Origin of the sequence: Erwinia sp. BNK-24-b, from assembly GCF_047456155.1 — a bacterium.
Taxonomy (GTDB): Bacteria; Pseudomonadota; Gammaproteobacteria; order Enterobacterales; family Enterobacteriaceae; genus Erwinia; species Erwinia phyllosphaerae.
The window spans coordinates 3,037,548-3,095,218 of record NZ_CP179901.1; the positions used below are offsets into that span (position 1 = coordinate 3,037,548).

The 57,671-nt window shown below is 52.9% G+C and carries 52 protein-coding genes (2 of these 52 cut by a window edge); 27 read left to right on the top strand and 25 right to left on the bottom strand.

Translation table 11 applies throughout. The annotated features are described in order from the left end of the window. Both aroA and serC read right to left on the bottom strand, forming a co-directional pair. Window positions 1-1,163: the 5' portion of a 3-phosphoshikimate 1-carboxyvinyltransferase gene (gene aroA, locus ACMGGR_RS13815; RefSeq protein WP_414147124.1), read on the bottom strand. Its footprint begins 124 nt before the window's first position; only the first 1,163 of its 1,287 coding nucleotides appear in the window; its start codon is at window positions 1,161-1,163; its stop codon lies off the left edge, out of view. A 79-nt stretch (window positions 1,164-1,242) separates the two neighbouring features. Next, the gene (gene serC / locus ACMGGR_RS13820) at window positions 1,243-2,328 is read right to left on the bottom strand and encodes a 3-phosphoserine/phosphohydroxythreonine transaminase (protein WP_246760537.1); all 1,086 of its coding nucleotides are present in this window, start codon (window positions 2,326-2,328) and stop codon (window positions 1,243-1,245) included. 307 nt (window positions 2,329-2,635) lie between these two features. Here serC and ycaO point away from each other — a divergent pair, with 307 nt between their 5' ends. After that, a complete protein-coding gene (ycaO, locus tag ACMGGR_RS13825) occupies window positions 2,636-4,393 on the top strand; it encodes a 30S ribosomal protein S12 methylthiotransferase accessory factor YcaO (protein ID WP_246760536.1) in 1,758 nt (585 codons plus the stop codon). A gap of 65 nt (window positions 4,394-4,458) precedes the next feature. Here ycaO and ACMGGR_RS13830 read toward each other — a convergent pair whose 3' ends face one another. Next, window positions 4,459-4,671, bottom strand: a complete 213-nt coding sequence (locus ACMGGR_RS13830; protein ID WP_414147125.1) for a hypothetical protein — start codon at window positions 4,669-4,671, stop codon at window positions 4,459-4,461. A 65-nt stretch (window positions 4,672-4,736) separates the two neighbouring features. Between ACMGGR_RS13830 and focA the strand changes: the two genes are divergently transcribed. The 3 genes from focA to pflA all read left to right on the top strand — a co-directional run bounded on the left by focA (window position 4,737) and on the right by pflA (window position 8,828). Then, window positions 4,737-5,594 carry a formate transporter FocA gene (gene focA / locus ACMGGR_RS13835; RefSeq protein ID WP_246760535.1) on the top strand — a complete coding sequence of 286 codons (858 nt, stop codon included), beginning with the start codon at window positions 4,737-4,739 and terminating at the stop codon, window positions 5,592-5,594. A gap of 71 nt (window positions 5,595-5,665) precedes the next feature. Next, entirely contained in the window at window positions 5,666-7,948 is a 2,283-nt protein-coding gene (gene pflB / locus ACMGGR_RS13840; RefSeq protein WP_246760534.1) for a formate C-acetyltransferase, read from the top strand. Between the two features lie 139 nt (window positions 7,949-8,087). Beyond that, the gene (gene pflA / locus ACMGGR_RS13845) at window positions 8,088-8,828 is read left to right on the top strand and encodes a pyruvate formate lyase 1-activating protein (protein ID WP_414147126.1); all 741 of its coding nucleotides are present in this window, start codon (window positions 8,088-8,090) and stop codon (window positions 8,826-8,828) included. 36 nt (window positions 8,829-8,864) lie between these two features. Here the strand turns inward: pflA and ACMGGR_RS13850 are convergent, their stop codons facing one another. From ACMGGR_RS13850 to lrp, 6 genes are all read right to left on the bottom strand, one after another. Then, window positions 8,865-10,013, bottom strand: a complete 1,149-nt coding sequence (locus ACMGGR_RS13850; protein WP_414148965.1) for an MFS transporter — start codon at window positions 10,011-10,013, stop codon at window positions 8,865-8,867. A 319-nt stretch (window positions 10,014-10,332) separates the two neighbouring features. Next, window positions 10,333-11,625, bottom strand: coding sequence for a serine--tRNA ligase (gene serS / locus ACMGGR_RS13855; RefSeq protein WP_246760532.1), 1,293 nt, complete (start codon window positions 11,623-11,625; stop codon window positions 10,333-10,335). A gap of 84 nt (window positions 11,626-11,709) precedes the next feature. Beyond that, window positions 11,710-13,053, bottom strand: coding sequence for a replication-associated recombination protein A (locus ACMGGR_RS13860; protein WP_414147127.1), 1,344 nt, complete (start codon window positions 13,051-13,053; stop codon window positions 11,710-11,712). 7 nt (window positions 13,054-13,060) lie between these two features. Then, window positions 13,061-13,672, bottom strand: coding sequence for an outer membrane lipoprotein chaperone LolA (gene lolA / locus ACMGGR_RS13865; RefSeq protein WP_246760530.1), 612 nt, complete (start codon window positions 13,670-13,672; stop codon window positions 13,061-13,063). Between the two features lie 165 nt (window positions 13,673-13,837). Next, the gene (locus ACMGGR_RS13870) at window positions 13,838-17,623 is read right to left on the bottom strand and encodes a DNA translocase FtsK 4TM domain-containing protein (RefSeq protein ID WP_414147128.1); all 3,786 of its coding nucleotides are present in this window, start codon (window positions 17,621-17,623) and stop codon (window positions 13,838-13,840) included. Window positions 17,624-17,742: 119 nt separating this feature from the next. Continuing rightward, window positions 17,743-18,237: a leucine-responsive transcriptional regulator Lrp gene (gene lrp / locus ACMGGR_RS13875; RefSeq protein ID WP_006118610.1), complete on the bottom strand. Its 495-nt coding sequence runs from the start codon at window positions 18,235-18,237 to the stop codon at window positions 17,743-17,745. Window positions 18,238-18,739: 502 nt separating this feature from the next. Between lrp and trxB the strand changes: the two genes are divergently transcribed. The 5 genes from trxB (at window position 18,740) to infA (ending at window position 24,622) form a co-directional block, all read left to right on the top strand. After that, window positions 18,740-19,705 carry a thioredoxin-disulfide reductase gene (gene trxB, locus ACMGGR_RS13880; protein WP_414147129.1) on the top strand — a complete coding sequence of 322 codons (966 nt, stop codon included), beginning with the start codon at window positions 18,740-18,742 and terminating at the stop codon, window positions 19,703-19,705. Between the two features lie 150 nt (window positions 19,706-19,855). Beyond that, entirely contained in the window at window positions 19,856-21,616 is a 1,761-nt protein-coding gene (cydD, locus tag ACMGGR_RS13885) for a heme ABC transporter permease/ATP-binding protein CydD (RefSeq protein WP_414147130.1), read from the top strand. Beyond that, window positions 21,613-23,322, top strand: a complete 1,710-nt coding sequence (gene cydC / locus ACMGGR_RS13890; protein WP_414147131.1) for a heme ABC transporter ATP-binding protein/permease CydC — start codon at window positions 21,613-21,615, stop codon at window positions 23,320-23,322. Before cydD ends, cydC begins: the two co-directional genes overlap by 4 nt. A 32-nt stretch (window positions 23,323-23,354) precedes the next feature. Continuing rightward, window positions 23,355-24,047 carry a leucyl/phenylalanyl-tRNA--protein transferase gene (gene aat, locus ACMGGR_RS13895; RefSeq protein WP_246760525.1) on the top strand — a complete coding sequence of 231 codons (693 nt, stop codon included), beginning with the start codon at window positions 23,355-23,357 and terminating at the stop codon, window positions 24,045-24,047. Window positions 24,048-24,403: 356 nt separating this feature from the next. Then, window positions 24,404-24,622 (top strand): translation initiation factor IF-1, encoded by a 219-nt coding sequence (gene infA / locus ACMGGR_RS13900; RefSeq protein ID WP_246760599.1) that lies wholly within the window; start codon window positions 24,404-24,406, stop codon window positions 24,620-24,622. Between the two features lie 87 nt (window positions 24,623-24,709). Here the strand turns inward: infA and clpA are convergent, their stop codons facing one another. Both clpA and clpS read right to left on the bottom strand, forming a co-directional pair. Next, complete coding sequence (gene clpA, locus ACMGGR_RS13905; protein ID WP_246760524.1) at window positions 24,710-26,986, bottom strand: ATP-dependent Clp protease ATP-binding subunit ClpA; 2,277 nt, start codon at window positions 26,984-26,986, stop codon at window positions 24,710-24,712. A gap of 28 nt (window positions 26,987-27,014) precedes the next feature. Continuing rightward, window positions 27,015-27,335, bottom strand: coding sequence for an ATP-dependent Clp protease adapter ClpS (gene clpS, locus ACMGGR_RS13910; RefSeq protein WP_246760523.1), 321 nt, complete (start codon window positions 27,333-27,335; stop codon window positions 27,015-27,017). Between the two features lie 315 nt (window positions 27,336-27,650). Between clpS and cspD the strand changes: the two genes are divergently transcribed. The 4 genes from cspD to ltaE all read left to right on the top strand — a co-directional run bounded on the left by cspD (window position 27,651) and on the right by ltaE (window position 32,759). After that, a complete protein-coding gene (gene cspD, locus ACMGGR_RS13915) occupies window positions 27,651-27,878 on the top strand; it encodes a cold shock-like protein CspD (RefSeq protein ID WP_246760522.1) in 228 nt (75 codons plus the stop codon). Window positions 27,879-28,183: 305 nt separating this feature from the next. Beyond that, complete coding sequence (gene hcp, locus ACMGGR_RS13920; RefSeq protein WP_414147132.1) at window positions 28,184-29,842, top strand: hydroxylamine reductase; 1,659 nt, start codon at window positions 28,184-28,186, stop codon at window positions 29,840-29,842. 127 nt (window positions 29,843-29,969) lie between these two features. After that, window positions 29,970-31,691 carry a ubiquinone-dependent pyruvate dehydrogenase gene (poxB, locus tag ACMGGR_RS13925; RefSeq protein WP_414147133.1) on the top strand — a complete coding sequence of 574 codons (1,722 nt, stop codon included), beginning with the start codon at window positions 29,970-29,972 and terminating at the stop codon, window positions 31,689-31,691. 63 nt (window positions 31,692-31,754) lie between these two features. Then, window positions 31,755-32,759: a low-specificity L-threonine aldolase gene (gene ltaE, locus ACMGGR_RS13930; protein ID WP_414147134.1), complete on the top strand. Its 1,005-nt coding sequence runs from the start codon at window positions 31,755-31,757 to the stop codon at window positions 32,757-32,759. Here ltaE and ACMGGR_RS13935 read toward each other — a convergent pair. Together ACMGGR_RS13935 and ACMGGR_RS13940 are read right to left on the bottom strand one after the other, a co-directional pair. Continuing rightward, the gene (locus ACMGGR_RS13935) at window positions 32,756-33,577 is read right to left on the bottom strand and encodes an N-acetylmuramoyl-L-alanine amidase (RefSeq protein ID WP_414147135.1); all 822 of its coding nucleotides are present in this window, start codon (window positions 33,575-33,577) and stop codon (window positions 32,756-32,758) included. The genes ltaE and ACMGGR_RS13935 overlap by 4 nt on opposite strands. Next, window positions 33,577-33,900 carry a heavy metal-binding domain-containing protein gene (locus tag ACMGGR_RS13940; RefSeq protein WP_414147136.1) on the bottom strand — a complete coding sequence of 108 codons (324 nt, stop codon included), beginning with the start codon at window positions 33,898-33,900 and terminating at the stop codon, window positions 33,577-33,579. Before ACMGGR_RS13940 ends, ACMGGR_RS13935 begins: the two co-directional genes overlap by 1 nt. A gap of 99 nt (window positions 33,901-33,999) precedes the next feature. On the opposite strand from ACMGGR_RS13940, the gene ACMGGR_RS13945 reads away from it, so the two are divergent. The 6 genes from ACMGGR_RS13945 to ACMGGR_RS13970 all read left to right on the top strand — a co-directional run bounded on the left by ACMGGR_RS13945 (window position 34,000) and on the right by ACMGGR_RS13970 (window position 38,564). Then, window positions 34,000-34,539 (top strand): lipoprotein, encoded by a 540-nt coding sequence (locus tag ACMGGR_RS13945; RefSeq protein ID WP_414148966.1) that lies wholly within the window; start codon window positions 34,000-34,002, stop codon window positions 34,537-34,539. 275 nt (window positions 34,540-34,814) lie between these two features. After that, a complete protein-coding gene (gene artP, locus ACMGGR_RS13950) occupies window positions 34,815-35,543 on the top strand; it encodes an arginine ABC transporter ATP-binding protein ArtP (protein WP_246760598.1) in 729 nt (242 codons plus the stop codon). A gap of 14 nt (window positions 35,544-35,557) precedes the next feature. Beyond that, window positions 35,558-36,289: an arginine ABC transporter substrate-binding protein gene (gene artJ, locus ACMGGR_RS13955; protein WP_246760515.1), complete on the top strand. Its 732-nt coding sequence runs from the start codon at window positions 35,558-35,560 to the stop codon at window positions 36,287-36,289. Between the two features lie 4 nt (window positions 36,290-36,293). Continuing rightward, window positions 36,294-37,010 (top strand): arginine ABC transporter permease ArtQ, encoded by a 717-nt coding sequence (gene artQ, locus ACMGGR_RS13960; RefSeq protein ID WP_414147137.1) that lies wholly within the window; start codon window positions 36,294-36,296, stop codon window positions 37,008-37,010. Then, window positions 37,010-37,678 (top strand): arginine ABC transporter permease ArtM, encoded by a 669-nt coding sequence (gene artM, locus ACMGGR_RS13965; protein WP_246760513.1) that lies wholly within the window; start codon window positions 37,010-37,012, stop codon window positions 37,676-37,678. Before artQ ends, artM begins: the two co-directional genes overlap by 1 nt. Before the next feature lie 124 nt (window positions 37,679-37,802). Next, window positions 37,803-38,564 (top strand): transporter substrate-binding domain-containing protein, encoded by a 762-nt coding sequence (locus tag ACMGGR_RS13970; RefSeq protein WP_414147138.1) that lies wholly within the window; start codon window positions 37,803-37,805, stop codon window positions 38,562-38,564. Here the strand turns inward: ACMGGR_RS13970 and rlmC are convergent. Together rlmC and ACMGGR_RS13980 are read right to left on the bottom strand one after the other, a co-directional pair. Continuing rightward, the gene (gene rlmC / locus ACMGGR_RS13975) at window positions 38,550-39,677 is read right to left on the bottom strand and encodes a 23S rRNA (uracil(747)-C(5))-methyltransferase RlmC (protein ID WP_414147139.1); all 1,128 of its coding nucleotides are present in this window, start codon (window positions 39,675-39,677) and stop codon (window positions 38,550-38,552) included. The genes ACMGGR_RS13970 and rlmC overlap by 15 nt on opposite strands. 47 nt (window positions 39,678-39,724) lie before the next feature. Continuing rightward, window positions 39,725-40,186, bottom strand: a complete 462-nt coding sequence (locus tag ACMGGR_RS13980; protein WP_246760510.1) for a YbjO family protein — start codon at window positions 40,184-40,186, stop codon at window positions 39,725-39,727. A gap of 272 nt (window positions 40,187-40,458) precedes the next feature. Between ACMGGR_RS13980 and ACMGGR_RS13985 the strand changes: the two genes are divergently transcribed. From ACMGGR_RS13985 to ACMGGR_RS13995, 3 genes are read left to right on the top strand one after another with little or no spacing between them, the layout of a single operon-like run. Further along, window positions 40,459-41,124, top strand: coding sequence for a nucleoside recognition domain-containing protein (locus ACMGGR_RS13985; RefSeq protein ID WP_414147140.1), 666 nt, complete (start codon window positions 40,459-40,461; stop codon window positions 41,122-41,124). Continuing rightward, window positions 41,114-41,587, top strand: a complete 474-nt coding sequence (locus ACMGGR_RS13990) for a YjiG family protein (protein WP_414147141.1) — start codon at window positions 41,114-41,116, stop codon at window positions 41,585-41,587. Before ACMGGR_RS13985 ends, ACMGGR_RS13990 begins: the two co-directional genes overlap by 11 nt. 21 nt (window positions 41,588-41,608) lie before the next feature. Further along, window positions 41,609-42,712 (top strand): M20 peptidase aminoacylase family protein, encoded by a 1,104-nt coding sequence (locus ACMGGR_RS13995; RefSeq protein WP_246760507.1) that lies wholly within the window; start codon window positions 41,609-41,611, stop codon window positions 42,710-42,712. A gap of 243 nt (window positions 42,713-42,955) precedes the next feature. On the opposite strand, the gene potI is transcribed toward ACMGGR_RS13995, so the two are convergent. The 8 genes from potI to ACMGGR_RS14035 all read right to left on the bottom strand — a co-directional run bounded on the left by potI (window position 42,956) and on the right by ACMGGR_RS14035 (window position 49,941). Continuing rightward, the gene (potI, locus tag ACMGGR_RS14000; protein WP_414147142.1) at window positions 42,956-43,801 is read right to left on the bottom strand and encodes a putrescine ABC transporter permease PotI; all 846 of its coding nucleotides are present in this window, start codon (window positions 43,799-43,801) and stop codon (window positions 42,956-42,958) included. After that, a complete protein-coding gene (potH, locus tag ACMGGR_RS14005) occupies window positions 43,798-44,736 on the bottom strand; it encodes a putrescine ABC transporter permease PotH (protein WP_246760505.1) in 939 nt (312 codons plus the stop codon). Before potH ends, potI begins: the two co-directional genes overlap by 4 nt. 11 nt (window positions 44,737-44,747) lie before the next feature. Next, entirely contained in the window at window positions 44,748-45,881 is a 1,134-nt protein-coding gene (gene potG / locus ACMGGR_RS14010) for a putrescine ABC transporter ATP-binding subunit PotG (protein ID WP_414148967.1), read from the bottom strand. Between the two features lie 89 nt (window positions 45,882-45,970). Further along, complete coding sequence (gene potF, locus ACMGGR_RS14015) at window positions 45,971-47,080, bottom strand: spermidine/putrescine ABC transporter substrate-binding protein PotF (protein WP_414147143.1); 1,110 nt, start codon at window positions 47,078-47,080, stop codon at window positions 45,971-45,973. A 380-nt stretch (window positions 47,081-47,460) separates the two neighbouring features. Further along, window positions 47,461-47,940, bottom strand: coding sequence for a YbjN domain-containing protein (locus ACMGGR_RS14020; protein ID WP_246760503.1), 480 nt, complete (start codon window positions 47,938-47,940; stop codon window positions 47,461-47,463). A gap of 86 nt (window positions 47,941-48,026) precedes the next feature. Beyond that, window positions 48,027-48,929: a 30S ribosomal protein S6--L-glutamate ligase gene (gene rimK, locus ACMGGR_RS14025; protein WP_414147144.1), complete on the bottom strand. Its 903-nt coding sequence runs from the start codon at window positions 48,927-48,929 to the stop codon at window positions 48,027-48,029. A gap of 21 nt (window positions 48,930-48,950) precedes the next feature. Beyond that, window positions 48,951-49,673: an oxygen-insensitive NADPH nitroreductase gene (gene nfsA, locus ACMGGR_RS14030; protein ID WP_414147145.1), complete on the bottom strand. Its 723-nt coding sequence runs from the start codon at window positions 49,671-49,673 to the stop codon at window positions 48,951-48,953. Then, window positions 49,657-49,941, bottom strand: a complete 285-nt coding sequence (locus ACMGGR_RS14035; protein WP_414147146.1) for a DUF1418 family protein — start codon at window positions 49,939-49,941, stop codon at window positions 49,657-49,659. Before ACMGGR_RS14035 ends, nfsA begins: the two co-directional genes overlap by 17 nt. Before the next feature lie 184 nt (window positions 49,942-50,125). Here ACMGGR_RS14035 and ACMGGR_RS14040 point away from each other — a divergent pair, with 184 nt between their 5' ends. After that, window positions 50,126-50,389 carry a GrxA family glutaredoxin gene (locus ACMGGR_RS14040; RefSeq protein WP_125288765.1) on the top strand — a complete coding sequence of 88 codons (264 nt, stop codon included), beginning with the start codon at window positions 50,126-50,128 and terminating at the stop codon, window positions 50,387-50,389. A 386-nt stretch (window positions 50,390-50,775) separates the two neighbouring features. Here the strand turns inward: ACMGGR_RS14040 and ybjM are convergent, their stop codons facing one another. Then, window positions 50,776-51,144 carry an inner membrane protein YbjM gene (gene ybjM / locus ACMGGR_RS14045; protein WP_246760499.1) on the bottom strand — a complete coding sequence of 123 codons (369 nt, stop codon included), beginning with the start codon at window positions 51,142-51,144 and terminating at the stop codon, window positions 50,776-50,778. Between the two features lie 271 nt (window positions 51,145-51,415). On the opposite strand from ybjM, the gene ACMGGR_RS14050 reads away from it, so the two are divergent. From ACMGGR_RS14050 to ACMGGR_RS14060, 3 genes are all read left to right on the top strand, one after another. Continuing rightward, window positions 51,416-53,101, top strand: a complete 1,686-nt coding sequence (locus tag ACMGGR_RS14050) for an aspartate:alanine antiporter (protein WP_246760498.1) — start codon at window positions 51,416-51,418, stop codon at window positions 53,099-53,101. Between the two features lie 382 nt (window positions 53,102-53,483). Next, complete coding sequence (gene ybjG / locus ACMGGR_RS14055; protein ID WP_414148968.1) at window positions 53,484-54,089, top strand: undecaprenyl-diphosphate phosphatase; 606 nt, start codon at window positions 53,484-53,486, stop codon at window positions 54,087-54,089. 482 nt (window positions 54,090-54,571) lie between these two features. Continuing rightward, complete coding sequence (locus ACMGGR_RS14060; protein ID WP_246760497.1) at window positions 54,572-55,837, top strand: HAAAP family serine/threonine permease; 1,266 nt, start codon at window positions 54,572-54,574, stop codon at window positions 55,835-55,837. 72 nt (window positions 55,838-55,909) lie between these two features. Here the strand turns inward: ACMGGR_RS14060 and ACMGGR_RS14065 are convergent, their stop codons facing one another. Next, window positions 55,910-57,073: a serine hydrolase gene (locus ACMGGR_RS14065; RefSeq protein WP_414148969.1), complete on the bottom strand. Its 1,164-nt coding sequence runs from the start codon at window positions 57,071-57,073 to the stop codon at window positions 55,910-55,912. A gap of 276 nt (window positions 57,074-57,349) precedes the next feature. On the opposite strand from ACMGGR_RS14065, the gene ACMGGR_RS14070 reads away from it, so the two are divergent. Then, window positions 57,350-57,671, top strand: the beginning of a protein-coding gene (locus ACMGGR_RS14070; RefSeq protein ID WP_414148970.1) for an HAD family hydrolase. It continues 326 nt past the right edge of the window; the window shows 322 of its 648 coding nt (coding positions 1-322); the start codon lies at window positions 57,350-57,352; its stop codon lies off the right edge, out of view.

Here is a 57,671-nt window from a genome sequence, read left to right on the forward strand (position 1 = left end):
ATACGATGATCGTTATAGGTGCCGATTTCGGCATACGTCAGCGTTTCAGGTGGCGTTACGCGAATGTAATCGTGCCCTTCTTCTACTTCCGCACCAACCTTACGAAGTTCGGTCGCCATGGCGGCCAGACGGTCCGTCTCTTTTACGCGCCAGTTATAAATATTGCGCATTACCGTGGTGCCTTTGGCAAACAGCGCAGCGGTAGCAATAGTCATTGCGGCATCAGGAATATGATTCATATCCAGATCGATAGCGTTCAGGTCGCCGCGCGTACAGGCGATATAGTCGTCGCCCCATTCAATAACCGCGCCCATTTTTTCCAGCACGTCAGCAAAGCGGATATCGCCCTGCATGCTGCCGCGGCCAATCCCCGTGACTTTAACCGTACCGCCTTTAATGGCGGCTGCGGCAAGGAAATAGGAGGCAGAAGAAGCATCGCCTTCCACCAGGTAATCGCCTGGCGAAACGTAATTCTGGCAGCCCTTGATATGAAATACGCCGTAATTATCGTTTTCCACCGTCACGCCAAAGGCCCGCATCAGATTAAGCGTGATATCTATATAGGGTTTAGAAACCAGTTCCCCTTTGATAGTGATGGTCGTGTTCTGGGGAGCCAGAGGAGCCGTCATTAACAGCGCGGTTAAAAACTGGCTTGAAACCGTACCGTCAACAGCAATATTGCCGCCGCTGAAACCGCCCTTAATATGCAGCGGCGGGTAATCCTGCTGCTCAAGGTAATCCACCTGCGCGCCGCCCTGACGCAGTGCATCAACCAGATGACCAATCGGGCGCTCTTTCATCCGCGGCTCACCTGTCAGTACGACATCGTTAGCGCCCAGACAAAGCGCAGCGGCCAGCGGGCGCATCGCGGTGCCCGCATTGCCTAAAAACAGCTCCAGCGGGTGTTCTGACCGTAACGGGCCACCCTGACCAACCACTTCACACTCTGTCCGGCTCTCAGAAAGCGTAAAGCTTACGCCCAGTGCCTGCAAAGCGTTAAGCATATGACGCACGTCATCGCTGTCCAGGAGGTTAGTCAGGCGAGTAGTACCTTTTGCCAGTGCTGCCAGCAACAAAGCGCGGTTGGAAACGCTTTTTGAACCAGGCAGGTTAACGGTGCCGTTTACCAGCGCGACAGGTTGTAAAGTCAGGGATTCCTGCATGTGAAACTTATTCTCCAGATAAAATGCGATAAAACCCCGCGCTATGGCGAGGTTTCAGTATCAAAACCGGGTAAAAGGCTTAACCGTGACGACGTTCAAAATCCGTCATAAAATCGGTCAGCGCTTTTACGCCTGCCAGCGGCATTGCGTTGTAAATTGAAGCGCGCATGCCGCCCACCGCACGGTGGCCTTTTAGGGCGTGTAAACCGGCGGCAAAGGATTCCTCAAGAAAAACTTTATCCAGCGCCGTGTCCGCCAGCTGGAAAGGCACATTCATGCGTGAGCGGTTCGCGATGGCGACATCATTACGATAAAAATCGCTGTTATCAATAACGCCATAAAGCAGATCGGCCTTAGCCTGATTACGCTTGTCCATCTCTGCCACGCCGCCCTGCTCTTTCAGCCACTTAAACACCAGGCCAGAAAGATACCATGCAAAGGTTGGCGGCGTATTAAACATAGAGTCGTTTTCGCTTAACACCTTGTAGTCAAGAATGGACGGCAGCGCTTTCTGAGCATGGCCCAGCAAATCTTCACGTACCACCACCAGCGTTAAGCCAGCGGGACCAATATTCTTCTGCGCGCCTGCGTAAAGTACGCCGTAGCGATTAATATCAAGAGGCCGTGAAAGAATGGTTGATGACAGGTCAGCTACCGCAACTTTATCACCAAAATCTGGCTCTTCGTTGATGGCTACGCCATCGATCGTTTCGTTAGGGCAATAGTGCACATAGGCTGCTTCATCTGAAAGCGCCCAGCTGCTCATCGGAGTAATCGCGCGTAGCCCGTCAAGGGTAGTCTTAACGTCAATAACATTAGGCTTACAGTATTTCTCCGCTTCTTTTACCGCGCTATGCGCCCAGTAACCGCCATCGGCATAATCCGCCGTAGTATGGTCACCCAGCAGATTCATAGGGATAGCCGCGAACTGCGCGCGCGCGCCACCGTGGCAAAACAATACTTTGTAATTTGAGGGGATTTTCAGCAGATCGCGAAAATCACTTTCTGCTTCTACCGCAACCTGAGTGAACTCTTTACTGCGATGGCTAATCTCCATAACGGAGGTACCTAGCCCCCGCCAGTTGCAGAGTTCCTGTTCGGCACGACGTAGCACTTCTACCGGCAGCATTGCTGGACCGGAGCTAAAATTGAAAACCTGGCTCATTTCCCCTCACCACTTTCAGTTCAATCGGTATCGATTCTGCTATCGGTTTTATCATTGCCATCCGGACGCTGCAATGTTTAATCAGGTCAACCGACCAGTTATGCGCCGTGTGCCGCAACAGTATGTAGCGTGAATTGCAACAGAAGCGATATTTTGTGAGGCCCTTCCAGCGGAGTTATTTTCATACCGGATCTCAGAGAGCGGAAATGCCACAATAGCCGGGATAAAACATTTCGTCGCATAGCGAACCTACGGGAAACCCCGTATCATTGCGCGCTTTCGACACAACCCAAAATGAGTGGGCACTATGACGCAAACCTATATTCCAGGCAAAGATGCCGCACTGGAAGACTCTATCTCACGCTTCCAGCAAAAATTACAGGATCTGGGCTTCAATATCGAAGAAGCTTCCTGGTTGAACCCGGTTCCTCACGTCTGGTCCGTGCATATTCGTGACCGTGACTGTCCGCTTTGCTTCACTAACGGCAAGGGTGCCAGCAAAAAAGCGGCGCTGGCTTCTGCGCTGGGTGAATATTTTGAGCGCCTGTCAACAAACTACTTTTTTGCAGATTTCTGGTTAGGCAACACTATCGCTAACGGCGACTTTGTCCATTATCCGAATGAAAAGTGGTTCCCGTTACCGGATGACGACAGCCTGCCGGAAGGCATTCTGGATCCGCGCCTGAAAGATTTTTACGATCCGGAAGCCTCTCTGAACGCCAGCGATTTAATCGATCTGCAGTCTGGTAACGCCGCGCGCGGTATTTGCGGCCTGCCCTTCACGCGTCAGTCTGACCAGGAGACGGTTTATATTCCGATGAACATCATCGGTAATCTCTATGTTTCTAACGGCATGTCAGCGGGCAATACCGCTAACGAAGCGCGCGTACAGGGGCTGTCCGAAGTTTTCGAGCGCTATATCAAAAACCGCATTATCGCCGAGTCAATCAGCCTGCCCGTGATTCCACAGGACGTGCTTAACCGTTATCCGGGCGTAGTAGAATCGATTGAAAAGCTGGAAGCAGAAGGATTCCCGATCTTCTCTTATGATGCCTCGCTCGGCGGCAATTATCCGGTGATCTGCGTAGTCTTGTTCAACCCGCAAAACGGCACCTGCTTCGCTTCCTTTGGCGCGCACCCTGACTTCGGCGTAGCGCTGGAGCGTACCGTAACCGAACTGCTTCAGGGACGTGGGCTGAAAGATCTGGATGTCTTTACCCCACCGACCTTTGACGATGAAGAAGTGGCTGAGCACGCTAACCTGGAAACCCACTTTATCGATTCCAGCGGCCTGATCTCCTGGGATATGTTCAAAGACGACGCGGACTATCCGTTTGTTGACTGGAGCTTTGCCGGATCGACCGAAGAAGAATTTGCCACGCTGATGGCAATATTCAACGCGGAAGATAAAGAAGTTTATATCGCAGATTATCAACACCTTGACGTTTATGCCTGCCGTATTATCGTTCCCGGCATGTCTGATATTTATCCTGCGGAAGATCTGTTGCTGGCCAATAACAGCATGGGTGCCTATTTACGAGAAACGCTGCTTTCTCTGCCTGACAGCCAGTGGGAAAAAGAAGATTATCTTGCACTGATCGAGCGTCTGGACGAAGACGGTCACGATGACTTTACTCGCGTACGCGAATTGCTGGGCCTGGCAACGGGTAAAGATAACGGCTGGTATACGCTGCGTATTGGCGAACTGAAAGCCATGCTGGCACTGGCAGGCGGTGATATCGATCAGGCGCTAATCTGGACAGAGTGGACGATGGAATTCAACGCTTCTATCTTTACGCCAGAGCGGGCTAACTACTATCGCTGCCTGCAAACGCTGCTGCTGCTAAGCCAGGAAGATGAACGCGATCCTGTGCAATATCACCATGCATTTGTCCGTATGTATGGTCAGGAAGCCGTAGATGCCGCTTCCGCTGCCATTAGCGGCGAAGCGCCTTTTTATGGTTTGCAGAGCGTGGATGAAGATTTGCTGGCGTTCCCGGCGCATCAGGCGCTACTCGCAGCCTACGAGAAGCTGCAGCAGGCTAAGCGTCGCTACTGGAAATAATTTTTTAGCCCGCCAGAACAGGCGGGCTTTTTAAGACCAGCTTTAACCAGACTTAAATATTAATTTTATTTAAGATTAGAAAAGGTTGCCGGATTATTTCTGCAAAAATAAAAAACGCCGATATAGTAGAGTAAGGTTGCCGGGCGCGCTCCATTGAGCCTTAAAAAATATATAGCTACTTTAAAATTTATTTTAAGCTTTATTATCAATAATTTAAGAAAAAAATAAGCTTTTCTTCCCTGTTCGGAACGGCAATGTACCGTTTCAATATGATCCATATCAATTTTCCTGCCGTACTCCTTTGTTATTATTTCATCGTTCAATAATTTCAGGAGAAGTTAGTGTGAAAGCTGGCAATCCGTTCGATTTACTCCTGCCGTCTGAAATGGCTAAAGTCGCTGAAGAAGCGGGCGTCTATAAAGCAGCAAAACACCCTTTTACCACTTTTTTTCTGGCTATCACCGCGGGCGTATTTATTTCCATCGCTTTTGTTTTTTATATCACTGCCACCACCGGCACGGAAACCATGCCGTATGGCGTGGCAAAACTGATCGGCGGCCTGTGCTTCTCTCTGGGGCTGATGCTGGTGGTGGTGTGCGGGGCAGACTTGTTTACCTCGACCGTTCTGACCATGGTGGCGAAAGCCAGCGGACGCATTACGTGGGGGCAGCTGGCCCGTAACTGGATTAACGTTTATATCGGGAATTTCTTTGGCGCGATGTTTTTTGTCGGGCTGATCTGGTTTGCTGGCCAGTATATGGTGGCAAATGGTGCATGGGGGTTAAATGTTCTGCAAACGGCTGACCATAAAATGCACCATACTTTTCTTGAAGCCGTCTGTCTCGGCACGCTCGCAAACCTGATGGTATGCATGGCGGTCTGGATGAGCTATTCCGGGCGCAGCCTGACGGACAAAATGTTGGCTATGGTGTTGCCGGTTGCCATGTTCGTTGCCAGCGGGTTTGAGCACAGCATTGCCAATATGTTCATGATCCCCATGGCTATCGTTATCAAAGACTTCGCTTCGCCAGCTTTCTGGCAAGCCACCGGGACAACAGCGGCACACTTTTCAGATCTGACGGTCATTAATTTTATTATCGATAATCTTATCCCCGTCACCCTCGGCAATATTATCGGCGGTGGGCTGCTGGTCGGCCTGACGTACTGGGTTATCTATTTGCGGGACGGCGATCATCACTGATTGCCAGCAACAGGATTTGACCTTGCTGCCAGGCAGCAGGAATAAAAGAACTTCATTTAAAAGGTGATCACATGAGCGAGCAAAATGTAAACCAGGCAGCTGCCTGGGCAGGCTTTGCACAAGGCGAATGGCAGAACAGCATCAACGTCCGTGACTTCATTCAAAAAAACTATACTCCCTATGAAGGTGACGAAGCATTTTTGAGTGGCGCGACACCGGCAACCACGGCCCTGTGGGATAAGGTGATGGAAGGCATTAAGCTGGAAAACCGTACCCATGCGCCGGTGGATTTTGATACCGATCTGGCTTCCACCATTACCTCTCATGACGCCGGTTATATCGATCGCAAGCTGGAAACCATTGTTGGCTTACAAACTGAAGCGCCTCTTAAGCGCGCCCTGATCCCTTTTGGCGGCATCAAAATGGTGGAAGGCTCCTGTAAAGTTTACGGACGCGAACTGGATGCCGGCCTGAAAAAGGTTTTTACCGAATACCGTAAAACACATAACCAGGGCGTTTTCGATGTTTATACGCCCGACATTCTGCGCTGCCGTAAATCGGGTGTATTAACCGGGCTGCCGGATGCTTATGGTCGCGGCCGCATTATCGGTGACTATCGTCGCGTTGCCCTTTACGGCATCGACAGGCTGATGAAAGACAAGTTTGCTCAGTTCACTTCACTGCAAAGCGATCTTGAAAATGGCGTTAACCTTGAAGCGACTATCCGCCTGCGCGAAGAAATTGCCGATCAGCATCGTGCGCTGCAGCAGATTAAAGAGATGGCTGCAAAATATGGTTGCGATATTTCTGAACCAGCGAAAAGCGCTCAGGAAGCCGTACAGTGGACCTACTTTGGTTACCTGGCCGCGGTCAAATCGCAAAACGGCGCGGCAATGTCGTTTGGCCGCGTTTCTACGTTCCTTGATATCTATATTGAACGCGATCTGCAGGCTGGCAAAATCACCGAGCAGGACGCTCAGGAGCTGATTGACCATCTGGTAATGAAACTGCGTATGGTTCGCTTCCTGCGCACGCCAGAGTATGACGAACTCTTCTCCGGCGACCCTATCTGGGCGACAGAGTCACTGGCAGGCATGGGCGTTGACGGGCGTACGCTGGTCACTAAAAACAGCTTCCGCTTCCTGAATACGCTTTACACGATGGGCCCCTCACCTGAGCCTAATATGACCATTCTCTGGTCTGAAAAGCTGCCGCTGAACTTTAAGAAATTTGCGGCCAAGGTTTCTATCGATACGTCATCAGTACAGTATGAAAATGACGATTTGATGCGCCCGGATTTCAATAACGACGATTACGCTATCGCCTGCTGCGTTAGCCCAATGATCGTGGGCAAACAGATGCAGTTCTTCGGTGCACGCGCCAACCTCGCTAAAACCATGCTTTACGCCATTAACGGTGGCATGGATGAAAAGCTTAAAATGCAGGTGGGCCCGAAAGAAGCGCCAATGATGGACGACGTGCTGGACTATGACAAAGTGCTGGGCCGTATGGATCACTTTATGGACTGGCTGGCAAAACAGTATGTAACCGCCCTGAACGTCATTCACTATATGCATGACAAATACAGTTACGAAGCTTCACTGATGGCGCTGCACGATCGTGACGTTTACCGCACCATGGCCTGCGGTATCGCCGGTCTGTCTGTGGCTGCCGATTCACTGTCCGCTATCAAATACGCTAAAGTGTCACCTTTACGTGATGAAGATGGCCTGGCGGTGGATTTCAAAATTGAGGGTGAATATCCGCAGTTTGGTAATAATGATGCGCGCGTGGACGATATCGCCTGCGACCTTGTCGAACGCTTTATGAAGAAAATTCAGCAGCTGCAGACCTATCGCAACGCGGTACCAACGCAGTCTGTGCTGACAATTACCTCCAACGTGGTTTACGGTAAAAAAACAGGTAATACACCAGACGGTCGCCGCGCAGGCGCACCATTTGGCCCGGGCGCAAACCCAATGCATGGACGTGACCAGAAAGGTGCTGTCGCCTCTTTGACATCCGTAGCGAAACTGCCTTTTGCCTATGCGAAAGATGGTATCTCCTACACCTTCTCCATTGTGCCTAACGCCCTGGGTAAAGATGATGATGTCCGTAAGGCTAACCTTGCCGGTCTGATGGATGGCTATTTCCATCACGAATCCAGCATCGAAGGCGGGCAGCATCTGAATGTCAACGTCATGAACCGCGAGATGCTGCTGGAGGCGATGAACGATCCAGAGAAATATCCTCAGCTGACCATTCGTGTTTCAGGTTACGCGGTGCGTTTTAACTCCCTGACGAAAGAACAACAGCAGGATGTGATTACTCGTACCTTCACTAAAACCATGTAAAGAGTAAAAGCTCCGGTTCGCCGGAGCTTTTTTAGTCTGTTTTGCCAGCCATCTTGTGGGTCGCTGGCAAAAAAGACTTAACGCAGCTGCAGACTGCGTCCCTGCCTGAAGGCGGGATTACCGTGGAGAAAACATCGCAATGTCAGTAAAAGGCCGTATCCACTCGTTTGAATCATGCGGGACCGTTGACGGCCCCGGCATCCGCTTTATCACCTTCTTTCAGGGCTGCCTGATGCGCTGCCTCTATTGCCACAACCGTGACACCTGGGATACCCACGGCGGTCAGGAGATTACGGTTGAAGAGCTAATGAAGGAAGTGGTGACCTATCGCCACTTTATGAACGCATCGGGCGGCGGCGTTACCGCTTCCGGCGGCGAAGCCATTCTGCAGGCGGAGTTCGTGCGCGACTGGTTTCGCGCTTGCTGTGCTGAAGGAATCAATACCTGCCTGGATACCAACGGCTTTGTGCGTCGTTACGATCCGGTGATTGATGAGCTGCTGGAAGTAACCGACCTGGTAATGCTGGATTTAAAGCAGATAAACGATGACATCCATCAGATTCTGGTTGGCGTCTCTAACCATCGCACTATGGATTTTGCTCGCTATCTTGCCAAAAAGAATATTCGTACCTGGATACGCTTTGTCGTGGTGCCCGGTTATTCCGATGACGATGATTCGGCGCATCGGCTGGGTGCATTTACGCGTGATATGGGCAATGTAGAAAAAATAGAGCTGCTGCCCTATCACGAATTGGGTAAACATAAATGGCTGGCGATGGGCGAAGAGTACAAGCTTGACGGCGTGCATCCTCCCAGGACGGAAACGATGGAGCGGGTCAAGCATATCCTGGAAGAGTACGGCCACAAGGTAATGTATTAGCGAGCGGAAGAAACCCGCTCACTCTACCAAAGCCGATCAGGCATGGGCGATCGGCGTAGCGTGACGGTCGGCCTTACGTAGCAGCATAGCCAGATAAACCAGCGCTACCGTAGCAATAGTGACAAACAGCACGCGGTCGGAATAGCTTTGCATCAGCATAGAAGTAAGTGCTGGTCCGGCCAGGCTGCCGGTGGTGTAACTCAGCAGCAGCGCCTGGTTCATTGCGACCAGCTCATGGTGGGCCACTTTCTCGCATGCCCACGACATAGCGACCGGATAAAGCGTAAACCCGGCACAGCCCAGCACGAACAAGGCTGGTGCCATTGCGGCATTGCTGAGCATTGCCAGCGCGCCCAAAATCACGCCAAAGACCTGCACGCGCAGCACCAGCAGACGGCCATAGCGATCCGCAAGACGGCCAACCGGCCACTGGCCGATAATGCCTGCGCTGACCATCAAAGCCATCCAGTAGCCTACTGTTGCATCGCTCATACCCTGATGAGAAAGATAGAGCGGCATTAATCCATACAGCGAGCCAAGCAGTATCCCGGAAATAATACAGCCATTGATCCCCAGCCTGGCGCTGCGGCGGCGCAGCATGGACCACATCCGTCCGGGAGCCTCTTCGCTCTCGCCTTTTGCCGTAATTCGGGTGAAAACCAGCGGCAAAATAGCGGCAACGATAAGAGCGGTTACCCACGGCAGCGTATGCAGCAGTTCGGTAGAAATCTTGCTGACTAACAGCTGGCCGATAACCGTCGCAAGGTAGTAAACAATCATGTAGGCAGCGAGTAGTCGTCCCCGGTTGCGTAACGTGCCGCTACATAACAGAGCACTTTCCACGACGACCCAGATCAGCGCACAGCCAATGCCGGCAACGAAGCGCCAGATCGACCACATCCAGAACCCCTGTTCGAAACCCATAGCGGCCGTCGCCAGGGCGAATAAGGCTGTCGCAATATAATAGGCCCGATTAAAGCCCAGCCTCTTAATTAGCCATCCCGCCATTAATGTTCCGACCAGGTTGCCGGTAAAATAAGCGGAGCTGACGGCACCAATCTGCCAGGTAGGCAGTAAATCGTGCGTAAGCCAGAGCGGCACCAGCGTATTCAGCACGGCGACAGAAATCGTCAGCAGCAGTAAACCGCAGAGCAGCATAATAACGGGACGGGACCAGGTTGACATAGTCAGGAGACGACCAAAAGAGAGATGATTTTGCGCGAATAATGCCACCAGCCGGATTAAAGTCAACGACCTGAATTTGGCCACAGCACAATTTGCCGTGGGCCGATTTATTTTTTTTATCCGTAAAAAGCCAAATAATGTTCAAAATGCTGAAATTAAATTTATATCATTGAAATAAAAGGAAATAAAACAAAGAGGAATTTTTAATCGATTATATTTATTGCTGGATATGACAGGCGTTAAAGCGGCAGCGTTACACCGCGACAAATAAAAAAAACCTGCGGCCGTTAAGCCACAGGTTTTTTATCAGAAAGGGAAACTAGCCGATAAACTCAAGCCCTTTCATATAAGGTCGCAGAACCTCCGGCACGGCAATACGGCCGTCCGCCTGCTGATAGTTTTCCAGCACCGCGACCAGCGTACGGCCTACAGCAAGGCCAGAACCGTTGAGCGTATGGACCAGACGCGGTTTCTTCTCGGTTTTGCTGCGGCAGCGAGCCTGCATGCGGCGCGCCTGGAAATCACCCATATTCGAACAGGATGAGATCTCACGATAGGTATCCTGCGCCGGTAACCAGACTTCCAGGTCATAAGTTTTACATGCGCCAAAGCCCATATCGCCCGTGCAGAGCAGCACTTTACGATAAGGCAGCTCAAGCAGCTGGAGAACTTTTTCGGCATGGCCGACCAGCTCTTCAAGCGCCTGCATGGAATCTTCCGGACGGGTAATCTGCACCATTTCAACTTTGTCGAACTGATGCATACGAATCAGACCGCGGGTATCACGACCATAGGCGCCGGCTTCAGAACGGAAGCATGGCGTATGGGCGGTAAACTTCAGCGGCAGCGATTCTTCTTCCAGAATTTCGTCACGGACCAGGTTGGTCAGAGGAACTTCGGCCGTTGGGATCAGCGCATAGTCGCTGGCGGAAGCTTCTTCTTCCAGTGGACGCGTATGGAAAAGATCTTCACCAAATTTTGGTAATTGTCCCGTTCCGTAAAGCGTTGCGTGGTTAACCAGATAGGGAACGTAGGTTTCCAGATAGCCGTGCTGTTCCGTGTGCAGATCCAGCATAAACTGGCTAAGCGCGCGGTGCATCAGGGCAATCTGCCCTTTCATTACCACAAAACGTGAACCAGTCAGCTTAGCGGCGACGGCAAAATCCAGACCGGCAGCCATCTCGCCCAGCTCCACGTGGTCGCGTACCGCAAAATCATACTTGCGCGGCTCGCCCCAGCGGCTGATTTCCTGATTTTCACTGTCGTCCTTGCCTGGCGGCACTTCGTCAACAGGGATATTAGGAATGGCCAGGGCCACATCACGAATGGCATTCTGTAACGCATCAAGTTCCGCTTTGGCCGCGTCCAGGCGTTCGCCCAGCGCGTTCACTTCCTGACGTAACGGCTCGATATCTTCCCCACGCGCCTTGGCCTGCCCGATAGATTTGGATCGGGAATTGCGTTCAGCCTGCAGCGTTTCGGTTTCGACCTGCAAAACCTTGCGGCGTTCTTCATGCGAGCGCAGCAGATCAACGTCCAGCTTATAGCCCCGGCGTGCCAGTTTTTCAGCGACTGCGTCTGGCTCATTACGCAGCAGATTGGGATCGAGCATGCTTGTCCTGTGATTAGTAAAAAGAGATGGGCGCATCCCGGAGAATGCGTTGAATTCCTTGCTAACCTTACCGCAAGGCGGGGGTCAGCGATAGCGTTTTGTCGGGCTATTTTGATCCTGTCCGGCAAGCCAGGCGAGCTTTTCACCAATCTTCCCTTCCAGCCCGCGAGAGGTTGGCTGGTAATAACGCGTCTGTGCCATTTCAGCCGGAAAATAGTTCTCTCCTGCGGCATAACCGCCGGGCTCATCGTGCGCATAACGATATTCTGCGCCCAGCCCCATCTCTTTCATTAGCTTCGTTGGCGCGTTGCGTAGATGCTCGGGAACATCAAAATCGGGCTTGTCGCGTGCATCACGCATCGCCGCTTTAAAAGCGGTATAGACGGCGTTGCTTTTCGGCGCGCAGGCCAGATAGACGATAGCCTGGGCGATAGCTCGTTCACCTTCCGCTGGCCCAACCCGGGTAAAGCAATCCCAGGCGGAAATCGCTACCTGCATACCCCGGGGATCGGCATTGCCAACATCTTCTGAAGCGATAGCTAACAGGCGGCGCGCGACATATAGCGGGTCGCCGCCTGCCGTAATGATTCGTGCATACCAGTAAAGTGCCGCGTCAGGCGCGGAACCGCGCACCGATTTATGTAGCGCTGAAATCAGGTCGTAAAAGCGATCGCCTTTATTATCGAAGCGGGCGCTCCGCTCGCCGGATACTTCAGTAAGCAGTTGTGGCGTCAGGATACGCTGGCCTTTGCTATCCGCTTCTGCCATATCGGCCATCATTTCCAGCGTGTTCAGTGAACGACGAGCATCGCCATTTACCAGCTCGGCTATCATCCTGCGGGTATCAGCCGGCAGGATGATATTCTGCTTACCGTAGCCCCGCTCACCATCTTTCATCGCCTGATCCAGGACCTGCTCAATATCTTCAGTGGTCAGAGACTTCAGCAGATAAACGCGCGCGCGGGAAAGCAATGCAGAATTTAGCTCAAATGAGGGATTCTCAGTAGTGGCACCGATAAAAGTGATAGTGCCATCTTCAATGTGCGGCAGAAACGCATCCTGCTGGCTTTTATTAAAGCGATGAACCTCATCAACAAACAGAATGGTACGCCGTCCGGCATGACGACTTTGCCGCGCTCGCTCAATCGCCTCCCGAATTTCCTTGATGCCGGAGGTAACAGCGGAGATGCGCTCAACGTCAGCCTGGCCGTAGTGACCAATAATCTCCGCCAGCGTGGTTTTACCCGTGCCTGGCGGCCCCCAGAGGATCATCGAATGCAGATGTCCGGCTTCGATAGCGCGCGGCAAAGGTTTGCCGGAAGCCAGCAGATGCTGCTGTCCGATATATTCAGCCAGCGTCCGAGGCCGCATGCGCGCGGCCAGGGGTTGAAACTCGTTATGGGAAAAATCCAGAGACAGGTTGCTCACGCTGACCTCACTGACGTTGATCGTCCAGCGTCACGCCTTTTGGCGGAGTGAAGCGGAATTTATCAGGATTAACCGCGCCGTTTTGCTGGCTTTTCAGGCTGTAGCTGCTGCGCTGACCATCCTGCTCCACCGCGCTGAACTGGTTAATGGTACCGTTGGTTGAAACGTTAATCGTAAACTGTTTCAGGTTGCCGTCGGTCGATTTTGGCGTCAGCTCAAAGTTGTCGCCAAGCTGCTTAATGTTGTACTGCTTCCAGTCGCTGCGCTGGTTACGAGCGATCAGCATAAATGGCGTATTGCTGGTGGCGTCTTTCAACCAGGTCGCGCTGACCTGCTCAACAAACGGGTTGTAAAACCACAGGGTTTTGCCATCGGAAATCAGTACGCTTTCATCGGGCGCGGTCATGTGCCAGTTAAATAAATCGGGACGCTTTACCCACAGCTCGCCTTCCCCATCCTGAACGGACTGGCCGCTGCCATCGGTAACTTTTTGGGTAAAGCTGGCATGAAAACTGGTTACTTTATCCAGGCGCTGCTGTAAATCAGCAGAGGCATCGGCCATGACGCTGGCAGAAGCAAAAGAAGCAAGCAGGCAGCATGTGATCGTCAATTTTTTCATTTACGGCATCCTTATTGAAACTTTTTTATCCCGGTTAGCGGGCAGCCTTAACTGTAGCCAGGCGGCAGAGATAACAACAGGGGAATTAGCTGATTACACGGATATGATATGGAGACAATCGCTGGAAATTCAACGGGCCGGATAATCCGGCCCGTTGGTTACGCGTTACATCTCATGCGGCGGTGGTGAAAGCACTTCGCGATTGCCGTTGTGGCCCGGCGGCGAAACTATGCTCTGCGCTTCCATCTGTTCAATAATGCGTGCCGCTCGGTTATAACCGATGCGGAACTGCCGCTGAACGCCAGATATCGAGGCGCGACGTTTTTCAACAACGAACGACACAGCCTGATCGAAAAGCGGATCGAGCTCTTCGTCGCCATCAAGTCCCATGGCAGCGCTTTCACTCTCTTCGCCTGCCGTGATGCTCTCTATATACTGCGGACGACCGCGGGCTTTCCAGTCCTGAACCACTGCATGCACTTCCTCATCCCTGACGAAAGCACCGTGCACGCGTACCGGCATTGAGGAGTTTGGCGGCATATACAGCATATCGCCCATCCCCAGCAGCGATTCGGCACCGCCCTGATCGAGGATCGTACGCGAGTCGATCTTGCTGGAAACCGTAAAGGCAATACGAGTTGGAATGTTGGCTTTAATCAGGCCGGTGATGACATCTACCGACGGGCGCTGCGTTGCCAGTACAAGGTGAATACCTGCCGCACGCGCCTTCTGTGCCAGACGGGCAATCAGCTCTTCCACTTTTTTGCCTACCGCCATCATCAGATCGGCAAACTCGTCAACCAGCACCACGATATAAGGCAGCTTTTCCAGCATTGGCGGCGACGTTTCCATGCTGTCGCCCGGCTTCCAGAACGGATCCGGAATCGGACGCCCCATCTCTTCCGCCAGCCTGACCTTCTCGTTATAGCCAGCCAGATTACGCACGCCCAGCGCCGACATAAGCTTATAGCGGCGCTCCATTTCGCCCACGCTCCAGCGCAATGCGTTAGCCGCGTCCTTCATGTCGGTAACCACTTCTGTTAACAGATGCGGAATACCTTCATAAACCGACAGCTCAAGCATTTTCGGGTCGATCATGATAAAGCGCACTTCTTCCGGCGTGGCTTTATAGAGCATGCTGATAATCATGGCGTTTACGCCAACGGATTTACCCGAGCCGGTAGTACCCGCTACCAGTAAATGCGGCATTTTTGCCAGGTCGGCCACGACCGGCTCTCCAGCGATATCTTTACCCAACACCACAGAAAGCGGCGAAGGATTATCGCGGAACATGTCGCATTCCAGTACTTCACGCATATAGACGGTCTGGCGATGCTTATTAGGCAATTCAAGACCCACATACGGCTTACCGGGAATAACTTCCACGACGCGTACCGCTACTGCGGAAAGCGAACGGGCCAAATCGCGTGACAGATTAGAAATACGAGCAGCCTTAACGCCAGGTGCCAGATCCAGTTCAAACCGTGTAATAACCGGTCCTGGAGAAATACCCACGACTTCCGCTTTGACACGATAGTCGCCCAGGCGAGCTTCAACCAGCCGTGCCGTTTGCTCAAGCGCAAACATATCTACCGGCTCGGCTTCCGCTGGTGGAGCCGTCAGCAAGTCCAGCGTTGGCAGTGGCGTGGTTGGTTTTTCCAGCGGCTGCTCATGACGCACCAGGAATGGGTGGAACAGGCTATCTTCCACCTTTATTTCTGGCGCAGGCTCCGGCTGCTGTACTGGCTGCTGCCACGAAGGTGCGGCTGGCTGCTCAGGCTCCTGCTGTGGTGCTGGCCGCTGCCATGACGGTGCGGCTGGCTGCTCAGGTTCCTGCTGCGGGGCTGATCGCTGCCACGAAGGTGCGGCTGGCTGCTCAGGTTCCTGCTGCGGGGCTGATCGCTGCCACGATGGTGTAGCTGGCTGCACAGGCTCCTGCTGCGGTGCTGGTCGCTGCCACGAAGGTGCGGCTGGCTGCTCAGGTTCCTGCTGTGGTGCTGGCCGCTGCCATGACGGTGTAGCTGGCTGTACAGGCTCCTGCTGCGGGGCTGATCGCTGCCACGAAGGAGCGGCTGGCTGCTCAGGTTCCTGCTGCTGCGCTGGCTGCTGCCATGATGGTATAGCTGGCTGCTCAGGTTCCTGCTGCGGGGCTGGTCGCTGCCATGATGGTATAGCTGGCTGCTCAGGTTCCTGCTGCGGGGCTGGTCGCTGCCATGATGGTATAGCTGGCTGCTCAGGTTCCTGCTGCGGTGCTGGTCGCTGCCACGACGGTGCTGGTTTGACTGGCTCCGCCGCAGCTGATGACGTAAACGAAGCGCCTTCGACTTTAGCCGCCGCCTCTTCCGCCGGTAAGAAATCAAAAGCACCCGCGGTATTTGCTACCATCGCCGAGGTACTTTGCTGCCCGGCATAGCGCTCGCTCTGCTGCCCGGCAAACTGGCGGGCAAGCTCGGCCTGATGTCGAATTTCTTCCTCATCTTCCGCACTTGCTTCAGCCGCAGCCGGTTCCCCATAGCGAGCCTGTTGTTGAGCATCGAAAGCCTCGCGCAGATGCGTTTCATCCTGCTGCTCTGCTTCAGAATCAACGGCCTGCTGCAGGCGCTGCTCTTCTTCCTTCGCCTTTTCCTCTGCAATACGCTGCGACGGCAGTTTAATACCGTAGGAAGCTAATTCGCGGCGGGTGGGAAGCTTAACGGGATTAGGCCGTGGTAACGCTGGCCCGATTCCTTGCTTCACCTGCGGATTAGTGGTTTCACTGGTAGCGCTGAAGCCAGGCATAAAGGCCGCCGAGGCTACAGCACTCGCTTGCGCTACATTAGCCGCATGCGGTTCTATCTCAGTGGAATGAGTAGCTTGCGGCGTAGAAAAATCAAAAGGTGAAGCCGAGGCTTCCTGCCAGTTACCCATGCGCGGAGCATCATCTTCTTCAGCAACGGGCACGGTTGGTGCAGGCGTCTCTGCCGGCACTTCAAAACGATAAAGTTCCGGGGCTTCGACGGCCGAAAATGCCTGTTCAGTATGCGTGGAGGCGGGAGCAGCTGCCGATGATACCGGGGTTGATGCTGCCAAGGTCGCCGTAGCCGCACCCTGTGCTGCAGCTGTATGGGAAGCTACAGCAGCCGGAGCAGCCGGAGCAGCCGGAGCAGCCGGAGCAGCCGGAGCAGCCGGAGCAGCCGCAGGCTTGCTTAACAGCGGGTCGCTGTCATCATCTTCATAAAAATTTGCTGACTGATTTAATAGCACATCGTCTTCTTCACGACGCGCGCTTTTCTTTAAAACAGGTGCCGGTTCATGTTCTTCGTCATCGTACTCTTCCTGCCAACGCTCTTCATCACGTGAACGGTTGCTGGCAAAGGTCAATACGCCCATGACCGCCGCGCCAATTTTTTCAGCAATGGTCAGCCACGACCAGCCTGTATACAGCGTCACGCCCGCAGCCCAAACGCAAAGCAGCGTTAACGTGCCGCCTGCCGGACTAAACCAGGGGGCCATGGCGTTGCTTAACAGGCTGCCGATAACGCCGCCGGAGGCAAAATACCAGATATCATCAGCATTTAGCGCAGCAAGACCACAAGAAGTGACTACCAGCGCCAGTACGCCAATCAGGCGCAGCGCAACGGCAAAGTAGTCAATATAGTCCTGCGAATGTCGCTGACGAAAGGTAATCCAGCATAGCCCGAGGATAACAGGAGGAATGGCATAGGCCATGACGCCAAAAATGAAAAATAGCGTATCGGCCAGCCACGCGCCCGGACTGCCACCCAGATTGTGGATTGGTTCATGCCAGGCGGTTTGCGACCAGCTGGGATCGGAAGGGTTAAAGCTCAACAACGCTACCATCAGATAGACGGCAAAAAGAGCAACAACGATCAACAATGCTTCCAGCAGCCGACGACTACTGCTTAACGGCTGTAAGGACACTTCTTTATCTTCTGTGTATTCCTGGCTCAAGAGTACTCTCCAGGTGCCTGTAAACTATGGAGGCAACAGCGTCGGGCAAGCCCGACGCTGAACCTGTATGAATTCACAGGAGTGTACCGAAAACTACCAGGTTTTGCACCTGCCCTGTGTTACCGTGTCTTAATGACTAACCGGTTACTTTGTTTCACTTCTTCCATCACGACATAGGTCCGCGTATCGTTTACGCCCGGCAGGCGCAGCAGGGTTTCACCCAGTAATTTACGATAGGCCGACATATCCGGCACGCGCGTTTTCAACAAATAGTCGAAATCGCCTGAAACAAGATGACACTCTTGAGTTTCCTCAAGTTTTTGCACCGCGGCGTTAAATTGCTCAAACACGTCAGGCGCACCACGATTCAGAGTAATCTCAACGAATACCAACAGCGACGCATCCAGATAGTGTGGATTCAGCTGGGCGGTATAGCCAAGGATAAACCCCTGTCTTTCAAGACGACGTACACGCTCAAGGCATGGTGTAGGTGATAAACCTACGCGTTTGGAAAGCTCGACGTTTGAGATGCGTCCATCCTTCTGCAGTTCGTTAAGGATGTTGCGATCGATCCTGTCGAGATCTTTTCCAGGCCGTTTTTTATTGTCTACCATTATTATTGTCTCTCTAAATGCCTTCCCTTGACCTGCCATACCCTGAACAAGGTTACTCCGTTACAGGGCTGTTCTAAGTGAAGTCTGGAGCCTGCTGCGGTTTATCACGCCCATCCGTATGACGCATGTTGTCTGTCCACACCATGCGTCATGACCAATGACAGACTGAGTTCATCCGGCCACGGAGGACAGAGAGAACCTGTCCTGTCAGCCTGAATGCCCTCTGCTTCCTACACTGTTTTCGCAAAAGCGCAGCCGATTGTCAAAGTAAAACAACTAAAATCAGTACAACATGCCAGATGTGACGCTGCGTAACTGTTTTATAATGGAAAATTTACCGTACTGCACCATCTTGCGACCCGGATTGCCCCACTATGGCGCAGCGTTCGGGAGCAAATTGGTTAAACCTTTTACAACCATTGCTAACAAAATCGCAGAATGCTTTTTTTGCCGCGGCAAATTCCCTACAATCAGCAAATGGTTGTCAATTCGAGAGGGTCTCATGAGCAAGGCCAGACACAGTAAATTACTTATTTTAGGTTCCGGTCCCGCAGGTTATACCGCAGCCGTTTATGCGGCACGCGCCAACCTGAATCCAGTGCTGATTACCGGCCTGGAGAAAGGCGGCCAGCTGACCACGACGACAGAAGTAGAAAACTGGCCGGGCGATCCGCACGATCTGACCGGGCCGGGCCTGATGGAACGTATGCACGAACATGCGACAAAATTTAATACCGAAATTATTTTCGATCATATTCACGACGTCGATTTGCAAAACCGCCCTTTCCGCTTGACGGGCGACAGCGGCGAATACACTGCTGACGCATTGATCATCGCAACCGGTGCTTCAGCCCGCTATCTTGGCCTGCCGTCTGAAGAAGAATTTAAAGGCCGTGGCGTTTCAGCCTGTGCGACCTGTGACGGTTTTTTCTACCGTAACCAGAAAGTCGCGGTGATCGGCGGCGGTAATACGGCGGTAGAAGAAGCGCTTTATCTGGCGAACATTGCTGCAGAAGTGCATCTGATTCACCGTCGTGACAACTTCCGGGCAGAAAAGATCCTTATTGACCGGCTGATGGAAAAAGTGCGCAACGGCAACATCGTGCTGCACACTAACCAGACGCTGGATGAAGTCCTGGGCGACCAGATGGGCGTTAGCTCACTGCGTCTACGCTCAACGCTTGATGATTCGCAGAAAGAGCTGAGCGTAGCGGGTCTGTTCGTGGCTATTGGTCACAGCCCAAATACGGCTATTTTTAAAGATCAGCTTGAGCTGGAAAATGGCTATATCAAGGTGCAGTCCGGCCTGCATGGCAACGCTACGCAAACCAGCATTCCTGGCGTCTTCGCTGCAGGTGACGTGATGGACCATATCTATCGCCAGGCGATTACCTCGGCCGGAACAGGCTGTATGGCCGCCCTGGATGCCGAACGCTATCTGGATGGTCTGGTTAAAGAGTCTCAGTAATTTGTTACAAGCCTGATGCTATCTTGCCAGAGGCGACCCCGGACGGGTCGCCTTTTTCATTTCTGCGCGGTACCATTACCGGTAATTTCCCCTGGTAACTGTAAGGCATTCGGCTACTGATTGGCTGAATGTAGAGCATTACGGCAGAGCATGAACAAATTACGGCAGCAAGAATTACTTTTCTGGCTTAGAAAGCAGCGTATTTACGGTCACGGTTGGTTTAAGGTTTCGCTGACGCTGGGCGCGGGTGGCGCTTTGCTGATCCTTTGTCAGGCATGGCTGCTGGCGACGCTGCTACAGTCACTTATTATCGACGGGCTTCCTCGCGAAAGTTTATCGCCTTATTTTATCCTGCTTTTTAGCTGTTTTTTGCTGCGTGCTTTCCTGCTCTGGCTACGCGAAAAAGCCGCGTTTGCCTGCGGTTGTGCAATTCGGCAAAAGCTGCGGCAGCAGGTGCTGAAAAAGCTTGGCGAAGCCGGTCCGGCGATAGTCCAAACCAAAGCAGCCGGAAGCTGGGTAACGCTTTTGCTGGAGCAGATTGAAGACATGCAGGATTACTATTCCCGCTATCTGCCGCAAATGTGGCTGGCCGTGCTAATTCCCTGCCTCATTCTTATTTTCCTTTTCCCGCTCAACTGGATGGCGGCGCTCATATTATTAATTACCGCACCGCTTATTCCCCTGTTTATGGCTTTAGCCGGTATGGGTGCAGCCGACGCGAGCCGACGCAATTTTCAGGCGCTGGCGCGGCTCAGCGGTCATTTTCTCGATCGTCTGCGCGGTCTGGAAACGCTGCGGCTGTTTCACCAGGCTACAGCAGAAAGCCAGCGCATTCGCGAAGCCTCCGCCACATTTCGCCAGCGCACTATGGAAGTGCTGCGGCTAGCCTTTCTTTCCTCTGCCGTTCTGGAGTTTTTCGCCGCTGTTTCGATAGCCGTTATTGCCGTTTATTTCGGCTTCTCTTACCTCGGCGAGCTAAATTTTGGACACTATGGCGCTGGCGTCACGCTGTTTGCCGGTTTTCTTTCGTTGATACTTGCACCAGAGTTCTTTCAACCGCTCAGGGAATTAGGATCTTTTTACCATGCGAAAGCACAGGCCGTAGGCGCAGCTGATGCACTGGAAAAATTCCTGACAGCAGAAAGACAACCGCCGGGCGCATTGACGCCCGATTTGAGCCGGGGCATGACGATTACCGCTACGGATCTACGGGTTGTCGCGCCTGACGAGACGGTTCTGGCGGGTCCATTGAATTTTGTTATCGAACCCGGACAGCGCATCATAATTGTTGGGCAAAGCGGCGCGGGTAAAACGTCACTATTTAATGTGCTATCAGGCTATTTGCCCTATCAGGGATCGTTAAAAATCAATGACATTGAATTACGCGAAATCTCGCCCCCCTTCTGGCAGCAGCAGCTTGCGTGGGTCGGGCAAAATCCCCATCTTCCCGCTGCAACACTGCGTGAAAATATCGCGCTGGACGGCAGTAACGACCCGTTAAAACTGGCGCAGGTTTGCAAGCTTGCAGGAATCGAACGTTTTCTTGCCGACCTGCCCGAAGGAATAGAGACGGTTGTGCAGGAACAGGCAGCCAACTTATCCGTGGGCCAGGCACAGCGTATTGCCGTTGCCAGAGCGCTGTACAAATCCTGCCGTTTGCTGCTGCTTGACGAGCCGGGAGCCAGTCTCGACAGCGAAAGCGAACGTTACGTTAATCAGGCTCTTAAAGCCGCCTCCCGTCGTCAAACCACCCTGCTTATTACGCACCGGCTGGATCAGCTGACGCACTGGGACAGGATCTGGCTAATGCACAGTGGCAAAATTTTCCCACAAAAAGATAAAGACCAGCTGCTTTTGCAAAGCGGCATGTTAATAGAAACATTTTTCCAGCCTGCTGGAGAAAACAGATGAAGCTATTACGCCCTTTTTTAGCCCTGTACCGCCTCCATACCGGCCGCCTGGCGCTGGGGATTTTTCTGGCGATAGTCACGCTGTTAGCCAGTATTGCCTTACTGACGCTGTCCGGCTGGTTTCTGGCCGCCTGCTCGCTGGCAGGTGCGGCAGGTCTCTATGGCTTTAATTATATGTTGCCTGCCGCCGGGGTTCGCGGCGCGGCAATCCTCCGTACAGCTGCCCGATATGGCGAGCGTCTGGTCAGCCATGACGGCACGTTTCGCATTCTTGAACACCTGCGTGTTTTCACTTTCGATAAACTGATCCCGCTTTCCCCGGGCGGTCTTTCGCATCTTCGTCAGGGCGATTTGTTGCAGCGTTTGGTCGCCGATATAGATACGCTCGATCACCTCTATTTACGGCTCATTTCCCCTCTGCTGGGCGCGCTTGCGGCTATTCTGGCGGTTACGCTGGGGCTGGGCTGGCTGAACTGGTCGCTTGCGCTGACTCTCGGCGCAATCATGCTGCTGAGCCTGCTGCTGCTGCCTCCCCTTTTCTATTATCTGGGTAAATCAGGAGGCGAAGCGCTGGTGCACTGGCGCTCGCTTTACCGCGATCGGCTAACGACATGGCTGCGTGGCCAGGCAGAACTTAAAATCTACGGTGCGGAGCCGCGTTTTTACGCCGTGCTGGATGAAACGGAACAACAATGGCTTCGCGTGCAGCGATCTCGTGCCAGCCTTAACGGCTTATCGCAGGCTGTACTGATGACCGTAACAGGTATAACCACCGTGCTGATGCTGTGGCTAAGCGCAGATAGCCAGGCTGGCGCGGTTATTGCTCTGTTTTTATTCTGCACGCTGGCGGCTTTTGAAGCGCTGGCACCGGTCGGCAGCGCCTTTCTACATCTTGGAGAAGTTATGGCCTCGGCCCGGCGCGTCAGCAGCCTTATTTTACAGCAGCCAACCGTCGTGTTTCCATCCACGAAAACAAATACAGCCGGCATTTGTTTAAGCCTGCGCAATGTCAGTTTCGGCTATACGACGGGCAAAGCGGCCCTGCAAAATATCTCACTGGAAGTAGCACAAGGCGAACATGTGGCGCTATCAGGATGCACCGGCTGTGGAAAATCAACGTTACTTCAGCTGTTGACCCGCGCATGGGATCCATCTGAAGGGATGATTTTAATGAATGGGCGTGCTTTAAAAGAGTGGGATGAAGCTTCGTTACGTAAAGCGACGAGCGTGGTAACGCAAAGGGTTCATCTGTTCAACGGCACGCTGCGCGATAACTTGCTGATAGCGGCGGCGGACAGTAGCGATCGGCAGCTTGCCAGCGTGCTCGATCGGGTAGGCCTGCAAACGCTGCTGGCTCATAAGCAAGGGCTTAACGCCTGGTTGGGCGAAGGCGGGCGTCAGCTGTCAGGCGGAGAGTTACGGCGACTTGGTCTGGCGCGTGCGCTGCTGCATGATGGCCCGCTGCTCCTGCTGGATGAACCGACTGAAGGGCTTGATAGCCAAACCGAGCGGCAAATCTTAGCGTTAATCCGCCAGGCCGCCCAGGGAAAAACGCTGATTATGGTGACCCATCGCCTGCAGGATCTGGCGCATTTTGACAAAATTTGCGTTATGGAAGGCGGACAGATCATTGAGCAGGGAAACCACGTCGAATTAATCTCAAAACGCAGCCGCTACTGCTCTCTCTGCCAGCAGATTGCGCTATAGTCATAGCCTCTCGTGTTACAGAGACAGTTACTATGCGTTTGATTCAGCTCTCCAGAGAGTCACTTCATTTCCCACCGCCGGAAAAGGCCCTGCGGGAACCTAACGGCCTGCTGGCGATGGGCGGCGACCTCAGCGTGCCGCGTTTGCTGAGCGCCTATCATCGCGGTATTTTTCCCTGGTTTTCTCCTGGCGATCCTATTTTGTGGTGGTCACCCGATCCGCGCGCCGTCCTCTGGCCGGAAAAATTTCACCTGAGCCGTAGCATGAAGCGTTTTCATCAGCGATCGCCCTACCGCGTTACCCTGAATCAAAGCTTTAGCGAAGTGGTGGAAGGCTGCGCTGACGATCGTGACGAAGGGACCTGGATAACACCTGCGGTCAAACATGCCTGGCAAAAGCTGTTTGATGCGGGTGATGCGCAGTCTGTTGAGGTATGGCACCATAATGAGCTGGTGGGCGGCATGTATGGCCTGGCGCTTGGACAGATATTTTGCGGTGAATCCATGTTTAGCCGTCGCGAAAATGCCTCAAAAACGGCGCTGCTGGTTTTCAGCCGCTACTTCCAGCAGCAGGGCGGCAAGCTTATTGACTGCCAGGTGCTTAATCCGCATACTGCCTCATTGGGTGCTGAAGAAATCAGCCGCAACGACTATTTAAAGCTGGTTGATTCGCTGGCTAATCAGCCTCTTTCCACCGATTGCTGGCAGCAGCGAACGCTTTTTTAAGCGTTCGCCGTGATGTTTTGCAGCCAGAAGGCCATAACGGTGTTATAATATAGGCGTTTGGTATGTTGTTTATCCATCGCCTTCGTTACTGGCGAAGTGGGAGTGGAGCAGCCAGGAATATTACGTACTTTGTCTCTTACTTTTCAATACGCGCAACCGCGAATAAAAAAGCCATTTTGCAGACCGCTTATTCCCTGGTGTTGTGCCAACTACTGATTAATCGTGTGCCTCTTCTGCGTGTTTCACGCGGCGGAGAGGCTGACGCTGGTGGAACCGCCAGCAGTTCTTTACATAAAGTCCGAAATTCGGCATTATTTGCCGATTAATGGCAAAGGTTATAACATCCAGAGGATATGATGGCCAAAGAAGACAATATTGAAATGCAGGGTGAGGTAATCGAAGTGTTACCTAACACCATGTACCGTGTTAAATTAGAGAATGACCATATCGTTACCGCTCACATTTCCGGTAAAATACGCAAAAACTATATCCGCATCTCGATGCAGGACAAAGTTACCGTTGAGCTGACTCCTTATGACCTGAATAAAGGTCGCATTACCTTCCGTATTCGCTAAATTCATATTCGCCAGACTGGCAAACGTTTTGCGTAGCGTACTGGTAAAAAAAAGGCCGGAAATTTTCCGGCCTTTTGCTTTTCAACTTTAGTGTACAGTCCCTTCCGTTTTGCGCTTTTCGGCGCTGAGGAAATGGTAGGTCAGCTGGTTCTTCTCTTTATCGAGCGCCACCGAAACCGATCCGCCATCCACCAGTGAACCAAACAGCAGTTCGTTTGCCAGCGGTTTCTTCAGGTTTTCCTGTACCGTACGCGCCATTGGACGCGCGCCCATCGCTTTATCGTAACCTTTATCTGCCAGCCAGTTGCGCGCTTCATCGCTGACTTCCAGCGACACGCCTTTCGCATCCAGCTGTGCCTGCAGTTCGACGATGAACTTGTCCACCACCTGATGGATAACAACGGCATCCAGATGTTTGAACCAGATAATATTGTCGAGACGGTTGCGGAACTCTGGCGTAAAGATTTTTTTGATCTCTTCCATTGCGTCAGTACTGTTGTCCTGTTGGATCAGGCCAATTGACTTACGCTCGGTTTCGCGAACGCCGGCGTTAGTCGTCATGACCAGCACTACGTTACGGAAATCCGCTTTACGGCCATTGTTGTCGGTCAGCATACCGTTGTCCATCACCTGCAGCAGCAGGTTAAAGACGTCCGGGTGCGCTTTTTCAATCTCATCAAGCAGCACTACCGCATGCGGGTGTTTAATGACCGCATCCGTCAGTAAGCCACCCTGATCGAAGCCGACATAACCCGGAGGCGCACCAATCAGGCGGCTGACGGTATGGCGTTCCATATATTCCGACATATCGAAACGCAGCAGCTCAATGCCCAGCGCTTTCGCCAGCTGGACGGTAACTTCTGTTTTACCTACGCCCGTCGGGCCAGCAAACAGGAAAGAACCGACAGGCTTGCGATCCTGGCCTAAACCGGCGCGGCTCATTTTAATCGCCTCGGTTAAAGCTTCAATCGCGTTGTCCTGACCGAATACCAGCATTTTCAGACGATCGCCCAGCGTTTTCAGCGTATCGCGATCCGTTGCCGAAACGCTCTTCTCAGGAATACGCGCGATGCGGGCCACCACGGATTCAATATCCGCCACGTTGACCGTTTTCTTGCGTTTGCTGACCGGCAGCAGTCGTGCACGCGCGCCTGCTTCGTCAATAACGTCGATAGCTTTGTCCGGTAAATGGCGGTCGTTGATATATTTCACCGCCAGCTCTACCGCTGCACGCACCGCTTTTGCGGTATAGCGAACATCGTGATGCGCTTCGTACTTTGGTTTCAGCCCGTTCAGGATCTGGACCGTTTCATCAACTGAAGGTTCAGTGATGTCTATTTTCTGGAAACGACGTGCCAGCGCGCGATCTTTTTCAAAGATATTGCTGAATTCCTGATAGGTCGTGGAACCCATTACGCGGATCTTGCCGCTGGACAGCAGCGGTTTAATCAGGTTGGCAGCATCCACCTGGCCGCCTGAAGCCGCGCCAGCGCCGATGATGGTATGGATCTCATCGATAAACAGAATGCTGCTGTTATCCTGCTCAAGCTGTTTGAGCAGTGCTTTGAAACGTTTTTCAAAGTCGCCGCGATACTTGGTGCCGGCCAGCAGCGAACCAATATCCAGGGAGTAGATGGTGGCATCTTTCATCACTTCCGGCACGTCGCCCTGCACAATACGCCAGGCGAGCCCTTCGGCAATGGCCGTTTTACCCACGCCCGATTCACCCACCAGCAGCGGATTGTTTTTCCGGCGACGGCAGAGAACCTGAACGGTACGCTCCAGCTCTTTATCCCGCCCGATCAGCGGATCGATACCGCCTACGCGAGCAAGCTGATTAAGATTGGTGGTGAAGTTTTCCATACGTTCCTCCCCGCCTGCTTGCTCTTCGTTGACCGGATTTTCTGCGCCAGGCGCAGGGCCGGCTTCGTCTTTACGCGTGCCGTGAGAAATGAAGTTTACGACGTCAAGACGGCTGACCTCGTGTTTACGCAGCAGATAAGCCGCCTGCGACTCCTGCTCGCTGAAGATAGCGACCAGCACGTTTGCGCCAGCTACTTCGCTACGGCCGGAGGACTGTACGTGGAAAACTGCACGCTGCAATACGCGCTGGAAGCTGAGCGTAGGCTGCGTGTCGCGTTCTTCTTCGCTAACCGGCAATACCGGCGTTGTTTGTTCAATGAAGGCTTCGAGTTCCTGCCGCAGCGCCACGATATCAACCGTACACGCTTCCAGAGCTTCTCGTGCTGATGGGTTACTCAGTAACGCCAGCAGCAGATGCTCGACGGTCATAAACTCATGTCGGTGCTCGCGCGCTCTGGCGAAAGCCATATTTAAACTGAGTTCCAGTTCTTGATTGAGCATAGGCACCTCCCCCAATAGATCGCCTTATTCAGGCTTTTTCCAGCGTACACAACAACGGATGTTCATTCTCCCTCGCGTACTTGTTAATGTGCGCGACCTTGGTCTCTGCCACTTCGGCGGTGTAAACACCGCAGATCGCCTTTCCCTGATAGTGAACCGTAAGCATCAGTTGCGTTGCACGTTCAACATCATAAGAAAAGAACTTTTGCAGTACGTCAATAACAAATTCCATAGGTGTATAATCGTCATTATTCAGAATAACTTTATACATAGAAGGCGGCTTGAGACCTTCCCGAAGTTTGTCATCTGCAAGATGTTCAAAATTAAGCCAATCGTTAGTGTTTCCCATACGTACCCAATATGAAAACGTTACTTGCTTGCGCCAGACTAACATCTCTAAGGGTAAGTTTAGCACGCTCAGAATGCTGTCCGGTGCCGATGAATTTTTACGGCATCTTGTTACTACGCGACCTTCATCACAAAAATAGCAATAGCGTTAACTGCCTCAAATTTTGATGATTTCGTGCTCGCCTTAACCGTGCAATCGCTTGACGCCTGGCCGCATTTCTCTACAGTACAGGCGTAAGCTGGATGCGTTTTAACCAGCCAGGAGGCTTGTGCCTCATTACCTCACCCATTTGAACGTCTTGCGAGGGATCAAAGCATGGAGACGGGTACTGTTAAATGGTTCAACAATGCCAAAGGCTTCGGCTTTATCTGTCCGGTCGGTGGCGGCGAAGATATCTTCGCGCATTACTCCACTATCCAGATGGATGGCTACAGAACGCTGAAAGCCGGGCAGCAGGTGCAGTTTGATGTGCATCAGGGGCCGAAAGGCAATCACGCCAGCCTTATCGTTCCTGTCAATGCGGCAGTAGCAGTCAGCGCCTGATCTGCCTCAGTCATTCTGACCAACCTTGCGATAAAATGCCAGCCAGCGTCGCTGGCATTTTTATGGGCAACATTTACCAACACTAGTAAAATGGAGCCGTCCTGTCATTTTTCAAGGCCGTTTTCCTGTAAATTAATTCCTCATATCCCCTTTCCGATTTCCCGCCTTTTTTCTTAAAAAACCTTTCGTGTCCGCCCGTTAGCCCGAATAGTTTGCGCTAAATCAACCCGGAGCCATTTTGTAAAACATATACACGCATTGTGCATTAATGTTGCATTTTAAATGCATCTTTCAGGGGCAGCAGTATGTTTTGCATGCAGTGTGAACAGACCCAGCGCCGTGCAGCAGGAAACGGCTGTACCGGCACACAGGGCGCCTGCGGAAAAATGGCGCAGACTTCCGACCTGCAAGATTTGTTGGTCGCCCTTTTGCAGGGACTTTCCGCATGGGCGTTAGAAGCTCGTCGGCAAGGAATTGTGCTACATGAGATCGACAGCTTCGTGCCAAAAGCACTCTTTGCTACGTTAACCAACGTAAATTTTGACGATCGCCGTATCGTCGCGCTGGCGCAACAGGCCGTGAATTATCGCAAAACCTTAAAAGCGCACTGCCAGCAGCCTTATCACATGAAACTTCACCCGATGGCGGAAATTGTGCCGGAAGGCAACGAGCCCCATCAGCTGCGGCAGCAAGCGCTGCGTTTTCGCCTGAATCGGCAAGAGGAACACGAAGACATCCTTGGCTTACGGTTACTCTGCCTGTACGGCCTGAAAGGCGCGGCCGCTTATCTGGAGCACGCCCACGTACACGGCTATTTTGACGACGAGATCTATCAGCAGTTTCATCAAATCATGGCCTGGCTGGGCAGCATGCCGAGCGACAGTAGCGACCTGCTGGCTACGGCCATGCGCATTGGCAAAATGAATTTCGCCATTATGGCTATGCTGGATAAAGCGCAGACAACCGTTTATGGCGATCCGCAACCCGTTTTAGTCAATACACAGCCGGTCGCCGATAAAGCTATTTTAATTTCGGGACATGATTTAAAAGATTTGCAGCTGCTGCTGGAGCAGACGGCTGGTAGCAACATCAACATCTTCACCCATGGCGAAATGCTGCCTGCGCATGGTTATCCGCAGTTGAAAAAATATCCTCATCTGGCCGGCAATTACGGCAGCGGCTGGCAGCATCAGCAAAAAGAGTTTGCGGCTTTTCCAGGCCCGATCATCATGACCTCTAACTGTCTTATCGATCCCTTCAGAGGCGATTATCAGCAGCGCATCTGGACGCGCAGCATCGTCGGATGGCCTGGCGTGCCCCATTTGCACGGCGAAGATTTTTCTGCGGTGATTGCTCAGGCGCAAGCGATGCCTGGCTTTTGTCAGGACGAACCGCCTCATCATATTACCGTCGGCTTTGGCCGACAGACATTGCTGGATGCTGCCGATAGCGTGCTCGATCTGATAGCAGCGCGCCAGCTTAAACATATTTTCGTGGTGGGTGGCTGCGATGGCACGCGTAATCTGCGTAACTACTTTACCGGGCTGGCTACGGCGATTCCCGATAACTGTCTGCTGCTTACTTTGGGCTGTGGAAAATATCGCTTTAACAAGCTCGACTTTGGCACGCTTGGCGGCCTGCCACGCCTGCTGGATACAGGACAATGCAATGACAGCTATGCGGCGGTGGCACTGGCGCTCAGGCTGGCGGAAAAACTGCATTGCGATATTAACGAACTGCCGTTGTCGCTGGTGCTTTCATGGTTCGAGCAGAAAGCCATTGTCGTCTTACTGACGCTGCTGTCGCTGGGCGTGAAGAATATTTATACCGGTCCCACGGCACCCGCTTTTCTGACGGCAAATTTGCAGGCGGTATTAAAAAAAGAATTTGGTCTGCGAACGATATCTACGGTGGAAGAAGATCTTGCAGCATTGCTGCCTGCGGATACTTCTTCTGTCGGATGATTTACTTATACTAAGAAAAGCCGGTTGTTTCTTACCTTTCCCTTCACTCAGCCTGGACTATGCTTTTTGCTGAAGATCATTCTGCCATCGGGAAGATGACTCACCAAACATAGAAAAGGAGTCAGAGATGAAGCAAACGTTAGCCGCACTGTTGGCAAAAACGCTTGAAAACGCCGGCGTGAAGCGCATTTGGGGCGTAACCGGGGATTCACTTAACGGCCTGAGCGATAGCCTGAATCGCATGGGCACCATTGAATGGATGCCGACCCGCCATGAGGAAGTGGCGGCCTTCGCGGCCGGAGCCGAGGCGCAGATTAGCGGCGAACTGGCCGTCTGTGCCGGCTCCTGTGGTCCGGGCAACCTGCATCTGATTAATGGCCTGTATGACTGCCATCGCAACAACGTGCCGGTACTCGCTATCGCCGCGCATATTCCTTCCAGCGAAATCGGTAGCGGATATTTTCAGGAAACGCATCCGCAGGAGTTGTTCAAAGAGTGCAGCCATTATTGCGAGCTGGTCTCTAATCCTGAACAGCTTCCGCAGGTGCTGGCTATCGCCATGCGGAAAGCCATTATTAACCGGGGCGTGTCGGTGGTGGTTATTCCTGGCGATATTGCGCTACAGCCCGCCCCAGAAGGTGCCAGCGCGGAGTGGTATCCGCCGCAGTTTCCCATTGTTCAGCCACCGGCAAGCGAGCTGGACAAGCTGGCGCAGGTACTGAATGAAGCTAAAAACATCACCCTGATGTGCGGCTATGGCTGTGCGGGTGCGCATGAGGAAGTGGTGCAGCTGGCGGAGACGCTCAAAGCCCCTATCGTCCATGCATTGCGCGGCAAAGAACATATTGAGTATGACAACCCTTACGATGTAGGGATGACCGGCCTGATCGGCTTCTCATCGGGCTACCATGCCATGATGAATGCCGATACGGTAGTCCTGCTGGGTACGCGCTTCCCGTATCGGGCCTTTTATCCCACGGATGCAAAAATCATTCAGATCGATATCGACCCGGGCAGCATTGGTTCGCACTGCCACGTTGATATGGCGCTGGTTGGCGATGTCAGAGCCGCTCTTTGCGCACTGCTTCCACGGCTTGAAGTAAAAGAAGATCGTCGCTTTCTTGATAAAGCATTACGGCACTATCAGGATGCCAGAAAAAGTCTTGATGACCTGGCAACGCCGAATGACAAGCAGGCGATTCATCCGCAGTATCTGGCGCAGCAGCTCAGCCATTTCGCCAGCGAAGATGCTATTTTCACCTGCGACGTCGGTACGCCGACCGTGTGGGCCGCGCGCTACCTGAAAATGAACGGCAAGCGTCGCCTGCTGGGTTCTTTCAACCACGGTTCGATGGCAAACGCCATGCCTCAGGCGCTGGGCGCGCAGTCAATTGATAAGCAGCGCCAGGTTATTGCCATGTGCGGCGACGGCGGTTTTTCAATGTTGATGGGCGATTTCCTTACCGTTGCCCAGCTTAAATTACCGGTGAAGCTGGTGGTATTTAACAACAGCTCGCTGGGATTCGTGGCGATGGAAATGCAGTCCGGCGGCTATCTGACAGACGGCACCGAGCTGCATAACCCCGCTTTTGCCGATATTGCTAAAGCCTGTGGCGTAAAAGGGATCCGCGTGGAGCGTGCATCCGAGCTGGATAGCGCTATTCAGGAGATGCTGGCGCACGACGGCCCTGTGCTGCTGGACGTTATCACCGCCAGTGAAGAGCTGGTAATGCCGCCACAGATCAAAATGGAGCAGGCCAAGGGCTTCAGCCTCTATATGCTGCGCGCTATTATCAGCGGTCGCGGTGATGAAGTGGTAGAGCTGGCAAAAACTAACTGGCTGCGGTAAAACATTGGCAGAGCTAATGTTACGGACGCTTCGGCGTCCGTTCTTACATCAAGGAGCGCAACAGTGATCGACTTACGCAGTGATACGGTAACCCGCCCCTCGGCAGCTATGCTGTCAGCCATGATGGCGGCTGAAACCGGCGACGATGTTTATGGTGATGATCCAACCGTTAACGCGCTGGAAGCCAAAGCGGCCGCCCTCAGCGGAAAAGAGGCGGCGCTTTTCCTGCCGACGGGAACCCAGGCTAATCTTGTTGCGCTGCTTTGCCACTGTCAGCGTGGCGAAGAATATATTGTGGGTCAGCTGGCCCATAATTATAAGTACGAAGCTGGCGGGGCCGCCGTGCTTGGCAGTATTCAACCCCAGCCGGTCCTGGCCGCCAAAGACGGCACGTTACCGCTGGACGTGGTCGAACAATTTATTAAGCCTGACGACTTTCACTTTGCGATAACTAAACTGTTAAGCCTTGAAAATACCCATAATGGCAAAGTCCTGCCGCTGAGCTATTTGCAGGAAGCGTGGGAATTTACCCGTCAACATAAGCTGGCGCTACACGTCGATGGCGCGCGCATTTTCAACGCCGTGGTAGCGCTAAACGTGACGCTACAGGACCTGGCACAATATTGCGACACGCTGACTATCTGCCTGTCAAAAGGCCTTGGCACGCCTGTTGGCTCATTACTGTGCGGCAGCAAAGAGTATATAGAGCGAGCAAAACGCTGGCGCAAAATGACCGGCGGCGCCATGCGTCAGTCGGGCATACTGGCGGCGGCTGGCCTTTACGCGCTGGAACATAACGTCGCACGCCTGCAGGAAGATCACGACAACGCGGCCTGGCTGGCGGCACAGCTAAAAGAAGCTGGCGTACAGGTTTCCAGCCAGAACACCAATATGGTTTTTGTACGCCTGCCGCAAGAGCAGATCGCGCCGCTTAAAGCGTGGATGTATGAAAAAGGCATTATTCTGCCTACCGGCGCGGTTACCCGCATAGTTACCCACCTGGATGTGGATCGCCAGGCGCTGGAAAAGGTGGTGGCCGAATGGAAAGCGTTTTTAGCCAATAGCTAATTTTCGCCATATTTTTCCAGCAGCGCTCTGGCTATTGCCTCGCTTTGTGCATCGGCAATACCCTGAAAGTTTGCCGGTCGAAAATGCATCTGGAAAGCCGCAATAACCTTCTGTTGCTGTTGGTCAGACATCGCTGGCGTGACTTCGTAGCCGTAACGCGAAAGCAACGCCAGCAGGGAAGCCCGATCGGTTAGCTGGTCTGGCGCCCTGCCCGCCAGGTAATATTGTACGCGTTCAGCATCCGGCCACGCGCCCAATCCCTGCTCGTAGAGCCAGTGCCAGGGAAACAGCGGGCCGGGATCCTGCTTACGCTGTGGTGCGATATCGCTGTGCCCAACCACATTCTGTGGTTGTATGTTGTAACGAAAAACGATATCTCGTATTAATGGCCTTAACGCCGCTATCTGCTCGCCGGAAAAAGGATACCAGACCCGCCCGTTCGTGGTACGGCGGTAGCCCGGATTCTCCAGTTCAATGCCGATTGAGGTATCATTCAGCCTTGTCGCGCCACGCCAGAAACTGTTACCTGCATGCCACGCCAGCTCGGTCTCCGGCACCAGCCGCAGCACCGTGGGCTGATTTCCGTGCCGCTGTGGTTTAGCCGCTATCAGATAGTGCACGCTGACTTCACGATCGGTCAGCGTGGCCAGCGACCGGGGAAAATCCTCTGCCGTATAGTGAATAACCAGCGTTTTGATACGCGGCCGGGCGCCGTAAGCCGTATGGCGAGTGTCGACCACGTAGCCATCCTGCTTCTCCAGCCCGGACGTACAGGCGCTCAGCATTAACGCCGCCGCCACGGCCATCAGCAAACGCATCAGCGACCTGTTTTTACAGCAGTGCCGCTGACGCTGACCATCAGCATGCTGCTATCTTTGCCGACCGTTTCGTAATCAATATCAATGCCAACCACGGCGTCCGCACCCAGTGCTTTGGCCTGTTCCTCCAGCTCGGCAAAAGCTATCTGCCGTGCCTTGCACAACTCTTTCTCATAGGCGCCCGAGCGACCGCCGACGATATCGCGGATACCGGCAAAGAAATCACGGAAAATATTAGCGCCCAGAATCGCTTCGCCAGTCACCACGCCGCAGTATTGCGTAATGGGTTGCCCTTCCAGCGTCGGGGTAGTAGAAAATTGCATCGTTGACTCCTTGTGTGCAGATTGTGGGTTTTAGCTCTTATCGCCAGGCGAACCAGCTATACTTTATGCTAAAAAACGCCATCCAGAAACCATAAGGAAATCAAGATGAAATTACTCGCCGCTCTGGCTCCGCTGGCACTGCTGCTCAGTGCCTGTACCACGGTAGAACCGGTCTATAAGGATAACGGCAGCCGTACCTCTCCCTGTGTCGACGGTGGCCCGGATACCGTTGCGCAACAGTTTTATGATTTACGCACCAGTCAACCGACTCAGGGCCTGCCGGATGCTGCACTGCTGGCAAAATATCGCCCTTACCTGAGCGATAAGCTTTATCAGACGCTGTTGAAAGCCAGCAACAATCCGCAGAAAGAAGCTGCGCTACAGGGCGATATTTTCTCCAGCCTGGCAGCTGGCCCTGGCTCTGCCAGCGTGGCGGATGCCTCAACCATTCCTAACCGCGATGCGCGAAATATTCCGTTGCGCGTTAAGCTAAGCCGTGATGGCGACAAGCCGCAGGAATGGCAGGATGAAGTATTAATGGTGCGCGAAGGCACCTGCTGGGCGGTTGACGACGTGCGTTATACCAGCCCGGCTCCGCATATTGAAGGCGGTTCCCTCAGCCAGCGACTGCTAAAATAATCGCTTATCCGGAAAGCACCGTCTCGCACTGATTATGCTGCGAGACGGAACTCTCAGCATGCTGCAATTTTAACCACCCTGTTTTTCTAAACAAAATTTTAACGTAGCTCACCGCCTATCATCACAATAACGCTGCATTTTCATTCGATTAACGTCATTTTGTGCTAGCCTTCAGGATAACTTCGCTGCATAAGCGAATTTTCCACGGCGTTGATTGCATAACTATGCCGTCGACGTTAAGATTCGCAGCACTAATGGCTATTCACTTTTTGCGCATGAGTATTCAACTTAACGCTGTAAACTGCTTTTATGGTGCCCATCAGGCGCTTTTTGATATACAACTGTCATGCCCGGAAGGCGAAACGCTGGTATTGCTGGGGCCAAGCGGCGCGGGCAAGAGTTCGCTGCTGCGCGTGTTGAATCTGCTGGAGATGCCGCGTTCCGGTACGCTGGCTATTGCCGGCCACCATTTTGACTTCAGCAAAGCCCCTGGCGATGTCGCTATTCGTGAGCTGCGCCAGAACGTTGGGATGGTTTTCCAACAGTATAATCTCTGGCCACACCTGACGGTGATGCAAAACCTGATCGAAGCGCCCTGCCGCGTGCTGGGCCTGAGCAAAGATCGGGCGCTGGCGCGTGCAGAAAAACTGTTGGACCGTCTGCGCCTGACCAAATTTGCCGATCGCTTTCCACTGCATCTTTCTGGTGGTCAACAGCAGCGGGTGGCCATTGCTCGCGCGCTGATGATGGAACCTGCGGTGCTGCTGTTTGATGAACCCACAGCGGCGCTGGATCCAGAAATCACCGCGCAGATCGTTGCGATCATTCAGGAACTTTCAGAAACCAATATTACGCAGGTGATCGTCACCCACGAGGTGGAGGTGGCGCGCAAGACGGCCAGCCGCGTCGTCTATATGGAAAATGGTTATATTGTGGAACAGGGTGACGCCAGCCGCTTTACACAGCCGCAAACCGAAGCGTTTGCCAACTATCTTTCGCACTGATGCAGGACATAATGATGAAAAAAATCGTACTTGCCGCGCTGTTAGCCGGTGTAAGCCTGAGCGCGAGCGCTGCGCAGACCATCCGTTTTGCTACCGAAGCGTCTTACCCTCCTTTTGAATTCGTGGATTCAGAAAATAAAATCCAGGGCTTTGATGTCGATCTGGCTAATGCCCTGTGCAAAGAGATTGACGCAACCTGCACCTTCACTAATCAGGCGTTCGACAGCCTGATCCCAAGCCTGAAATTCCGTCGTTTTGACGCGGTGATGGCGGGTATGGACATCACGCCTGAGCGTGAAAAGCAGGTTCTGTTCTCTAAAGCTTACTACGACAACTCCGCGCTGTTCATCGCGCAAAAGGGTAAAATCGCAGACGTGAGCGCGCTGAAAGGCAAACGTGTCGGCGTACAGAACGGCACTACCCATCAAAAATATCTGACGGACAAAATGACCGGCGTCACCACGGTGCCTTACGACAGCTACCAGAATGCCGTGTTGGATCTGAAAAACGGCCGTATTGATGCCGTGTTTGGCGATACTGCCGTCGTTAACGAGTGGCTGAAGCAAAATGCCGCGCTGGCACCGGTCGGTGAAAAAGTCACGGATAAAGCCTATTTCGGTACCGGTCTGGGCATCGCCGTGCGTCAGGGAAACACCGACCTGCAGAGCAAATTCAACGCCGCGCTGGATAAAGTAAAAGCCAACGGTACGTACAAAACTATCTACACCAAATGGTTCCAGCAATAACGGAATGAGCGAACTTTATCCTCTTGCAAGCGCCGCCGGGATGACCGTCGGCCTTGCCGTTTCTGCGCTGATTGCAGGACTGATTCTGGCGATGATTTTCGCCATCTGGGAGTCGGCCAGCTGGCGTCCCATAGCGTGGATTGGTACGGGCCTGGTCACGCTGTTTCGCGGCCTGCCGGAAATTCTGGTGGTGCTGTTTGTCTATTTTGGCGCTTCGCAGCTGCTGTTAACGCTTTCGGATGGCTTTACGCTGCATCTGGGATTCACTACGCTGCCGGTGCAAATGGCCATCGAAAATTTCGACGTTAGCCCTTTTCTCTGCGGCGTCATCGCTTTAGCCATTCTCTACTCTTCTTACGCCTCGCAAACGCTGCGCGGTGCCTTAAAAGCGGTGCCGCAGGGCCAATGGGAATCCGGCCAGGCGCTGGGTATGAAAACCTCCGCTATTTTCTTTCGTTTGATTTTGCCGCAGATGTGGCGTCACGCGCTGCCGGGCTTAGGCAACCAGTGGCTGGTACTGCTGAAAGATACCGCGCTGGTGTCGTTGATTAGCGTTAATGACATTATGCTGCAAACGAAAAGTATCGCTTCGCGCACTCAGGAACCTTTTACCTGGTATATGATTGCCGCTGCGATCTACCTGGTTATTACGCTGCTTAGCCAGCAGGTTTTAAAGCGCATTGAAGCCCGCACCACCCGCTTTGAACAGGGGAGTCACTGATGCTAAGCTATCTACCCGAACTGCTCAAAGGGCTGCATACCAGCCTGACGCTGACGGTTGCTTCGCTGCTGCTGGCCCTGCTGCTGTCGCTGCTCTTTACCGTTATTCTTTCCCTGAAGATACCGCTGCTGCATCAGGTTGTCCGTGCTTACATCACGTTGTTTACCGGCACGCCGCTGCTGGTACAGATTTTCCTGATTTACTACGGGCCAGGGCAGTTTCCGTCTATCCAGGCGATTCCGTGGCTGTGGCATTTGCTGTCACAGCCGTGGCTTTGCGCCTTGCTGGCGCTGTCGCTTAATAGTGCGGCTTACACTACCCAGCTTTTTTACGGCGCGGTGAAAGCTATCCCATCCGGGCAGTGGCAATCCTGTGCGGCGCTGGGTATGAACCGTAAGGATACGCTGCGCATTCTGCTGCCCTACGCTTTTAAACGCGCCCTCTCCTCCTATTCCAACGAGGTGGTGCTGGTGTTTAAAAGTACCTCGCTGGCTTACACCATTACGCTAATGGAAGTCATGGGCCATGGGCAACTGCTGTATGGTCGTACCTATGACGTAACGGTTTTTGCCGCAGCAGGCCTTATTTATCTTTGCGTTAATGGACTGCTGACGCTGATGATGCGGTTAATAGAGCGTCGCGCGCTGGCTTTCGAGCACAGAAACTAACGCGCCGGTGGGCAACCACCGGCATTTGCGGAAAAACAACTATCATCTGGCTTTTAATTAATGGATAGCGTCGTCCGCACAACGCGCATACTAACCCGATAATACTCGCGCAAGGACTGGAGCCATGCTTAAGGTTTGGGCCTTTCTTCTCATCGGATTTAGTGCCGGTACGCAAGCCAGCGACCCGCTTCGTTTCGCCGTCTCGGCAACTTATCCCCCCTTTGTTTATTTCAACGAAGGGCATCAGCTGGTTGGCTTTGATATCGATCTGGCAAAGGCGCTTTGCGAAAAAGTGCAGCGGCAGTGTACTTTTGCTAACAGCGACTTTGATCGCCTGCTGCCTTCGCTTAAGTTTAATCGCTTTGATGCGGTGATTTCCGGACTGGATATTACGGAAGAGCGGCGGGCGCAGGCAGATTTCACCCAATCCTATCTGGAGAGCTCCGCCACCGTCATCGCTATCAAAAACCATTACGCCTCTTTTTCTCAGCTTAAAGGTAAGCGCGTTGGCGTGGCCGATGCCACAACGCTCCAGGCCTGGCTACAGTCTTCGTGGCCGGAGATTGTTACCGTGAGCTATGACAATTACCAGAATGCGCTACTGGATATCCGCAACGCCCGGCTGGACGGTATTTTCGGCGAAACGCCCTCTATGCAGGCGATGATAAAGGCCAATCCTGACCTGGCCGTCGTTGGCGAACCGGTAACGGACGCCCGCTATTTTGGCTCCGGCCTGGGCATTGCGGTGCATAAAGGCAATAATGCACTGTTGGTTCAGCTCAATACAGCGTTACAGAGCATGACGGCAGACGGTACGCTGCAGGCGCTCAGACTACGCTGGTTTGGCAGCGCCAGCCCGCTCCCCGCCGAGTCAAAGTCGCCGTAACAGCGTTAATACTTCACTGTGCGCGGTATGCGGGAACATATCGAAAAGCTGCACTTTGACAATGGCATAGTCGCTCATCCGGGCAATATCGCTGGCCATCGTCTGCGCGTTACAGCTGGAGTAAAGAATAAACGGCGGTGCCATGCTGCTCAGGTAATCACAAAGCGCTGCGCCAATGCCGCGACGTGGCGGATTGACCAGCACCAGATCGGGCACGCTGCCTTCGCCCGTAGCAAAAGCGGTAGAATCCAGTGCTGCAAAGCTGACCTTGTTCAACCCCATCTGCTCGGCCGAGCGTTTTGCGCAGGCTATCGCTTCGGCATTGATTTCGATACCGGTTAACGTCATCTCTGGCGTCGTACAGTGCAGGCCAAAACCGCCTACGCCGCAGAAAAGATCCCACATGCTTTTGATGTTAAGGTCGCTTACCCAGGCCCTTGCCGTGGCGTAAAGCGAGGCGGCCACCGCCGGGTTGGTCTGGAAAAAACTTTGTGGCCGGATCCAGAGCGGCACATTGTTTAGCTGTTCGGCCAGCGCCTGGCTTTCGCTTAGCGCGATTTCCTCTTCACCTTCCAGAATCGCCATATGTACCGGCTGGATATTGGCCGAGATGACGCTTAACTGCGGCAGCAGCTGCTGCAATTCCGGGATGGCCCGCTTGAGCTGCGCCAGCTTCTCTTTTGAACGCAGCACAAAACGCAGCATCAGTTCCCCCGTGAGGCTGCTTTGCATCAGCAGGATAAACTTTAGCTCGCCGCGTTTGCGCGCCACGTTATAAGGCGTCAGGCCTGCGCGAGCAATAAACGGCTTCAGCTCCGCAAAAACAGCGCTAAAGCTGTCAGGATAAAGTGGACAGGCGCAAAGATCGACGGGCGTGCCGTCGGCATGCATGATCCCCAGCACTGGCCGTTCTACGCTGCCGCTTACCACCATTTTCGCCTTGTTACGAAACCCTTGCTGCGCAGAAATAGCGGGCGGCAGCCAGCTTTCCACGGTCTGCTCTGCCAGCAACTGGTGCAGCCGTTCCTGTTTCTGTTCAAGCTGCCTGGTATAGGGAAGGTCCAGCCACTGACAGGATCGACAGCGGTCGGCATCATAAAGGGCGCAATGCATGGGGGATCTCTAAAGCGAAAACGGGCGGGAATTGTATCACTGTCCGTTTAGCGCTGCCGGAAAAAATCCCGGCTGCATGCTGGCACAAACAGCAGCATCAGCACCAGCAGGTCAGGCAGTTTTTGCATGATAAGCAGCTGCCCTTCTTTAACATTGGTAAAGAGGGCTGAATCAAGCCAGCCTGCATGAACCAACAGCATATAGCTGACGACCACCAGCTGTGACAAGGCGTAGCCAGTACGTCCCCAGTGGCGACCATGCAGCAGGGCGAAAGCGCAGCGTAATTGAATAAAAAAGAGCAGCTGGCCCGCGATAAAAATCAGCGTATCGCGCCAGGATTGTGCCGTGAGCTGAACAAAATTAACCAGTTCCGCCAGGCCCATCTCATGCACTTCCAGTGCGATGCCCAGACAGCGTGTCATTATGATAGCAGTAGCGGCCACCAGCACAGGAACGGGAATGGCATAAGGATCCGTCATTACCTTTTCATGTTTCAGCACTTCTGACATTTTGTTCTCCACCAAAGCCCTGTTTTGGTGCAGCCATGCCGCTCTGGCATTGACCTGCTCTTTTTTGCCTGTTCAGCCGTTGCGGTTTTTGCTCGCGACCAGAGCAGCTGATAACGCTCTTCGTCGGCCCATTTTTATCCATATTGATTGCCCTGGCACGATAACTGCTTAGCTATAAGCTGAAACGGCCGCAAATTATGTTTAGACCAGTTTGCGGGCTATTTCCACCGAACGCGCTTGATAGCGACAGTTACTACGCAGGGAGTTTATTTATGGATACTGAATCGGCAAACCGCCAGCGCTGGTCGCCAGGTCTGGGGGCTTATCTGGCACTCATCGTCGCCATTCTGTTTTTTTCCGGGCTGTTTTTAAACGTGCAGGATGCAAAATGGCTGGGCGCTTTTGACTTCACCACGCTGGGCGGCAAGTTCGGCACCATCAAAGATACCGCACGCGCAACCTTTGTTGGTGAAGGCGGCACGGGCGCTAAAGCGGGTTTTCTGTTCGCCCTTTCATTAGTTCCCACCGTGATGCTGGCGCTGGGCCTGCTGGAAATATTTACCCATTACGGTGCAATTCGCGCTGCGCACAAGCTGCTGACGCCGCTGCTTAAACCGCTATTAGGCATTCCGGGACGCTGCGGTCTGGCCCTGATTACCGATTTGCAAAGCACCGATGCCGGCGCGGCGCTGACCAAAGAGCTACACGATGAGCAGCAAATCAGTAAAAAGGACGTTGTGATTATGGCCGCCTGGCAATACTCCGGCGCAGGCTTAATTAATAACTATTTTGCCATCGGCTCGGCGCTGTTTGTTTCTCTTTCCGTCCCCGTGCTGGTGCCGTTGCTGTTAATGTTTGTCCTTAAATTCGTTGGGGCCGCCGTGGTACGCATGGTATTAACGACCTTCTATAAGCAGGAGTTTCAACATGCAAAATAATCCTCCGGTCATCGTTTCCCGTAATCCTTTTGACGTTTTTGTCGTGGGCGCGCGCAAAGGCTTCCACATTGCCATACATAATCTGATGCCGAACGTCATCATGGCCTATGTGATTGCCGAAATGCTTAATCTGCTGGGCATAATGACCTTTATTGGCAAACTCTTTGCGCCGGTAATGGGGCTGTTTGGCCTGCCTGGCGAAGCCGTAACCGTCTTATTAACCGCATGGCTTTCCTCCTCTGCCGGAACCGGGGTCGCCGTCAGCCTGCTGGCGAAAAGCGTGCTGACCGGGGCCGACGTGACTATTCTGGCGCCGGCTATCTTCCTGATGGGATCGCAGCTGCAGTATATGGGCCGCCTGCTGGGCGTGGCCGACGTACCTAAAAAATACTGGCCGCTGCTGATGCTAACCAGCATTTTTAATGCCGTTATCGCCATGTTGGTGATGCGCGCTATCGCCTGACAGTAAAAGGGAGAACCTGCCTTGTTAAAAGTTTTTGAACACTACGCTTACCTGCATGAAATTCCGGAGCTGGGCTTCCAGGAATTTAAAACCTCCGCTTATTTAAGTCAGCAATTAAAGACCGCTGGTTTTCAGGTTACGGATAATTTCAACGGTACTACGGGCATTGTTGCCACGCTGGAAAGCGGCGTAGCTGGCCCGACGCTGGCGCTGCGTGCCGATATGGATGCGCTGGGCCACGTGATTAACGGCGAACCCTGCGCGCGCCACACCTGCGGTCACGATGCACACTCGTCCGTTGTGCTGACCGCTGCTCAGGAACTGATAGCGGAAAAGGCGATTAAAAAAGGCCGCCTGAAGCTGATTTTCCAGCCTGCGGAAGAGTTGGGCACCGGCGCGCTGGCGATGATCGCCGGCGGCGCTATTGATGACGTTGATATGATAGTCGGCTTTCATCTCCGTCCGGCCGAAGAGTGCGCGGTCGGGACAGCGATTCCCGCGATGTATTATTCGGCCTGCGTAACGCTTGAAGCGACAATACGCGGGCAAACCGCCCACGCGGCAAGGCCACATTTAGGTGTGAACGCGCTGGATGCCGCCGCCAGCGCCGTGCAGGCCGTTAATGCCGTGCATTTACCTCCGGGAAAAACCTGGAGTGCTAAAGCGACGCGCTTTCTGTGCGATGCGGGCGTAACTAACTCTATTCCCGATGAAGCCCGCGTGGTTTTTGATTTGCGCGCGGCGGAAAACGAGGATATGACGCTGCTGCAAAGCCGTGTTGAACGGGCGATTATCCAGAGCGCAGCGGCCTTTGGCGCTACGGCGCAAATTGAGGTAATGAAAGCTATGCCCGCTGCCGAAATTGACGAGGAGATGAGCGCGCTGGTAGCTGACTCTATTAAGGAGGTGCTCGGCGAAGCCGCATTGATGCCGGTTCGCTCCACGCCCGGCAGCGAGGATTTTTTTCACTATCCGGTACAGCGTCCGCAAATAAAAGCGGGTTTCTGGGGGTTAGGCACGGGCCTGACGCCAGGCCTGCATCATCCCGATATGCGTTTTGAACTGAATGCGCTACCTGGTGCCGTAAAGATTTTTAAAGCCTGCGTGATAAAAGTATTGGGATAACGATTTGCGTCCGCAGGATACTGAAACTGGCTAAAGCCTGCTAAAGCTGCGCCGGAACGTCGCTGCCGCTCAAAGCCAGCAAGAGCCGGCGGAACACGGACAAATCATCCCTGCTGGCTCGTCTGGCGCATTCATGCGCCAGACGAGCCGTTTATCCAATCTGCTTGCAGTCAGGCAGTGACGTTGCTTTGAGAGTTACAGCATTTCTGCCGGACTTCTTCGCGCCTTAGCTTTTGAATAAACTTAATGCCCACCGCGCGCCCGCTGCGTATCGCGGATGCGCTGCTTTTCTTCATGCGCCATAAAGCGCCAGGCGATAAAGCCAACCAGCCCTACCACAAACAAAATCAGCGAAGCCAGCGCGTTGATTTCCGGATTCACGCCGCGACGCACGGTAGCAAAAATCTGCATCGGTAACGTCGTCGCGCCAGGTCCGGTAACAAAGCTGGCGATCACCAGGTCATCCAGCGACAGCGTAAAGGCCAGCAGCCAGCCGGTAACGATAGCGGGCGCAATCATAGGAACGGTTATCACAAAAAATACCTTCAGCGGCGTAGCGCCGAGGTCCATCGCGGCTTCTTCAATAGACCTGTCCAGCTCGCGCAGCCTGGAGTTAATCACCACCGCCACGTAAGCCGTACAGAAAGTCACGTGCGCCAGCCAGATAGTTAACATGCCGCGGTCGCCCGGCCAGCCGAAGGTGTTCCCCATCGCCACAAACAGCAGCAGCAGCGACAGGCCGGTAATGACGTCCGGCATAACCAGCGGTGCGGTCAGCATAAAAGCAAAACCGGTAGAGCCTTTAAAACGGCCGAAACGTACGATCACGACTGCCGCAACCGTCCCCAGAATGACCGCGGCCGTTGCCGCCAGCGCGGCGATACTCAGGCTCAACGTTACTGCACTAATCATCGCATCGTCATGAAACAGGACGTTGTACCAGTGCAGCGAGAAACTCTCCCACGCCGCCAGCTGCGAAGAGTTGAATGAATAAAACACCAGCAGCACCATCGGCGCATAGAGGAAAAAGAAGCAGACCAGCAAAATTGCGATGCGCCATGGCGAACGCACGGTTGGTAAGGCGCTCATGCTTTATTCCCCAGCTCTTTGTTCTGATGCTTATGGAACCAGATAATCGGCAGGATCAGAATCAACAAAATAATCACCGCCAGCGCCGAAGCGACCGGCCAGTCGCGGTTGTTAAAGAACTCCTGCCACAGCACGCGGCCAATCATAATGCTGTCCGGGCCGCCCAGCAGTTCCGGGATCACGTACTCGCCAACAGCCGGAATAAATACCAGCATCGAGCCTGCGATAATGCCCCCTTTGGTCAGCGGCACAATCACGCTGAAAAAAGTTTTCAGCGGACGCGCGCCCAGGTCCAGAGAAGCCTCCACCAGCGAATAATCAATCCGCGTCAGCGCGGTATAGATTGGCAGCACCATAAAGGGCAAATAGCAGTAAATAATGCCGATATAGACCGCCAGGTTAGTATAGAGGATCGCAACGGGATGATCGGTAATATGACTCCACATTAAAAAGCGATTCAAAATCCCGTTGTCATTTAAAATCCCCATCCACGCATAAACGCGCACTAAAAAGGATGTCCATGAAGGCAGGATCACCAGCAGCAGCAGAATATTGCGCGTAGAAGGCGAACTGTGCGCCACGGCCCAGGCCAGCGGATAGCCAATCACCAGACAGGCTATGGTCGAAATAGCCGCAACCTGAAGCGAATGCAGATAAGCATCGATATAGAGCGGATCGTCCGTTAGCGTCAGATAGTTGCCAAAATTAATTACCGTTGTCAGCTGACCATCTGCCCAGCTAACCAGATCCGTATAGGGCGGGATCGCACGGGCAATGTCGGCAAAGCTGATTTTCAATACGATCAGGAACGGCAGCAAAAATAGCAGGATAAACCACAGATAAGGCAGCGCGATAACGACCTTACGGCTTGACCGCAGCCTGTTCAGCCAGCCCGGACGCCTGGCGGCAGGTTTATTGACAGAGTGTTGCACCATAAAACCTCCCGCTACTGGGTCAGAACGACGCAGCTGTCCGCATCCCAGCAAAGACGTACTTCGTCTCCCCAGGTTGGCGCGCCTTTACGAAAGCGATAAGCATTTTGCAGCTGCGCGCTAATCATCTGGCCGCTGTGCAGACGCACGTGATAAATAGAGAGATCGCCCAGATAGGCAATATGCACCACTTCACCGACGGCAAAGTTACAGCCATCAGCAGGAACATTTTCGCTCAGCATTACCTTTTCCGGACGCAGCGCAACGTGTACCGGCACGCCATCCACAACCGAAGCATCAGAATCCACCTTCAACGGATGGATCAGGCCCGGACTGTCGATAACCAGGCCGTCGGGCTGGCGTTCACGCAGCATACCCTCAAAAAGATTAACGGAGCCGATAAATTCGGCGCTGTAGCGCGTGGTTGGGTGCTCGTAAATCTCTTCCGGCTCGCCAATCTGCACAAATTTCCCACGGTTCATAATGGCGATGCGGCCAGCCATCGTCATCGCTTCTTCCTGGTCGTGCGTAACCATTACGCAGGTTGCGCCGACGCGCTCCAGAATATCCACGACTTCAAGCTGCATGCGATCGCGCAGCTTTTTGTCCAGCGCGCCCATTGGTTCATCAAGCAGCAGCAGCTTGGGCCGTTTAGCCAGGCTGCGGGCCAGCGCCACGCGCTGACGTTGACCGCCGGAAAGCTGATGAGGTTTGCGCTTTGCATATTCCTGCATATGCACCAGCGTCAGCATCTCCGCTACGCGATCGGCAATCTCATTTTTTGGCAGTCGATCCTGCTTTAAACCAAAAGCGATATTCTGCTCTACGGTCATGTGCGGGAACAGCGCGTAGGACTGAAACATCATATTGATGGGGCGCTGGTACGGCGGCACGTGGGAAAGATCCTGGCCATCCAGCATAATTTGCCCGGAAGTGGGAGCCTCAAAGCCGGCCAACATACGCAGCAGCGTCGATTTACCACAGCCGGAAGCGCCCAGCAGCGCGAAAATCTCACCTTTATAAATGGTCAGATTGACGTCATCAACAGCGTGTTGTCCTTCGAAAGACTTGGTCAGATTGCGGATTTCCAGCAGCGGCGTTACGGCCTTGCTGACTTTTTTTTGCGGGCGAGAGATCGCGTCGTTCACTTCCATTACACTCCAACGCTGTAAAAGCGGGCATGCCATATAAGAAAACAGAGGCGGGGCGCCTCTGTTGTAATCAGTCCAGGCTTCAGTTACTTACCACTTTTAACTTTAGTCCATGCTCGCGTACGCACACGATCGAGTTTGGGATCCTGTACTTTCAGCACAAATAATTTAGCCATCGTTTCCGGCGTTGGGTAAATGCCCGGATTGTTACGAATATCCTCATTCACTAAAGGTACCGAGGCTTTGTTGCCGCTGGCGTAGAACACTTTATTCGAGATATTGGCCATCACCTGCGGCTCCAGCAGGTAGTTGAGGAACTGATAGGCCTCATCAAGATTTTTCGCGTCTTTTGGAATAGCCAGCATGTCGAAGAACGCCAGCGCGCCCTCTTTTGGAATGCTGTAGGCGATGTTCACGCCGTTTTTCGCCGCAATCGCGCGGTTCTTGGCCTGTAATACATCGCCAGCCCAGCCGATAGCCACGCAGGTATTGCCGTTGGCCAGATCGTTAATGTATTGCGAAGAGTGGAAATAACGAATGCTCGGACGCAGTTTGAGCAGCAGATCGGTTGCCGCGCCGGAGTAATCTTTTGCTTCGCTGCTGTTAGGATCTTTGCCCAAATAGTTAAGCACGGTAGCAAAGATTTCTTCAGGCGCGTCCAGGAAAGAGACGCCGCAGCTTTTCAGCTTTTCCAGGTTTTCTGGCTTCAGTACCAGATCCCAGCTGTTAACGGGCGCATCTTTGCCCAGCGCCGCTTTCACTTTATCAACGTTATAGCCGATGCCGGTGGTCGCCCACAGGTAAGGAATCGCATATTTGTTGCCGGGATCGTGCTGATCGACTTTTTTCAGCAGATCGGGATCGAGGTTTTTATAGTTTGGCAGCTTGCTTTTATCCAGCGGTTGAAACACGCCGGACTGCAGCTGGCGAGCCAGAAAGCTGGAAGATGGCACCACGATATCGTAGCCGGTGCTGCCCGCCATCAGCTTGCCTTCCAGCACTTCATTGGAGTCAAAAACGTCATAAATGACTTTGATACCGGTCTGCTTTTCAAAATCGGGAACGGTATTCGGTGCGATATAATCAGACCAGTTGTAGACGTGCAGCGTTTTGTCAGCCGCAAACGATCCGGCAGAAACCGCCATCACCACGCCAGCTACCATAGCTGACAACCATTTTTTACGCTGGTTGAACATATTTTCTATCCTCAAAAAAGATAATCACACCGAATACGGCCAGGCTGACGACGCGCTTCCTTAAAATAACGGATTAGGCATCGTACTGTTAAATAGAAAAAACCTATGCGACGCTGCATGATAAATACAGTTTCGCAAGGATAGTCCTGTAAGCAGGGCCAGGCCATAGCGGGATGCAAAAAACCCCATTTATCGATTTTTAGTCACGTTTACTCTTCATGCGAGCAATAAAGCGCCCGAAATGCCAGATAAAATTCGGGTTTTATGGCCTTATAGCAGCATAAAAGCGGGAGGAATAGCGGGAAAAAATGATGAAAATAGCGGCAAAAGGAAAAACAGAGAAGGCAGGGCCAGCTACAGGCCCTGAAACGCCGCGCGGTTTAATGCAGCATCGAGTGGGATGAGATTGTTTCGCTGCGGTCTTCTTCTTCGCCAGCAATCAGCAAATGGTTGGCGAAGGCCTCCATAACCACCATAGAGATCTGTTCTTCGCTTTGCTTCATAAAATGCACAAACTGGCCGTAGGTAAGCCCGGCCGTCACGCAGAACGACTGGCAAACAATCAGCTTGGGCAAATTATCATCCTGAATATCGACAAAAGCTTTCACGGTCAGCGAGCTGGCGTTGATCTGGGAAAGATCGCCCACCAGCGGGATCAGCGCCGTTGGCTTTACTTCTGCCAGCGCTGAAAACAAAATGACATTGTCTACCAGATCCAGTTTGGCATCGAACACCCCGTCGAAATTTTGCATATGCGGCAGGTGAAGCGCCTGGCAGGAGTCACACTCAAACCAGGTGATGCTTTGCTGATCCAGCCAACGTCGCAGAAGATCGATATCGGGAACGACGAGTGAATCCATGTAGTTGGTCTCTTACTGCCTTAAAATTGCGCCCTAGCTTACGTAAAAATGCTTTTAAACACCACGGCTGTGAGATAAATATCGCCTCAACCACCGGTTTTCAGACAGAAACCTGGACGCGCCTGCTGCTCCAGCCAGACGATCATCAGCCCGGCGATGTCGCAACCCGTGGCCTTTTCAATACCTTCCAGACCCGGCGAAGCATTAACCTCCATAACCAGCGGCCCGCGCTCTGCACGTAAAATATCTACGCCCGCGACGTCTAATCCCAACGTTGCCGCCGCGCGAATGGCGATTTCCCGTTCGCTGTCGGTAATTTGTACCTTATACGCCTTGCCGCCACGATGCAGGTTTGAGCGGAAGTCGCCTTCCCTGGCGTGACGCTCAATGGCGCCGACGACTTTACCGCCAATCACCAGGCAGCGAATATCTCTGCCCTGCGCTTCTTTAATAAACTCCTGCACCAGAATGTGGGCGTTCAGGCCGCGAAACGCATCAATCACGCTTTCTGCCGCCTGTCGCGTCTCCGCCAGCACCACGCCGATGCCCTGCGTACCTTCGACCAGCTTTACTACCAGCGGCGCGCCGCCCACCATTTTAATTAAATCGCTGGTATCGTCGGGTGAATGAGCGAATCCGGTAACGGGCATCGCTATGCCTTCACGAGCCAGCAGCTGCAGCGAGCGCAGCTTATCGCGGGCGCGAGTGATGGCGACAGATTCGTTCAGCGGGTAGCTGCCGCACACTTCAAACTGGCGTAGTACTGCCGTCCCGTAAAAAGTAATGGCCGGTCCAATGCGCGGGATTACCGCATCATAGTGCTCCAGCTGCCTGCCGCGATAATGAATAGCCGACGAGCCCGGATTGATATTCATATAGCAAGAAAGCGGATCGATAACCTCAACGCAGTGGCCGCGCGCACGCGCCGCAGCCAACAGCCGCTTGCAGGAGTAAAGCGAGCTGTCCCGGGAAAGTATCGCTATTTTCACCCGATATCTCCGAAAGGATGCCTAACGCGTGGCCCAGCCCTGCTTGTGCAGATAGTCCAGCATAAATGGACGGCTTTCTCTGATGATGGTTTTCTGGATATGTTCACTCCAGCTCTCCTGCCGCGCGTTGCTGTTACGGGTCAGATAATATTCCTCATGCTGTCTGTCATAGGCAGCCAGTACATCCGGTGCAATCGGCTGGTAACGGTTTTCATGCACCAGCATCGCAGCGGGCATCCGCGGCTTAAGCTGAGGCGTTTGCGCCGGCCAGCCCAGGCACATCCCAAACAGCGGCAGAACAAATTTAGGCAGGCCTAGCAGTTCGGTGACTTCCTCAATACCGTTACGTATACCGCCAATATAGACGCCACCCAGTCCGAGCGATTCTGCGGCAATCATCGCGTTTTGCGCCATCAGCGAGGTATCAACGCAGCCCAGCAGCAGCTGTTCTGCCAGGCCCAGCTGCGCCTCAGGGCAAATTTGCAGATGGCGATTGAAATCCGCGCAAAACACCCAAAACTCGGCGGCCTGGCTCACATACTTCTGCCCACCGCTCAGCTCGGCCAGCTTCGCACGTGTTGCTTTGTCGGTGACGCGAATAATAGAAGAACATTGTAAAAAGCTGGAGCTGGAAGCCGACTGCGCAGCGGCGATAATTGCTTCGCGCTCGGCATCGCCGACGGGCTGGTCAGTAAAGGTTCGAATAGATCGGTGCGAGCAAAGTAGCTCAATGGTCGGCGTCATGCTTCTCTCCTGGTAAGGGTTTATGGCCCGAATGAAACAACTCTGGCGCCATCGCTTTTGCCGTACGCCACATTATCACTACGGCGGCTGGCAGCATCAGCAGGACGCCGACGAGTAATACTATCGTGGCGGCGCCAGGGCCAGAAAAAGATGCGGGCAAGGGTAGCATCTGATGAAGCACGAAGTAAGAGAGCAACAGCATTATTCCTCCCAGCGCTTCCATCAGCACTACCGCTCTGGGCATCCGGCTCAATGTAAAGTTGCGCATACCGCTTCCTTTGTTAAAGGACGATGACGCTTAAGCGTATCCGTTTTGTTATATATAGATGAAACGAATCGAACTGACAGGCAAATCCTTCTTTCTTTCAACAAAAGAAGTGGGCATCATAGACGCCATTACATGATAAATTGTGATGTACATCACATAAAATCCGGCCTTTGAGGAGAAACCTATGTTTGCTGTAATTTTTGGACGTCCTGGCTGTCCTTATTGTGTCCGCGCTAAAGAACTGGCTGAAAAGCTGACCGAAGAGCGTGAAGATTTTAACTTCCGCTATGTGGATATTCACGCTGAAGGCATCACCAAAGCGGATCTGGAAAAAACCGTAGGCAAGCCTGTTGAAACCGTGCCGCAGATTTTCCTCGACCAGACCCACATTGGCGGCTGCACCGATTTTGAAGCCTATGCAAAAGAAAACCTGGGCCTGTTCCAGTAAGTCTGTTTGCAACACACTGTTTGTTGCATAAAAAAGAGGGCCTGTTGGCCCTCTTTTTTTATGCTCTGACCACATGCCAGCTCTTATCGCATTGCCCGTCTTAAGCAGGCTAATGCCGGAACAGCATCAGCTATGCATATGCTACAACGGCAGCAGCTATACGTACGCCACAACGGCATCAGCTATGTGTATGCTACAACGGCATCAGCTATGCATATGCTACAACGGCATCAGCTATGCGTACGCCCCAACGGTATCAGCTATGCGTATGCCACAACGGCATCAGCTATATGCACGCCACAACGGCATCAGCTATGTGTACGCCACAACGGCATCAGCTATGCGTATGCCACAACGGCATTAAATAAGCTTGTGCCGGAACAGCATCAGGTATGCTCGTGCCAGAACAGCGTTCGACAAAGCATGACGCCCAGCGCGCCTGAACCACACCAGAATACAGCGCTGGTATCAAACGCCAGCTCCTGTAAAAAGCAGCAGTGGTGCAGCGAAAAGTAATGCAAAATGCCGAAACAAAACAGCGCGCCTGGTATAGCGCCGAACAACGCCACCGTAAGCGGATGATCTTTCGTCGTCAGCGCGGCGATAGCACCCGGTAGCGTGAACATCAGCAGGCCTGGCTGCGCTTTTGCCCATGGCGAGCCGTTAATCACCATGCCATAACGTACGGCTAAAAATACAATGCTGTAGAGAACAAAACTAAGCGCTACGCTTGTCCAGGACATACCCTTAAACATAATAGGATCTTCTCTCGGTAATTGATGTGATCACCTGGCCTGATGAACTCCGACCGATCTTCCCCGTTATCGATTAACAAAAAGCCGTATTTGCGACGGCTTTTACTGGCTGAAAAAGCGTGAAGCGATTAAAATGACGACCGTTTTATCTGGTCCTGGCTGTAATTCGCGGATAATCCTGAATGTTGCCGCTGCTCTGCTGGCAGTGCCATAAATTTAGCGCAAAAAATCCTTTAATTCAACACGTTACTCGTAAACAAGAAGTTAAACCGTGAATATAAACGTCGCAGATTTGTTAAGTGGAAATGACATTCTGTTATTATTTGTCGTATTAGCGCTGGGGCTATGCCTGGGCAAATTACGCCTGGGTTCTGTTCAACTGGGTAATTCCATTGGTGTTTTGGTAGTTTCATTACTGCTTGGCCAACAGCATTTCAATATTAATCCCAACGCGCTTAATCTTGGCTTTATGTTATTTATTTTTTGCGTCGGCGTGGAAGCCGGGCCTAATTTCTTCTCCATATTCTTTCGCGACGGTAAAAATTATCTGATGCTGGCGCTGGTGATGGTGCTGAGCGCCATGCTTATCGCGCTGGGTTTAGGCAAGCTCCTTGGCTGGGATATCGGCCTGACGGCGGGCATGCTGGCTGGCTCAATGACCTCTACGCCGGTTCTGGTTGGCGCAGGCGATACGTTACGGCACAGCTTGTCGGATGCCGCAACGTTAAGACAGGCCCAAAATAACCTTAGCCTCGGCTACGCGTTAACTTACCTGATTGGTCTGGTCAGCCTGATTTTCGGCGCGCGCTATTTGCCTAAGTTACAGCACCAGGATCTGCCTACCAGCGCTCAGCAAATTGCCCGCGAGCGCGGGCTGGATGCGGAGCAGCGCAAAGTCTACCTGCCGGTTATTCGTGCTTACCGCGTCGGGCCTGAGCTGGTCGCCTGGATCGACGGCAAAAATCTCCGCGAGCTGGGTATCTATCGCCAGACCGGCTGCTATATAGAACGCATTCGCCGCAACGGGATTCTGGCAAACCCGGATGGCGACGCGGTTTTACAACAGGGCGATGAAATTGCCCTCGTCGGCTACCCGGACGCTCACTCTCGTCTCGATCCCAGCTTCCGTAACGGAAAAGAAGTTTTCGATCGCGATCTGCTGGATATGCGCATTATCACCGAAGAGATCGTGGTAAAAAACAACAATGCGGTAAATAAGCGCCTCAGCCAGCTGAAGCTAACGGACCACGGCTGTTTTCTGAATCGGGTTATCCGTAGCCAGATTGAGATGCCAATTGATGACAACATTATTCTGAATAAAGGTGATGTTTTACAGATCAGCGGCGACGCCCGACGCGTTAAATCCGTTGCCGATCGCATCGGTTTTATCTCCATTCATAGCCAGGTTAGCGATCTGCTGGCGTTTTGCGCCTTCTTTATTATCGGCCTGATGGTCGGCATGATCACTTTCCAGTTCAGTCGCTTTAGCGTCAGTATCGGTAATGCCGCCGGGCTATTATTTTCCGGCATTATGCTGGGCTTTTTACGCGCCAACCATCCAACCTTTGGCTATATTCCACAGGGCGCTTTAACCATGGTTAAAGAGTTTGGCCTGATGGTGTTTATGGCAGGCGTCGGTTTAAGCGCGGGCAGCGGCCTGTCGCATAATATGGGCGATACCGGTCTGCTGATGTTGGCAGCCGGGCTGGTGGTGAGCCTGCTGCCGGTGATCATCAGCTTTATTTTTGGCGCCTGGGTATTAAAAATGAACCGTGCGCTGCTTTTCGGCGCCATCATGGGTGCCCGAACCTGCGCACCGGCCATGGAAATTATCAGCGACACGGCCCGCAGTAATATTCCCGCGCTGGGTTATGCCGGAACCTATGCCATCGCTAACGTTTTGCTGACCTTAGCCGGTACATTTATCGTGCTGATCTGGCCTGTTTTAGGTGGGTAAAATAATTTCTGATTTCAGGCGAACTTTTATATCGGGCTGAAGTCTTAATTAATGCCACTGCTTTTCTTTGAAATCCCCAGATTGTGGAGCCCGTTAATCCTGTGATTGACGGGTTTTTTTCTTTCTGCACGGCCAAAATCCTCTGTCATCAATTCTTAACAAAGCCACAACCACCTGCCTGATTAAGAACGAGACTATTTATCTTTCGCCTGACCGCTTCTACTCTATCCGGCTGATATCTATGGGGCGTTTATAAAACAGGCAGGCTATCTGCCCCCGCCTGCCACTATGACGTTCTTTATTTGCTGATGCCGGACTGGCTTAGCGGTTTTCATTTTCAGATACGCCGCGTATCTGCTGAACATGACGAGGAAAAAACATGCTGGAAGAGCTGAACCGGACGCTGTTTCTCTGGATTAACGCTACCCCTGATACACCGTCCTGGCTGATTTCGCTGGCAACCTTAGTCGCTCGTGATTTAATTGCCGTCGTGCCCGTGCTGATTGTCGCATTGTGGTTATGGGGACAGAAAAACCAGCTCCATTCACAGCGCAAACTGGTCTTAAAAACAGCCATGGCGCTTGCAGTGGCGCTGATTACCTCCTGGCTGATTGGTCGTGCCTGGCCGCATCCGCGGCCTTTTGTAGTAGGTATTGGCCATCAGTTCATGGCGCATGACGCAACCGAATCCTACCCCAGTAATCACGGCACCATTATTTTTACCTTTGCTATCGCCTTTCTTTGCTGGCATCGCGTCTGGTCGGGCGTGTTGCTACTGGTCGCCGGACTGCTGATTGCCTGGTCGCGCGTTTTCCTGGGCGTACACTGGCCGATGGATATGTTAGGCGGCTTGCTGCTGGGTATGCTCTCTTGCCTGTGCGCACAGGTTGCGTGGCAATTTTGTGGACGACGCTTATTGCAGAATATTTCCTCAGTCTATCGCTTTCTGTTCGCCTTTCCTATTCGTAAGGGTTGGATACGTGAATAATATTCCTGATATTGAGGATAATAAGCGCTTTGTCGCTGGCGATTAAACCAACGTTAGCTTATTGCGCAACGGTACAGAATAATAAAGACTTTTTATTCTTCCGTTGCGCAACTGAACAAAACCAATACGCCGATATACGCAATATATTGATTTAAAAGCATTTTAAATTTAACGCCTCTCTTCCTGAGCATTATTTAACCAAACGATAAACGCCAAAATATGGTTCTTTGAACTGCCATAAGCGGTCTCTTATAGAACATCTCTCTGCCATTAAAACCAGCTTCAGCTTAACACTCTAAAAAATCACACCTGAATATTGTGAGATGATTATCAACCGCAGCATTTTCCCCTTCCTTCTTGCGTTCCAAATGGTAGAGTGTCGCTCGCCTCAGCCAGAGTAGTTAATTAAACAACGTCCGACAGAAAAGCAGATGTTTGCTTTTGCGTTTTTTAATTCACTATTTTTAACCGGGAGATCGTCAATGGAATCAACTAAAACAGCCGGGGTAGCGACCAGTACGCTCTCAGACTGGCGTAAAAGCGACACCATGTGGATGCTGGGCCTGTACGGCACGGCAATCGGCGCTGGCGTACTGTTTCTGCCCATCAACGCCGGGATTGGCGGGCTTATCCCGCTGGTTATCATGGCGCTGCTGGCTTTTCCAATGACGTTCTTCGCCCATCGCGGCCTGTGTCGCTTTGTTCTTTCCGGCCGCGGCGATAAAGATATTACCGGCGTAGTAGAAGAGCATTTCGGTACGGGCGCCGGTAGCCTGCTTACGCTGCTCTACTTTTTTGCCATCTACCCTATTCTGCTGGTCTACAGCGTGGCCATTACCAATACGGTTGAAAGCTTTGTCACCCATCAGCTGCACCTGAACGCGCCGCCAAGAGCGCTGCTGTCGCTGATTCTGATCCTTGGCTTAATGACCATCGTCCGTTTTGGCAAAGAGCTTATCGTTAAAACCATGAGCGTGCTGGTTTATCCCTTTGTCATCGTATTGATGGCGCTGGCGCTTTTTTTGATTCCGCACTGGAACAGCGCTCTGTTCCATCACGTCAGCGTTAGCAGCGGTAAAGGCTTGTGGATGACGCTGTGGCTGGCGATCCCCGTTATGGTCTTCTCGTTCAACCACTCGCCGATTATCTCCGCGTTTGCGGTTGCAAAACGTCAGGAATATGGTGAGGGTGCCGAAGAGAAATGTTCACGCATTCTGGCCCGCAGCCATTTAATGATGGTGATTACGGTGATGTTTTTTGTGTTCAGCTGCGTGCTGAGCCTGTCGCCGGAAAACCTGGCGGAAGCGAAAGAGCAAAACATCTCTATTCTCTCCTATCTTGCTAACCATTTTGACACGCCGCTGATGGCCTGGCTGGCCCCGGTGATTGCTATGGTTGCCATTACCAAATCTTTCCTGGGCCACTATCTTGGCGCACGGGAAGGATTTAACGGCCTGATAGTGAAATTTATGGGTAAGAACAAGGCCCCGGCGGAGCATAAACTTAACCGGATAACAGCGGTATTTATGTTTTTCACCACCTGGTTTGTGGCCACAAAGAATCCAAGCATCCTGGGGCTGATTGAAACGCTGGGCGGGCCGGTTATTGCCGTGCTGCTGTTTTTGATGCCGATGTATGCCATCAATAAAGTGCCGGCTATGCGTCAGTACAGCGGCAAAATCAGTAACGTATTTGTTGTGCTGCTGGGCCTGATCGCTATTTCCGCTATCGCTTACGACCTGGTATAAATCGTGCCGTTCAGGGTTAGCCTGCGCTGGCCCTGAACGTTTTCATCTCTTTCAGCCATCTGCCTCAGGCCCTCAGGAAAACCACTTGCTGAACCAGCCGTTCAGCTTCATCAATATAAAATCTCCGATTCGACTGAAAAAACTGCCCTCTTTTACTTCATCCATTACCACCAGCGGCCGCTGCTCAATAGTCTTGCCGTTGAGCTGAAAATCGATCGTACCCACAGCCTGATTTTTGGCCAGCGGCGCGGTAAGCTGCGGCTCACTTAATACAAAACTCGCCTTGAGATTTTTTAGTTCGCCTTTAGGCAACGTTAAGGCTGCGTCTTTCGCGACGCCCAGATTGACCTCTTTACGATCGCCATACCAGACGCGCTGGGTAGCAAAAGGCTTACCGGCCTTAATGGGCGTCACGGTTTCATAAAAGCGGAAGCCCCAGGTCAGCAGCTTTTCACTTTCCCGAAAGCGAATGGCGTCCGTTGCCGCGCCCAGTACTACCGAGATTAAACGCTGATCCCCCTCCGTTGCCGAAGCAACGAGGTTGTTGCCCGCACCGGCCGTGTGGCCGGTTTTGATGCCGTCTACGTTCAGATTGGTGCTCCATAGCAGACGGTTGCGGTTATGCTGTTTAATGCGGTTGAAGGTGAACTCTTTCTCCTTGTGCAGCGCATATTCTGCGGGTACATCGCGAATTAACGCCTGGCCAAGCAGCGCCATATCGCGTGCGGTACTGTACTGACCGTCGGAATCCAGTCCGTGCACGGTTTTAAAATGGGTGTTGTTCAGGCCCAGCGCCCTGACGTAGCCGTTCATTAACCCGACAAAAGAGTCCTGACTGCCAGCAACATAATCGGCCAGGGCAATGCTGGCATCGTTACCTGACTGGATAACAATACCTTTGTTCAGTTCGGATACGGGAATACGGTCGCCGGGCTTCAGGAACATTAGCGATGATCCTTTCAGCAGCGGATTGCCCGTAGCCCAGGCATCTTTGCCGACGGTGACCAAATCGTCATCATGAATTTTTCCCGCTTTTATCGCCTGACCGATGACATAGCTGGCCATGATTTTCGTCAGGCTGGCCGGATCGTGACGGCTGTCGGCATTAAATTCGGTCAGCACTTTTCCGCTGTGATAATCCATCAGTATCCAGGCTTTGGCCTCAATCTGCGGCGGCGCGGGCGGCTCTGCTGCCTGGCTGTAGGGGAGTGATACCAGGCAGAGGACGGGAAGCATGACGGTGCCGATAACGGCAGAAAAGCGCGAATTATTCATGGCGGGAACAGGATATCCTTATGAAAGATAAAAAATTTATCTCGGCGGCTGACGGATCGTCCACTACGCTAACTTTTCTGGCGGGCAAAGAGAACCGACTTCCCGTAAAGTTTTTTCTACTTTATTAGAGAATCTTCAAGGGCGGTCACCAGGTCTAATTCTGATTTTTATCCGTCGTGCTAAGCTGGTCACAAAACTCCGCTAATCTGAATAAAATTGCTTAGGGGAGTTGCCGTGATGGACTTAGCTCTGTTCGATCTTGATGAAACGCTTATCTGTGATAACAGTACCAGCCTGTGGCTACGCTGGTTGGTTTCGCAGGGATTTGCTCCCGCCTCGATGATTGAGCAAGAGCAGGCATTAACGACGCAGTACGACCAGGGTGCCCTGTCGATGAATGACTATATGAATACGCTTCTTGCGCCGCTGGCAGGAATGGGCACACTCACCGTTTCCGGTTGGGTAAGGCGTTTTATTCAACGCGACATTCTGCCCAGGGTCTATCCTTCCGCGCGTGAAAAAATAGCCTGGCACCAGCAGCGCGGCGATACGGTGATGA

Bases quoted from the DNA above. Each gene is read 5' to 3' on its own strand.
- serC (WP_246760537.1), bottom strand. From the start codon at position 2,328: ATGAGCCAGGTTTTCAATTTTAGCTCCGGTCCAGCAATGCTGCCGGTA.
- ycaO (WP_246760536.1), top strand. From the start codon at position 2,636: ATGACGCAAACCTATATTCCAGGCAAAGATGCCGCACTGGAAGACTCT.
- ACMGGR_RS13830 (WP_414147125.1), bottom strand. From the start codon at position 4,671: ATGGATCATATTGAAACGGTACATTGCCGTTCCGAACAGGGAAGAAAA.
- pflB (WP_246760534.1), top strand. From the start codon at position 5,666: ATGAGCGAGCAAAATGTAAACCAGGCAGCTGCCTGGGCAGGCTTTGCA.
- pflA (WP_414147126.1), top strand. From the start codon at position 8,088: ATGTCAGTAAAAGGCCGTATCCACTCGTTTGAATCATGCGGGACCGTT.
- ACMGGR_RS13850 (WP_414148965.1), bottom strand. From the start codon at position 10,013: ATGTCAACCTGGTCCCGTCCCGTTATTATGCTGCTCTGCGGTTTACTG.
- serS (WP_246760532.1), bottom strand. From the start codon at position 11,625: ATGCTCGATCCCAATCTGCTGCGTAATGAGCCAGACGCAGTCGCTGAA.
- lolA (WP_246760530.1), bottom strand. From the start codon at position 13,672: ATGAAAAAATTGACGATCACATGCTGCCTGCTTGCTTCTTTTGCTTCT.
- lrp (WP_006118610.1), bottom strand. From the start codon at position 18,237: ATGGTAGACAATAAAAAACGGCCTGGAAAAGATCTCGACAGGATCGAT.
- trxB (WP_414147129.1), top strand. From the start codon at position 18,740: ATGAGCAAGGCCAGACACAGTAAATTACTTATTTTAGGTTCCGGTCCC.
- cydD (WP_414147130.1), top strand. From the start codon at position 19,856: ATGAACAAATTACGGCAGCAAGAATTACTTTTCTGGCTTAGAAAGCAG.
- cydC (WP_414147131.1), top strand. From the start codon at position 21,613: ATGAAGCTATTACGCCCTTTTTTAGCCCTGTACCGCCTCCATACCGGC.
- aat (WP_246760525.1), top strand. From the start codon at position 23,355: ATGCGTTTGATTCAGCTCTCCAGAGAGTCACTTCATTTCCCACCGCCG.
- infA (WP_246760599.1), top strand. From the start codon at position 24,404: ATGGCCAAAGAAGACAATATTGAAATGCAGGGTGAGGTAATCGAAGTG.
- clpA (WP_246760524.1), bottom strand. From the start codon at position 26,986: ATGCTCAATCAAGAACTGGAACTCAGTTTAAATATGGCTTTCGCCAGA.
- clpS (WP_246760523.1), bottom strand. From the start codon at position 27,335: ATGGGAAACACTAACGATTGGCTTAATTTTGAACATCTTGCAGATGAC.
- cspD (WP_246760522.1), top strand. From the start codon at position 27,651: ATGGAGACGGGTACTGTTAAATGGTTCAACAATGCCAAAGGCTTCGGC.
- hcp (WP_414147132.1), top strand. From the start codon at position 28,184: ATGTTTTGCATGCAGTGTGAACAGACCCAGCGCCGTGCAGCAGGAAAC.
- poxB (WP_414147133.1), top strand. From the start codon at position 29,970: ATGAAGCAAACGTTAGCCGCACTGTTGGCAAAAACGCTTGAAAACGCC.
- ACMGGR_RS13935 (WP_414147135.1), bottom strand. From the start codon at position 33,577: ATGCGTTTGCTGATGGCCGTGGCGGCGGCGTTAATGCTGAGCGCCTGT.
- ACMGGR_RS13940 (WP_414147136.1), bottom strand. From the start codon at position 33,900: ATGCAATTTTCTACTACCCCGACGCTGGAAGGGCAACCCATTACGCAA.
- artP (WP_246760598.1), top strand. From the start codon at position 34,815: ATGAGTATTCAACTTAACGCTGTAAACTGCTTTTATGGTGCCCATCAG.
- artJ (WP_246760515.1), top strand. From the start codon at position 35,558: ATGAAAAAAATCGTACTTGCCGCGCTGTTAGCCGGTGTAAGCCTGAGC.
- artQ (WP_414147137.1), top strand. From the start codon at position 36,294: ATGAGCGAACTTTATCCTCTTGCAAGCGCCGCCGGGATGACCGTCGGC.
- artM (WP_246760513.1), top strand. From the start codon at position 37,010: ATGCTAAGCTATCTACCCGAACTGCTCAAAGGGCTGCATACCAGCCTG.
- ACMGGR_RS13970 (WP_414147138.1), top strand. From the start codon at position 37,803: ATGCTTAAGGTTTGGGCCTTTCTTCTCATCGGATTTAGTGCCGGTACG.
- rlmC (WP_414147139.1), bottom strand. From the start codon at position 39,677: ATGCATTGCGCCCTTTATGATGCCGACCGCTGTCGATCCTGTCAGTGG.
- ACMGGR_RS13980 (WP_246760510.1), bottom strand. From the start codon at position 40,186: ATGTCAGAAGTGCTGAAACATGAAAAGGTAATGACGGATCCTTATGCC.
- ACMGGR_RS13985 (WP_414147140.1), top strand. From the start codon at position 40,459: ATGGATACTGAATCGGCAAACCGCCAGCGCTGGTCGCCAGGTCTGGGG.
- ACMGGR_RS13990 (WP_414147141.1), top strand. From the start codon at position 41,114: ATGCAAAATAATCCTCCGGTCATCGTTTCCCGTAATCCTTTTGACGTT.
- potI (WP_414147142.1), bottom strand. From the start codon at position 43,801: ATGAGCGCCTTACCAACCGTGCGTTCGCCATGGCGCATCGCAATTTTG.
- potH (WP_246760505.1), bottom strand. From the start codon at position 44,736: ATGGTGCAACACTCTGTCAATAAACCTGCCGCCAGGCGTCCGGGCTGG.
- potF (WP_414147143.1), bottom strand. From the start codon at position 47,080: ATGTTCAACCAGCGTAAAAAATGGTTGTCAGCTATGGTAGCTGGCGTG.
- ACMGGR_RS14020 (WP_246760503.1), bottom strand. From the start codon at position 47,940: ATGGATTCACTCGTCGTTCCCGATATCGATCTTCTGCGACGTTGGCTG.
- nfsA (WP_414147145.1), bottom strand. From the start codon at position 49,673: ATGACGCCGACCATTGAGCTACTTTGCTCGCACCGATCTATTCGAACC.
- ACMGGR_RS14035 (WP_414147146.1), bottom strand. From the start codon at position 49,941: ATGCGCAACTTTACATTGAGCCGGATGCCCAGAGCGGTAGTGCTGATG.
- ACMGGR_RS14040 (WP_125288765.1), top strand. From the start codon at position 50,126: ATGTTTGCTGTAATTTTTGGACGTCCTGGCTGTCCTTATTGTGTCCGC.
- ybjM (WP_246760499.1), bottom strand. From the start codon at position 51,144: ATGTTTAAGGGTATGTCCTGGACAAGCGTAGCGCTTAGTTTTGTTCTC.
- ACMGGR_RS14060 (WP_246760497.1), top strand. From the start codon at position 54,572: ATGGAATCAACTAAAACAGCCGGGGTAGCGACCAGTACGCTCTCAGAC.
- ACMGGR_RS14065 (WP_414148969.1), bottom strand. From the start codon at position 57,073: ATGCTTCCCGTCCTCTGCCTGGTATCACTCCCCTACAGCCAGGCAGCA.